At 67.7% G+C, this 55,501-nt stretch carries 55 protein-coding genes (2 of these 55 only partly in view); 30 read left to right on the top strand and 25 right to left on the bottom strand.

Features of this window, described 5'->3' with window-relative positions:
* On the bottom strand, positions 1-1,695 hold the 5' portion of the coding sequence (locus F572_RS0106675; RefSeq protein ID WP_017941009.1) for an ABC-F family ATP-binding cassette domain-containing protein. It extends 219 nt beyond the left edge of the window; 1,695 of the gene's 1,914 nt are visible here — the first part of the coding sequence; its start codon is at positions 1,693-1,695; its stop codon lies off the left edge, out of view.
* Between the two features lie 264 nt (positions 1,696-1,959).
* Between F572_RS0106675 and F572_RS0106670 the strand changes: the two genes are divergently transcribed.
* Positions 1,960-2,883, top strand: a complete 924-nt coding sequence (locus F572_RS0106670; protein ID WP_026142915.1) for a GGDEF domain-containing protein — start codon at positions 1,960-1,962, stop codon at positions 2,881-2,883.
* A gap of 19 nt (positions 2,884-2,902) precedes the next feature.
* Here the strand turns inward: F572_RS0106670 and F572_RS0106665 are convergent, their stop codons facing one another.
* Positions 2,903-3,841: a hydrogen peroxide-inducible genes activator gene (locus F572_RS0106665; protein ID WP_017941011.1), complete on the bottom strand. Its 939-nt coding sequence runs from the start codon at positions 3,839-3,841 to the stop codon at positions 2,903-2,905.
* Positions 3,838-4,194, bottom strand: coding sequence for a DUF3301 domain-containing protein (locus tag F572_RS0106660; protein ID WP_017941012.1), 357 nt, complete (start codon positions 4,192-4,194; stop codon positions 3,838-3,840). The genes F572_RS0106665 and F572_RS0106660 overlap by 4 nt, the downstream gene beginning before the upstream one ends.
* Before the next feature lie 95 nt (positions 4,195-4,289).
* On the opposite strand from F572_RS0106660, the gene F572_RS0106655 reads away from it, so the two are divergent.
* The 4 genes from F572_RS0106655 (at position 4,290) to F572_RS0106640 (ending at position 8,947) form a co-directional block, all read left to right on the top strand.
* Complete coding sequence (locus F572_RS0106655; RefSeq protein ID WP_017941013.1) at positions 4,290-5,120, top strand: inositol monophosphatase family protein; 831 nt, start codon at positions 4,290-4,292, stop codon at positions 5,118-5,120.
* Positions 5,117-6,520 carry an adenylate/guanylate cyclase domain-containing protein gene (locus F572_RS0106650; protein WP_017941014.1) on the top strand — a complete coding sequence of 468 codons (1,404 nt, stop codon included), beginning with the start codon at positions 5,117-5,119 and terminating at the stop codon, positions 6,518-6,520. The genes F572_RS0106655 and F572_RS0106650 overlap by 4 nt, the downstream gene beginning before the upstream one ends.
* The gene (locus F572_RS0106645) at positions 6,517-7,638 is read left to right on the top strand and encodes a hypothetical protein (protein ID WP_017941015.1); all 1,122 of its coding nucleotides are present in this window, start codon (positions 6,517-6,519) and stop codon (positions 7,636-7,638) included. The genes F572_RS0106650 and F572_RS0106645 overlap by 4 nt, the downstream gene beginning before the upstream one ends.
* Before the next feature lie 94 nt (positions 7,639-7,732).
* Positions 7,733-8,947 (top strand): TraB/GumN family protein, encoded by a 1,215-nt coding sequence (locus tag F572_RS0106640; RefSeq protein ID WP_017941016.1) that lies wholly within the window; start codon positions 7,733-7,735, stop codon positions 8,945-8,947.
* A 234-nt stretch (positions 8,948-9,181) separates the two neighbouring features.
* Here F572_RS0106640 and F572_RS0106635 read toward each other — a convergent pair whose 3' ends face one another.
* The 4 genes from F572_RS0106635 to F572_RS0106620 all read right to left on the bottom strand — a co-directional run bounded on the left by F572_RS0106635 (position 9,182) and on the right by F572_RS0106620 (position 12,261).
* The gene (locus F572_RS0106635) at positions 9,182-10,180 is read right to left on the bottom strand and encodes a zinc-binding dehydrogenase (RefSeq protein WP_017941017.1); all 999 of its coding nucleotides are present in this window, start codon (positions 10,178-10,180) and stop codon (positions 9,182-9,184) included.
* Positions 10,181-10,241: 61 nt separating this feature from the next.
* Entirely contained in the window at positions 10,242-10,733 is a 492-nt protein-coding gene (locus tag F572_RS0106630) for a Slp family lipoprotein (RefSeq protein ID WP_026142916.1), read from the bottom strand.
* A gap of 2 nt (positions 10,734-10,735) precedes the next feature.
* Positions 10,736-11,320 (bottom strand): Slp family lipoprotein, encoded by a 585-nt coding sequence (locus F572_RS0106625; protein ID WP_017941019.1) that lies wholly within the window; start codon positions 11,318-11,320, stop codon positions 10,736-10,738.
* Positions 11,321-11,364: 44 nt separating this feature from the next.
* Positions 11,365-12,261: an HDOD domain-containing protein gene (locus F572_RS0106620; RefSeq protein WP_017941020.1), complete on the bottom strand. Its 897-nt coding sequence runs from the start codon at positions 12,259-12,261 to the stop codon at positions 11,365-11,367.
* 195 nt (positions 12,262-12,456) lie between these two features.
* Between F572_RS0106620 and F572_RS0106615 the strand changes: the two genes are divergently transcribed.
* Entirely contained in the window at positions 12,457-13,254 is a 798-nt protein-coding gene (locus tag F572_RS0106615) for a dienelactone hydrolase family protein (protein ID WP_017941021.1), read from the top strand.
* Between the two features lie 87 nt (positions 13,255-13,341).
* Here the strand turns inward: F572_RS0106615 and F572_RS0106610 are convergent, their stop codons facing one another.
* From F572_RS0106610 to metH, 5 genes are all read right to left on the bottom strand, one after another.
* Positions 13,342-14,724, bottom strand: coding sequence for a response regulator (locus F572_RS0106610; protein WP_017941022.1), 1,383 nt, complete (start codon positions 14,722-14,724; stop codon positions 13,342-13,344).
* A gap of 179 nt (positions 14,725-14,903) precedes the next feature.
* On the bottom strand, positions 14,904-16,457 hold the full coding sequence (locus F572_RS0106605; protein ID WP_017941023.1) for a bifunctional GNAT family N-acetyltransferase/carbon-nitrogen hydrolase family protein: 1,554 nt from the start codon (positions 16,455-16,457) through the stop codon (positions 14,904-14,906).
* A 57-nt stretch (positions 16,458-16,514) separates the two neighbouring features.
* Complete coding sequence (locus F572_RS0106600; protein ID WP_017941024.1) at positions 16,515-16,838, bottom strand: hypothetical protein; 324 nt, start codon at positions 16,836-16,838, stop codon at positions 16,515-16,517.
* Positions 16,835-17,227, bottom strand: coding sequence for a PH domain-containing protein (locus F572_RS0106595; RefSeq protein ID WP_017941025.1), 393 nt, complete (start codon positions 17,225-17,227; stop codon positions 16,835-16,837). Before F572_RS0106595 ends, F572_RS0106600 begins: the two co-directional genes overlap by 4 nt.
* Positions 17,228-17,376: 149 nt before the next feature.
* Positions 17,377-21,168 (bottom strand): methionine synthase, encoded by a 3,792-nt coding sequence (metH, locus tag F572_RS0106590; protein WP_017941026.1) that lies wholly within the window; start codon positions 21,166-21,168, stop codon positions 17,377-17,379.
* Between the two features lie 155 nt (positions 21,169-21,323).
* Here metH and F572_RS0106585 point away from each other — a divergent pair, with 155 nt between their 5' ends.
* On the top strand, positions 21,324-22,058 hold the full coding sequence (locus F572_RS0106585) for an arginyltransferase (protein WP_018158422.1): 735 nt from the start codon (positions 21,324-21,326) through the stop codon (positions 22,056-22,058).
* A gap of 36 nt (positions 22,059-22,094) precedes the next feature.
* Here the strand turns inward: F572_RS0106585 and F572_RS0106580 are convergent, their stop codons facing one another.
* Both F572_RS0106580 and F572_RS0106575 read right to left on the bottom strand, forming a co-directional pair.
* Positions 22,095-22,943 carry a methyltransferase domain-containing protein gene (locus tag F572_RS0106580; RefSeq protein WP_017940942.1) on the bottom strand — a complete coding sequence of 283 codons (849 nt, stop codon included), beginning with the start codon at positions 22,941-22,943 and terminating at the stop codon, positions 22,095-22,097.
* Entirely contained in the window at positions 22,940-23,758 is an 819-nt protein-coding gene (locus F572_RS0106575; protein ID WP_017940941.1) for a class I SAM-dependent methyltransferase, read from the bottom strand. The genes F572_RS0106580 and F572_RS0106575 overlap by 4 nt, the downstream gene beginning before the upstream one ends.
* Before the next feature lie 493 nt (positions 23,759-24,251).
* Between F572_RS0106575 and purH the strand changes: the two genes are divergently transcribed.
* From purH to F572_RS0106560, 3 genes are read left to right on the top strand one after another with little or no spacing between them, the layout of a single operon-like run.
* Positions 24,252-25,817, top strand: coding sequence for a bifunctional phosphoribosylaminoimidazolecarboxamide formyltransferase/IMP cyclohydrolase (gene purH / locus F572_RS0106570; protein ID WP_017940940.1), 1,566 nt, complete (start codon positions 24,252-24,254; stop codon positions 25,815-25,817).
* Between the two features lie 7 nt (positions 25,818-25,824).
* Positions 25,825-27,114 carry a phosphoribosylamine--glycine ligase gene (gene purD / locus F572_RS0106565; protein ID WP_017940939.1) on the top strand — a complete coding sequence of 430 codons (1,290 nt, stop codon included), beginning with the start codon at positions 25,825-25,827 and terminating at the stop codon, positions 27,112-27,114.
* Between the two features lie 44 nt (positions 27,115-27,158).
* On the top strand, positions 27,159-29,645 hold the full coding sequence (locus F572_RS0106560) for a glycogen/starch/alpha-glucan phosphorylase (RefSeq protein WP_017940938.1): 2,487 nt from the start codon (positions 27,159-27,161) through the stop codon (positions 29,643-29,645).
* Between the two features lie 15 nt (positions 29,646-29,660).
* Here the strand turns inward: F572_RS0106560 and cysQ are convergent, their stop codons facing one another.
* The 3 genes from cysQ to F572_RS0106545 all read right to left on the bottom strand — a co-directional run bounded on the left by cysQ (position 29,661) and on the right by F572_RS0106545 (position 31,857).
* A complete protein-coding gene (gene cysQ / locus F572_RS0106555) occupies positions 29,661-30,494 on the bottom strand; it encodes a 3'(2'),5'-bisphosphate nucleotidase CysQ (RefSeq protein ID WP_017940937.1) in 834 nt (277 codons plus the stop codon).
* A gap of 85 nt (positions 30,495-30,579) precedes the next feature.
* Positions 30,580-31,125, bottom strand: coding sequence for an ADP compounds hydrolase NudE (nudE, locus tag F572_RS0106550; protein ID WP_017940936.1), 546 nt, complete (start codon positions 31,123-31,125; stop codon positions 30,580-30,582).
* Between the two features lie 18 nt (positions 31,126-31,143).
* A complete protein-coding gene (locus tag F572_RS0106545) occupies positions 31,144-31,857 on the bottom strand; it encodes an alpha/beta hydrolase (RefSeq protein ID WP_081601992.1) in 714 nt (237 codons plus the stop codon).
* A 32-nt stretch (positions 31,858-31,889) separates the two neighbouring features.
* On the opposite strand from F572_RS0106545, the gene F572_RS0106540 reads away from it, so the two are divergent.
* Positions 31,890-32,630 (top strand): HAD family hydrolase, encoded by a 741-nt coding sequence (locus F572_RS0106540; RefSeq protein WP_196793995.1) that lies wholly within the window; start codon positions 31,890-31,892, stop codon positions 32,628-32,630.
* Here F572_RS0106540 and F572_RS0106535 read toward each other — a convergent pair.
* Positions 32,623-32,862, bottom strand: coding sequence for a hypothetical protein (locus F572_RS0106535; protein WP_017940933.1), 240 nt, complete (start codon positions 32,860-32,862; stop codon positions 32,623-32,625). The two genes, F572_RS0106540 and F572_RS0106535, sit on opposite strands and share 8 nt — an antisense overlap.
* Positions 32,859-33,500, bottom strand: a complete 642-nt coding sequence (locus tag F572_RS0106530) for a 7-cyano-7-deazaguanine synthase (protein ID WP_017940932.1) — start codon at positions 33,498-33,500, stop codon at positions 32,859-32,861. The genes F572_RS0106535 and F572_RS0106530 overlap by 4 nt, the downstream gene beginning before the upstream one ends.
* A 43-nt stretch (positions 33,501-33,543) precedes the next feature.
* Here F572_RS0106530 and F572_RS0106525 point away from each other — a divergent pair, with 43 nt between their 5' ends.
* Together F572_RS0106525 and F572_RS0106520 are read left to right on the top strand one after the other, a co-directional pair.
* On the top strand, positions 33,544-34,005 hold the full coding sequence (locus F572_RS0106525; RefSeq protein ID WP_017940931.1) for a TerB family tellurite resistance protein: 462 nt from the start codon (positions 33,544-33,546) through the stop codon (positions 34,003-34,005).
* Between the two features lie 313 nt (positions 34,006-34,318).
* A complete protein-coding gene (locus F572_RS0106520; protein WP_017940930.1) occupies positions 34,319-34,981 on the top strand; it encodes a sulfite exporter TauE/SafE family protein in 663 nt (220 codons plus the stop codon).
* 45 nt (positions 34,982-35,026) lie between these two features.
* Here F572_RS0106520 and F572_RS0106515 read toward each other — a convergent pair whose 3' ends face one another.
* The 4 genes from F572_RS0106515 to ppsA form a co-directional block, all read right to left on the bottom strand.
* On the bottom strand, positions 35,027-35,479 hold the full coding sequence (locus tag F572_RS0106515) for a DUF4426 domain-containing protein (protein WP_017940929.1): 453 nt from the start codon (positions 35,477-35,479) through the stop codon (positions 35,027-35,029).
* 139 nt (positions 35,480-35,618) lie between these two features.
* On the bottom strand, positions 35,619-36,182 hold the full coding sequence (locus tag F572_RS0106510; protein ID WP_017940928.1) for a YggT family protein: 564 nt from the start codon (positions 36,180-36,182) through the stop codon (positions 35,619-35,621).
* 95 nt (positions 36,183-36,277) lie between these two features.
* Positions 36,278-37,108, bottom strand: a complete 831-nt coding sequence (locus F572_RS0106505; RefSeq protein WP_017940927.1) for a pyruvate, water dikinase regulatory protein — start codon at positions 37,106-37,108, stop codon at positions 36,278-36,280.
* Entirely contained in the window at positions 37,108-39,486 is a 2,379-nt protein-coding gene (ppsA, locus tag F572_RS0106500; RefSeq protein ID WP_017940926.1) for a phosphoenolpyruvate synthase, read from the bottom strand. Before ppsA ends, F572_RS0106505 begins: the two co-directional genes overlap by 1 nt.
* 173 nt (positions 39,487-39,659) lie before the next feature.
* Between ppsA and F572_RS14765 the strand changes: the two genes are divergently transcribed.
* The 10 genes from F572_RS14765 to F572_RS0106450 all read left to right on the top strand — a co-directional run bounded on the left by F572_RS14765 (position 39,660) and on the right by F572_RS0106450 (position 48,625).
* Positions 39,660-40,154, top strand: a complete 495-nt coding sequence (locus F572_RS14765; RefSeq protein ID WP_051045141.1) for an ATP-dependent zinc protease — start codon at positions 39,660-39,662, stop codon at positions 40,152-40,154.
* Positions 40,151-41,686 (top strand): inactive transglutaminase family protein, encoded by a 1,536-nt coding sequence (locus F572_RS0106490; protein ID WP_017940924.1) that lies wholly within the window; start codon positions 40,151-40,153, stop codon positions 41,684-41,686. Before F572_RS14765 ends, F572_RS0106490 begins: the two co-directional genes overlap by 4 nt.
* Positions 41,686-42,714: an alpha-L-glutamate ligase-like protein gene (locus F572_RS0106485; RefSeq protein ID WP_017940923.1), complete on the top strand. Its 1,029-nt coding sequence runs from the start codon at positions 41,686-41,688 to the stop codon at positions 42,712-42,714. Before F572_RS0106490 ends, F572_RS0106485 begins: the two co-directional genes overlap by 1 nt.
* Positions 42,715-42,763: 49 nt before the next feature.
* Positions 42,764-43,246 (top strand): Fur family transcriptional regulator, encoded by a 483-nt coding sequence (locus tag F572_RS0106480; RefSeq protein ID WP_017940922.1) that lies wholly within the window; start codon positions 42,764-42,766, stop codon positions 43,244-43,246.
* A gap of 37 nt (positions 43,247-43,283) precedes the next feature.
* Entirely contained in the window at positions 43,284-43,796 is a 513-nt protein-coding gene (locus tag F572_RS0106475) for a DNA-deoxyinosine glycosylase (protein ID WP_017940921.1), read from the top strand.
* Positions 43,797-43,953: 157 nt separating this feature from the next.
* Positions 43,954-45,249 (top strand): hypothetical protein, encoded by a 1,296-nt coding sequence (locus tag F572_RS0106470; RefSeq protein WP_017940920.1) that lies wholly within the window; start codon positions 43,954-43,956, stop codon positions 45,247-45,249.
* Positions 45,250-45,334: 85 nt separating this feature from the next.
* Positions 45,335-46,261 (top strand): metal ABC transporter substrate-binding protein, encoded by a 927-nt coding sequence (locus F572_RS0106465; RefSeq protein WP_017940919.1) that lies wholly within the window; start codon positions 45,335-45,337, stop codon positions 46,259-46,261.
* A gap of 91 nt (positions 46,262-46,352) precedes the next feature.
* A complete protein-coding gene (locus F572_RS0106460; protein WP_017940918.1) occupies positions 46,353-46,952 on the top strand; it encodes an ATP-binding cassette domain-containing protein in 600 nt (199 codons plus the stop codon).
* The gene (locus F572_RS0106455) at positions 46,942-47,715 is read left to right on the top strand and encodes a metal ABC transporter permease (protein ID WP_017940917.1); all 774 of its coding nucleotides are present in this window, start codon (positions 46,942-46,944) and stop codon (positions 47,713-47,715) included. The genes F572_RS0106460 and F572_RS0106455 overlap by 11 nt, the downstream gene beginning before the upstream one ends.
* A 31-nt stretch (positions 47,716-47,746) precedes the next feature.
* A complete protein-coding gene (locus tag F572_RS0106450) occupies positions 47,747-48,625 on the top strand; it encodes a class I SAM-dependent methyltransferase (protein WP_017940916.1) in 879 nt (292 codons plus the stop codon).
* Between the two features lie 287 nt (positions 48,626-48,912).
* Here the strand turns inward: F572_RS0106450 and folE2 are convergent, their stop codons facing one another.
* The gene (gene folE2 / locus F572_RS0106445) at positions 48,913-49,857 is read right to left on the bottom strand and encodes a GTP cyclohydrolase FolE2 (protein ID WP_081601991.1); all 945 of its coding nucleotides are present in this window, start codon (positions 49,855-49,857) and stop codon (positions 48,913-48,915) included.
* A gap of 115 nt (positions 49,858-49,972) precedes the next feature.
* On the opposite strand from folE2, the gene dksA reads away from it, so the two are divergent.
* The 7 genes from dksA (at position 49,973) to F572_RS0106410 (ending at position 54,969) form a co-directional block, all read left to right on the top strand.
* The gene (gene dksA, locus F572_RS0106440; RefSeq protein ID WP_017940914.1) at positions 49,973-50,374 is read left to right on the top strand and encodes an RNA polymerase-binding protein DksA; all 402 of its coding nucleotides are present in this window, start codon (positions 49,973-49,975) and stop codon (positions 50,372-50,374) included.
* A 65-nt stretch (positions 50,375-50,439) separates the two neighbouring features.
* Positions 50,440-51,702 (top strand): zinc metallochaperone GTPase ZigA, encoded by a 1,263-nt coding sequence (zigA, locus tag F572_RS0106435; RefSeq protein ID WP_017940913.1) that lies wholly within the window; start codon positions 50,440-50,442, stop codon positions 51,700-51,702.
* Complete coding sequence (locus F572_RS0106430; protein ID WP_026142909.1) at positions 51,699-52,346, top strand: DUF1826 domain-containing protein; 648 nt, start codon at positions 51,699-51,701, stop codon at positions 52,344-52,346. Before zigA ends, F572_RS0106430 begins: the two co-directional genes overlap by 4 nt.
* A gap of 153 nt (positions 52,347-52,499) precedes the next feature.
* Positions 52,500-52,976 carry a hypothetical protein gene (locus F572_RS0106425; RefSeq protein ID WP_017940911.1) on the top strand — a complete coding sequence of 159 codons (477 nt, stop codon included), beginning with the start codon at positions 52,500-52,502 and terminating at the stop codon, positions 52,974-52,976.
* A 4-nt stretch (positions 52,977-52,980) separates the two neighbouring features.
* Positions 52,981-53,949 (top strand): YafY family protein, encoded by a 969-nt coding sequence (locus F572_RS0106420; RefSeq protein WP_017940910.1) that lies wholly within the window; start codon positions 52,981-52,983, stop codon positions 53,947-53,949.
* A complete protein-coding gene (locus F572_RS0106415) occupies positions 53,949-54,479 on the top strand; it encodes an MOSC domain-containing protein (protein WP_017940909.1) in 531 nt (176 codons plus the stop codon). The genes F572_RS0106420 and F572_RS0106415 overlap by 1 nt, the downstream gene beginning before the upstream one ends.
* Before the next feature lie 70 nt (positions 54,480-54,549).
* Positions 54,550-54,969: an HIRAN domain-containing protein gene (locus F572_RS0106410; protein WP_017940908.1), complete on the top strand. Its 420-nt coding sequence runs from the start codon at positions 54,550-54,552 to the stop codon at positions 54,967-54,969.
* Positions 54,970-55,014: 45 nt separating this feature from the next.
* Here F572_RS0106410 and F572_RS0106405 read toward each other — a convergent pair whose 3' ends face one another.
* Positions 55,015-55,501, bottom strand: partial view of an NAD-dependent succinate-semialdehyde dehydrogenase gene (locus F572_RS0106405; protein ID WP_017940907.1) — the final stretch only. It continues 881 nt past the right edge of the window; only the last 487 of its 1,368 coding nucleotides appear in the window; its start codon lies beyond the right edge, outside the window; the stop codon is at positions 55,015-55,017.

The raw sequence follows: 55,501 nt of genomic DNA, 5'->3' as shown, positions 1-55,501 counted from the left end.
CGCACGCTGCTTCAGGGGCTTGAGTGCGGCCCGCGCCTGCGCGGCCTGCTGGCGGCGCTCCTTCTGGGACAGGACCGGGCCTCCGGAAGCCCCGGTGCTGGCGCTTTCCGGCTCGCTCGCGGCAAAGGCCTCGCGCTCGCGCGCCTGCAGCTCGCGGGCGTAGTCGTCCAGGTCCCCGTCGAAATCGCTCAGGCGACCGTCCTCGACACGCCAGAAACGGTCGCAGACACGGGCCAGCAGTTCACGATCGTGCGCCACCACCACCAGCCCACCGGCATAGTTCTCCAGCGCCTCGGCCAGTGCCTCGCGCATGTCCAGGTCCAGGTGGTTGGTGGGCTCGTCCAGCAGCAGCAGGGACGGCGCCTGCCAGATCAGCAGGGCCAGGACCAGGCGCACCCGCTCCCCGCCTGAACACTGGCCGACCGGGGCATCCGCCTTTTCGCCGGGAAAGCCCATGCCGCCCAGGAAGTTGCGCAGCCGCTGTTCCTCGGCGCGCGGGTCCTGGCGCTGCAGATGGACCAGGGGCGAGGCATGCAGGTCCAGCTGCTCGCTCTGGTGCTGGGCGAAATAGCCGACCTTCAGGTTCGGCTCCACCCGGCGCTCTCCGGCCGTCGGCGCCAGCTCGCCGGCCAGCAGGGTCAAAAGTGTCGACTTCCCGGCACCATTCGGACCCAGAACCCCAATCCGGTCTTCCGGTCGCAGACGTAAACTCGTCGCATGCAGGCGAACGCGGTCGCCGGAACGCACCTCGGCGTGGTCCAGTGCCAGCAACGGATCCGGAAGACGCTCCGGGGTCGGGATCTCCAGATGAATCGGCCGCGCCGCGCGGATCACCGCGACCTCGTCGAGCTTCTCCAGGCGCTTCAGGCGGCTCTGGGCCTGGCGCGCCTTGGTCGCCTTGGCGCGGAAGCGGCGGACGAAATCCTCGAGGTGGGCACGCTCGGCCGCGACCTTCGCGGCCGCCGCCTCGCTCTGGGCGATCGCCTCGGCGCGCTTGGCCTCGGCATGGGTGTAGCTACCGGCATACAGCGCGATGCTGCCGCGTTCGATGTGCGCGATGTGGGTGCAGACGGAATCCAGGAACCGCCGGTCATGCGCAATCACGATGACCGTGCCGGGGTAGCGCGCCAGCCAGTCTTCCAGCCACAGGATGGTCTCGACATCGAGGTGGTTGGTGGGCTCGTCCAGCAGCAGGAGGTCGGAGCGCGTCATCAGCGTACGCGCCAGCCCCAGGCGCATGCGCCAGCCGCCGGAGAAGGCACTCATCGGCCGGTCGGCATCCGTAGCGGCAAAGCCCAGCCCGGCCAGCAGGCGCCGCGCGCGGGCATCGGCCGTCCAGCCGTCGATCGCATCCAGGGCCGCATAGAGCCGCGCCTGCTCGGCACCGTCGGTGACCTGCTCCAGGCGCTGCTGCAGGTCACGCAGTTCGGCGTCGCCGTCCAGCACGTAATCCACGGCGGAGCGCTCGCTGCCCGGAACCTCCTGCGGCAGGTGCGCCACCACCCACTCCGCGGGCTGGTCGATCTCGCCGGCATCCAGGCCCAGTTCGCCCTGGAGAGCGGCCAGCAGGCTGGATTTTCCGGATCCGTTGGCGCCGGTCAGGCCAACCCGCCAGCCGGCATGCACGGTCAGGCTGGCGTGCTGCAACAGCACCTGACGGCCGCGGCGCAGCTCGATATCTTGAAGTCGGATCATGCCGCGCAGTGTAGGGGATGTACGCAGCGGACTCATGTACGCCCGCCGCCGCCCGGGGTTCGGGGCCCCGCGACCGACGTCAGGATCTTGCCACCCATTGCCACCCCCGCCGGCCACATCCTGCCGGACGCGGCAAGAATCCGACGGGTTTCCGTCTAATTCACACCTCCGCAACCCACAGGACACTGTTTTTACTCGTTTTTAGGTTGTTGGCATGGATATCGCTTGAGCTACGGCCCAACGATCGATGCGAGCGAGACGGCCATGAACCGTGACGGGAACGCCCACAACCTGCGACTGGTATCCGCCAAGGGCCGGACCACCGGCGATGCCGGCACCCCCTTTGATGCCCTGGCATTCGTCCAGTCCCTGTCCTCCAGCCTGGAACTGGGGACGGTCCTCGCCCGCCTGCAGGAGCACCTGCACGCCCAGGTTCACCACAGCGGCTGGTTCTTCATCCTGCAGGAGAGCGACGAGACCTGGTCGGGCGGCGACGAGGACCGCCATCGCATCGAATACGGCATGAGCGCGAACGGCGAGACCATGGGTTCGCTGATCCTGATGCGCGGGCGACGCTTTACCGATGACGAGCAGCAGTTGATCGAGGCCCTGCTGGGACTGGCCGCGCCCGCCCTGGCCAATGCCCTGCGCTTCAAGCGCCTGAACGAAAATCTGGAGACCGACGAACTGACCGGCCTCGGCAACCGCCGCGCCTTCGAGAAACAGGGCGCCCAGTGGCTGGCCGACTGCCGCCGCCAGGATCGCCCGATGTCGGTGCTGGCCATCGATCTCGATCACTTCAAGCAAATCAACGATGAATACGGCCACAGCGTGGGCGACGACATCCTGCGCCTGGTGGCGCAGACCCTGCGCAGCACCACCCGCGAGTCCGACCTGTGTGTGCGTATGGGCGGCGAGGAATTCCTGGCGGTCCTGCCCGGCGCGGATTTGAGCCGCGCGATGGAATGTGCCGAACGCATCCGCCTGGCTCTCGCCAGTCTGCGCGCCGGCGCCACCGCCGGCGACGAGTCAACGCTGCAGAGTAATGGATCGGTCAAGGTGACCGCGAGCATCGGGGTGGCCGGCATCGGACCCAACGCCACGCTGCAGTCCGCCTATCAGGCGGCCGACGAGGCCCTCTACGCCGCCAAGCGGGCCGGACGCAACCGCGTCCTCGCCGGGAACTGAATTCCCGGAAAACCGCTCCCTATCCGCTGCCAGGCTGAATGAAGTCGACGCAGGTCAGCGGGGTCGACAGCACGGCCTGACGCAGCGCCTCGATGGCCTCCGGGCGCGGGAAGCTGGTGCGCCAGGCCAGAGCGACGCGGCGGCTGGGCGCCGGGTCCTCGAAGCGGCGCACGGCCAGCAGCCGCTGCGCATAGCGATCCGCCCCCACCGCGGTGCACGGCAGGATGGTCACCCCCATGCCCGAGGCCACCATGTGGCGAATCGTCTCCAGCGAGGAGCCCTCCAGATTGCGCGGGGTGCTGCCGTCCGCGGTTACCGTGCGCTGGCAGTCCGGGCAGCGTTCCAGCACCTGGTCACGGAAGCAATGCCCCGCGCCCAGCATCAGCAGCGTCGCATCGGCCATGTCCTCGAGGCGCAGGGGATCCTTGTCCTTCAGGGGATGGGAGGCCGGCAGCACCGCCATGAACGGCTCGTCGTACAGCGGCAGCGTCACCACCCCCGGCTCCTCGAACGGCAACGAGATGATGATGGCGTCCAGCTCGCCCTGCTTGAGCCGCTCGCGCAATCGCCCGGTGTAATTCTCCTCGATCACCAGCGGCATGTTCGGCGCGCGCTCGCGCAGCGCCGGAATCAGCTCCGGCAGCAGATAGGGGCCGATGGTGTAGATCGCGCCCAGCCGCAGCGGGCCGGACAGCTGATCCTGGCTCTGCACCGCGACCGAACGCAACTGCTCCACCTCGGCCAGCACCCGCCGCGCCTGGGCGATAACCTGCTCGCCCGCCGGCGTCACCGCGACCTCGCCGCGCCCACGCTCGAACAGGGTCACACCCAGTTCGTCCTCGAACTTGCGCACCGCTACCGAAAGCGACGGCTGGCTGACGTGGGAGGCCTCGGCCGCGCGCCCGAAGTGACGGGCATCGGCCACGGCCACCACGTATCGCAACTCGCTCAGCGTCACCGGGATGCGCCTCCGTTCGGGTCGTCGCGGTCCGGCCCCTGAAACTCGCGCCCGCCATCCGGCCAGTCGAGGGTCACACGCTTGAGTTGCCGGCCTTCCAGCGAGATCTCGCCGGGGTGGCGACCCGCCCCGTCGGCGGAGAACTCGAAGCGATAGTGTCGCTGCAGGGCCAGGCCGCGCTCCCCCCAGGTCAGGCGCTGACCGGTGCGCACCACGGTGGCGTCCAGCAGCTGGACCCCCGCCCGTTCGCAGGCCTGGCGCCCCACCCGCCGGGCGCGCTCGTTGGCCCGCCAGGTGTCATTCACGTAGAACGCGACCAAGGCAAGGGCGAGGATTATGATCAAGCCGGTCATGGACCGGTATGATAAGCGCATTCGAAGTCGAGTTCGCCCGGGCCTCCCGGCGGTCTCCGGCTCACTCATTCCGCCACCACCGTTGTCAGGCCTGCATGACTGCCACCTTCATCCCCTTTTCCGAGCTCGCCCGGGGCCTGCGCATGATCGGGCAGCAGGAACTGCTGCCGCGCTTCGAGGCGAATATCGCCGTGGACTACAAGGCGGACGGCAGCGTAATTACCGAGGCCGATCACGCGGTGGACGCGCGCGTGCGCACCCTGCTGCGCGAACACGGGCAGCCCGAACCGGTGCTGAGCGAGGAGCAGGCGCGCGCGGAACAGGCACAGGTACTGGAGTCGGCCCCCGCCTTCTGGCTGGTGGATCCGCTGGACGGCACCTCCAATTTCGCCGGCGGCATGCCGTTCTTCGCAATCTCCATCGCGCGGATCGAGGGCGACCGGGTCACCCATGGGGCCACTTACGACCCGGTGCGCGACGAACTCTTCGCCGCGACCGAGGACACGGCATTTGAACTCAATGGAGCCGCCCCGCCGGCGGCCGCCCGCCCACCGGTCCCGGAGCTTGGCCGCGCCATCGCCCTGGTCGACTACAAGCGGCTGGACGCCCCGCTGGCACGGGAACTGGCCAGCCACGCCCCGTTCCGGTCGCAGCGCAACCTCGGGGCCTGCGCCCTGGAGTGGGCCTGGCTGGCGGCCGGGCGCGCCGACCTCTACCTGCATGGCGGGCAGGCCCCCTGGGACAGCGCGGCGGGGGGCCTGATGCTCGCCCGCGCGGGCGGGGCCATGTGCAGCCTGACGGGTGGGCCCGTCTTCGGGCGCTCCCTGGCCAAGCGCTCCGCGGTGGCGGCCCGCTCGGGGGCCCTGCTCGGCGACTGGCGAGCCTGGCTGGCCCCGTGGCTCGCGCCGCGAGAGGATGCCTCGTGATCGGCCGGAAGAAGCGCAGCGTAGGGGCCCGCCTGAGTGTCAGCGGGACCGACTTCACGCCCCGCTATTTGCCAATCGCGTGGAAAATCGTCGCGGCCATCGCGGGGCTGACCCTGGCCGGCATCGTGACCCTGTCGGCCGTGGTCCTGAACCAGGTCAGCAACGTGCTGGACAACCAGATCCGGGCCCAGGCGGAGATCACCGTAGCGCCCGTGGCGCGCACCTCCGCGGAGTTGATGCTGGCCGAGGACTACCTGACCCTGGAGACCCTGCTGAACTCGCTGGTCGAGGAAGGGCGGGTCGAATCCATCGCCGCCTACGCGATCGATCGCGGCCAGGTCGCCCGTGCCGGAACACCGCCCGAGCAGTCCCTGACCGACGGCGTCTGGCCGCTGGCACCGACGGTGGAACCCTACCGGCGCGAGGTGCTGTTCCAGGACGTACAGGTGGGCTACATCGAGGCCTACATCGACACCTCGCCCATGCAGGAACTGATCCGCAACACCCTGAACGCCGGGATCGCCACGGCCATCGGGGTCTTCCTGCTGAGCCTGCTGCTCGCCATCGACATCAGCAAGCGCCTGGTGCGGCCGCTGGAACGCCTGGCCGAGAGCATGCGCTCGCGCATCCGTCCCATGGATGATCAGGGCAACCCGCTGCCCATGGTGCGACAGGACGAGATCGCCCAGCTGACCGACGCCTTCAACGACATGGCGCGCGACCTTCTGCGCAAGGACCAGGTCGAGGCCGCCCTGCGCCGCTACGTCTCGGACGCCATCGCCCAGGACATCCTGGAAAACCTGGATCGGGTCGAACTGGGCGGCCGAGCAGTGGAGGGGTCGGTCCTGTTCGCCGATATCCAGGGCTACACCGCACTGTCCGAACGCTGCAGCCCGGAGGCGTTGGGGCGCATGCTCAATGAATTCTTCGGTCCGATGTCGGAATGCATTGCCCGTCACGGTGGCACGGTGGACAAGTACATGGGCGACTGTACCATGGCGGTCTTCGGCCTCGGGACGGACGCCGGCAACCATCGCCTGACCGCCGTCCAGACCGGCCTGGCGCTGCTGGAAACCGTCGCTTCGATCAACGCCGAACGCGAGCGCCGCGGCGAGACCCGAGTGGAATTCCGTATCGGCCTGAACGCCGGCGAGATGCTGGCCGGCAACATGGGCGCCGAGGACCGCATGCAGTTCACCGTGGTGGGCGACACCGTCAATCTGGCCGCCCGCCTGGTCACGGTCGCGCCCCCCGGCGGGCTGGTCACGACCGCCGCATTCATGGAGCACGAGCAGGTGAAGGGACACTTCCATACCGAAGACTGGGGCACCCACGAACTGCACGGGGTCAGCGAGTCCGTGGCGGTTACCCGCGTCCTGAACAGCGCGAACCACGCATGATCACAGGGCGCGTCCGGTTCTCGCTCGCGGTCCTGCTGCTGGCCGTCCTGCTTGTCCAGGGTTGCGCCGCACTGGACCCGTTCGCCCCGCCCGAGCAGCGGATCGAACGCGCACTGGAGGCCGGTGACTACCAGCGCGCGCTCGAACTGATCGACGAGTACGAACCCGAACCGCGCGCGGAATGGGCCGAACGCCGAACGGCCATCGAAGGTGAAGCCGAAGACAAAGCCAGGGAGGCGATGGCCGAGGCCCGCGCCGCGTCGGCCGAAGGGGCCGTGGCGCGCGCCCTGGAGATCCTGGAGGACGCCGAACAGAGGCTGCCGGCCAGCAGCGAACGGCGCCAGTACATCGAACAACTGGAGCGCCAGCGTCAGGTCGGCCTGCAGACCCTGGAACAGCGCCACGACATCCTCGAGGCACGGGCCCTGGTCCAGCAGCTGCGCCTGCTGGAGGTCATGCGCCCGCTGGTCCGCCGCAGCGAGCAACTACCGGACGACCCCGACCGCCTGGCCCAACGCCGGGATCCCCTGGCCCGATCGCTGGACGCCTACGCCGCGGATGCGGACGGCGAGGAACGCCTGGAACTGCTGCGCCTGGCCCAGAACCTCGCACCCACCCCGGAACGCGCCACCCGCGTCTCGGTCCTGGAGCGGGAACTGCGCGAGGCCGAGGCCCCGGCGGTCGAGGACGAGGTCCCGCGGTCCACCATCAACGCACGCCTGCGCCAGGCCCTGGAGGCCGGCGACCTGGCCACGGCGGCGCGCTGGTGCCGCAACGAGATCACCCCCGACGCCGATGCCTCCGGACCGGATCAGGCCGCGCAGCGGGCCCATCGCGCGCTCTGCAAGGAATGGCGCGAGCGCCGCGACGCGCGGGCGGAAGAGCTGCTGGAGGAAGGCCGCGGGCACTACTCCGCCGGGCGCATCGAGGAGGCCCTCGAGCACTGGAAGCAGGGGCTGGACCTGGCCCCCGACCACGCCGGGTTGATCGCGGCCCACGAGCGGGCCCTGCGCGTCGTCGAACGCCTGGAGAGCCTGCGCGTTCCGGAGCCCCTGCCCGAGGCCGACGGGGACGCCCCACCCGCCGACGTGCCACAAGCCGAACCCGAGACGCCCTGACCGCCTCCCCGCAACGCCCCTCCTTCCGGCGCTGCGGGCCGCACGCATTCACCGTAGAATACGCCCCGCCCACCGGAGCAAGAGCCCGCCACGCATGAATCCCGCCGTCCAGGAACTGATCGCTGACGAACCCCACCGCATCCTGCAGCTGGGCGACACCGAGGTCGTGGTGCTGGGGACCGCGCATGTGTCGCGTGCCAGCGCCGACAAGGTGCGCGCCCTGGTGGATACCGGGGCCTTCGACAGCGTCGCGATCGAGCTGTGCGAGAGCCGCCAGCGCGCGATGCTGGACCCCGACGCCGTCGGCCGCATGGATCTCTTCAGCGTGATGCGCAAGGGTCAGGCCCCGATGATCGCCGCCAGCCTGGCGCTGAGCGCCTACCAGCAGCGCCTGGCCGATCAGTACGGTATCGAGCCCGGGGCCGAGATGCGTGCGGCCATCGACGGCGCCCTGGACCGCGGCCTGCCGCTGGCCCTGATCGACCGCGACATCGGCCTGACCCTGCGCCGCACCTACCGCGCGGTTCGCAGGTGGGAGCGGATGGGGCTGATCGGCGGCCTGTTCAGCTCGGTCCTGTCGCGCGAGAAGATCGACGAATCCGAGATCGAGCGCCTGAAGGAAGGCGACATGCTGGAGTCCACCTTCAGCGAGTTCGCCGAGCAGTCCGAGGACCTCTACCGAACGCTGATCGAGGAACGCGACCACTACATGGCCGCCCACCTGCGCCGGCTCGCCGCCAACCCGGAAACCCGCTGCATCCTGGCAGTAGTCGGGGCCGGCCACCTGCCGGGCATCGCCGAGCAGGCCCAGGACACCCTGACCCCGCCGGATGCCATCCTCGATGCGCTGGACCAGGCCCCGCCCAAGGCGCGCTGGCCCAAGGTGGTCCCATGGGTGGTAATCGGCGTCATCCTCGCCGGCTTCGCCATCGGCTTCTCGCGCAATCCGGACATCGGCCTGCAGATGGTGACCGACTGGGTCCTGATCAACGGCGGTCTGGCGGCCCTTGGCGCGATCATCGCCCTGGCCCATCCCCTGACCGTGGTCACCGCCGCCCTGGCCGCGCCGCTAACCTCGCTGAACCCGACGATCGGGGTCGGCTTTGTCGCGGCGGCGGCCGAGCTGTTCCTGCGCAAGCCGCGGGTCTCCGACTTCGCGAGCCTGCGTCAGGACACCACCACGCCGCGCGGCTGGTGGCGCAACCGGGTCTCGCGCGTACTGCTCGTCTTCCTGCTGACCACCCTGGGCTCGGCTGCCGGCACCTACATCGGCGGCGCCCGCGTCTTCAGCCACCTCTTCGGCAGCTAACCCCCGGCCCCATGCGCTTCAGGAGTCCGCTACGAAGACACGAAGCAGGGCAAGGGCAAGAGCGATTTACAGGAAGAAGGGAAGACGGGAAGGGTTTTTGGGGTGGGGGATTGGCTGGAGACCGCGATTCCCAAACCGCCCGCCATGCTTCCTGCGTTTCAACCCAATCCCTCTTCCAATCTTCGCGTCTTCCTGTAGACCGCCCTTGCCCTTCTTGATGGTTGCAAGACCCGCTTATTCGGGGATGCGCAGGACGAGCTTGCCGCGGCGACCGCCGGCCTCGAGGCGGCGGTGGGCCTCGGCCGCCTCGGCCAGCGGCAGGGTGTCCTCGACGCTGACCTGCAAGCGGCCGCTGGCGAGCCGGGCCAGGCCCTCCGCCACCAGGGTTCCCTGGTGCTTCAGGCGCCGGCGATCGTTCTCCAGCATCGGGGTCAGCATCAGCTCCAGGCTGATGCTCAGGTTGCGCAGGCGCGCCGGGTTCCAGTCGATGTCCGCCGGTGGGGCCAGCAGCGTCACCAGGTCCCCACCGTAGGCCACCTGACCCAGGCCCTCGCGGAAGACCTCGCCCCCGACCGTATCGAGCACGATGTCGAAGCCGCGGCCGTCGGTGTACTGGCGGATGGCCTCCTCGGCGTCGGGCTTGCCCAGGTTGGCGACATCTCCGCCCAGGGCCGTGACGATAGCGGCGGCCTCGTCGCGCCGCACCAGCCCCAGCACCCGGCCGCCGGCAGCCCGCGCGATCTGCACGGCCATCTGGCCGACGCCGCCAGCCGCCGCATGCACCAGCACGCTCTGGCCCCGCTGCAGGTCGGCCCGCTCGAACAGGGCCTCCCACGCGGTCAGCCAGGTCAGCGGCAGGGCGGCGGCCTGCTCGTCGGATACCGCCGCCGGCACCGGCACCACCGCGGCCTCGGGCACCACCACCCGCTCGGCGTAGGTCCCCGGGTCGGCACCGACCCCGCCGAAACAGAACGCAACCCGCTGCCCGGGCCGCGCGTGGTGTACGGCACTGCCGCACTCCTCGATGATGCCGACCCCGTCACAACCGGGTGTATTGCGGGACGCCCCGGGGACGATCATGCCACCGGCGCGCACCTTGGTATCGACCGGATTGACGCCAGCGGCCAGCATCCGGATCCGCACCTGGTCGGGCGCGGTCAGGGCCGGTTCCGCAACCTCGTCCAGACGCAGGACCTCGGCGGCGCCGGGTTCGTCAAACACCACTGCTCGCATGGAACCTCCCGGAAAAACACGAATGGATATGCCAGCGCGGCCGGTGCCCCCGGCCGCGATGCTACAGCCCGATGCCAATCCCGATGCCGAAGCGCACACCGCCGGACGAGCGCGGGGGCTCGGGCTCAGGCCACAGGTGCACCGAATGGGCCTCCAGCACCGGGAAGACATACTCCAGCTCCCCGATCCGGCCGTCCTCGACGCCGGTGACCGTGCCGACGCCGGTGATCCGGCGCCCGGTGCGGTAGTCCACCGGGTCGGCGAAGCCCTCCACACGCAGGCGGAAGCGGCCGGTGGTGGACTGCCGGGTCTGCGGCTCCTGGCGACTCAGGGGATAGCCGACCACCTCGATGAAGGTCGCCTCCGCGCGATTGTCGACGCGCGCGATCACCCCGCCCCAGACCTGTTCGTCGGGCGGCAGGCTGTCCGCCGTCACCGTGCGCGGCTCGACCTGCACGGCCGGATCATCGGGGGCCGCCAGCGGGCCAGCGGCGCAGGCGACCAGGAACAGGGGCAGCAGAAGGGCTGCCAGGGGACGCAGGAGTCGGGTCATGTTCACCAGTACCAGGGATGCGGGTGGTAACGCCCGTAGAGCCCGGAGCGCGGACCCCATGGACTGTAAAACGGGTCGTAAAAGGGATCGTAGAACGGATCGCGGTAGTACCGCTCGGACGGTGGCGGCCGGCGCGGCCAGAGGTACACGGCATCCGCCTGCAGGGTGACGAAGGTGTAGGCGTAGTCGCCGATGGTACCTTCCTCGACCCCCTGAACCACGCCGCGCACGGTGACCTCGCGCCCCTCGGCGTAGATCTGCGGATCGAGGAAGCCGCTGCCGAGCGCCCGGAAGCGCCCCGGCGAGCGGTCCGCCTCCTGCGGGCGGCCCTGGCGATCCAGGTCCCGGGCGACGACCTCCAGCCGGGTACCGCCCGCGGTGTTTTCGACGCCCGCGATGACCCCGCCCCAGACGACCACCTCGCCCCTGGCGGCCTCGGGATCGGCCAATATCTGCCCGCGATCGGGTGCGGCCGCGGGCAGCGGGGCCAGGGAGGCCGGCACCCCGGCACAGCCGGTCAGCAGGAAGAGCAACCCGGCCGTCACCAGCAGGCGCGAGCCGAGGGGCGATATCGCGAGAATCTGCATAATCATTGCGACCCGAAGGCCGGCGGCGGGTTCACACTCGGATCTCATGGCCGCGGCTCCGCATCGTGCGCCGGATCGCAAAGATCCTGTACCGCCAGCACCTCGTGCTGCGCCTCCTCCACAGCGGAGAGCAGGACCTCGGGGGCGAGATGCAGGGCCTCCCACACCGCCGGGTCCACGGGCGGGGCGTCCGCCCAGTCGCGCGAGTCGATCTCGGCCAGATGGGCGCCCGTATTGGCCAGGTGCACCAGCATCACGGCGGTACGATGCCGCTCCGGCGCCTGCATCGGCTGATGGTGTCCGGCCAGGCAGTCGACCAGGAGCTCCGGCAGGCCCCAGTGGGCGGCCAGGGCACCCCCCAGCTCCGCGTGGTCGAAGCCCAGTTGCTCGCGTTCCGCGCCCTGCGGGCTCAGACCGTCGCCCACATCCAGACTGGACAGGAAGGCCCGGTGGGCCGATTCCGGCGACTGCGAGAACAGCAGCAGCTTGCCGAGGTCATGCAGGAGGCCGGCGAGGAAGATCCCGCTGGCCTGGCGCGGCAGCACCCGCATCGCCAGCTGTCGCGCGATCACCGCGCAGTAGGCGGAATGGCGCCAGAACACCTCCAGCGGCAGGCGTTCCTGGTCGGGGATGCTCGCCGTGGCGCGGGTGATCGCGCTCGCGACCACCAGGCGCTGCAGGGCATCGCGGCCGAGCATGGCGATCGCCCGGTCGACCGAGTCGATGGTGCGCGCCGGGGCATAGGCCGGGCTGTTGGCGATGCGCAGGACCAGCGCCACCAAGCCGGGATCGCGACTCAGGCTGGTGGCAATCTGCGCCGCGGTGGCGTCGTCATCCTCCAGCAGGCGCGCGACCTCGAATACCACCTGCGGCATGGCCAGAAGCTTGTCGGCCGACTGGACACGGGCCTCCAGGGAATCGTTGGCGGAACGGTCGGACATGGATGCATCCTCTTGCCGGAGTGAGCCGGGGATCGCTACGCCCGACTCCTCCTGTTTCGGGGCCGGGACGCATGCGCCCAGCCCGGACGTCTCTACTGTAGCCCCTGTCCCTTTCGTTGTAACCCGACCAGGCGCGAACCATACTCGGCTCACCGGGTCCATACTGGGTCGATTCGACGATCAAGGAGGTGTTCGATGTTCGCCAAACCCGCTTTTGCCCCGCTGGCCGTCCTGCTCGCCGGACTGCTGCCCGGCCTGGCCTTCGCCGGCATCCAGACCGAGGAGGTCTCCTACGACCACGACGGCGACGAGATGACCGGCTATCTCGCCCACCCCGAGGGCGATGGGCCGCACCCGGCGGTCCTGGTGATTCACGAATGGTGGGGCCACAACGACTACGCCCGCGACCGCGCCGAGCAGCTCGCCCGAGAGGGCTACACGGCCTTCGCCCTGGACATGTACGGCAGCGGGAAGCTGGCCGACCATCCCTCCACCGCCGGCGAGTTCGCCGGGGAGATCCGCGAGAACCGCGACCTGATGCTGGGCCGCTTCCAGGCCGCCTACGACTGGCTGCGCGCGCATGACGCCAGCGTGGATGCGGCACCCTCCGCGGTCGGTTACTGCTTCGGCGGCACCGTGGCCCTGGAGGCCGCCCGCGCCGGCATGGACCTGAACGTGGCCGCCAGCTTCCACGGGGGCTTGGGGACCGAGAACCCGGCCGAAGCAGGCAACGTCACGGCCGAACTGCTGTCGTTCACCGGCACTGCGGACCCGATGATCCCGCCGGAACAGATCGCCGGCTTCCAGAACGAGATGCAAAACGCCGAAGTGCGTTACACCGTGGTGGAATTCTCCGGCGTGAAGCACAGCTTCACCAATCCGGGGGCCGATGCCATCGCCGAGGAGTTCGGCATGCCGGTCGGGTATGACGCCCGCGCCGACCACGACTCCTGGAACCACCTGCTGGGCGTGCTTCGCGATCGCCACGAGTAGGGCGTAACCTCGGCGGGCGCCCGTCAAAGGGGCCCGCCGACCATCGATACCACCCGAATCCGATGCTCGGCGCCACGCCCCTCGCCGTCAGTAGCCCCGCATATAGATCGCGACCCCCAGGGCCACGATCACCGCCAGTACCCCGACGAACGTCACCCGGAACCAGCGCCGGCGCCCCAGGCGCGCGCGACGCCTGTGCGGCGTATCCTGCGGCGGCGCGCGCAGGCTGTCCTGCGGCTCCGCCTGGATCGATTCCGCCGGGCCGGCCTCGCTCGCGGGCTCCGCGGCTGCGGTGGTGCTGTGGCCGGTCAGGGCGTGCTCCAGATCGCGAATCCGGCCGCGCAGATCCTGGTTGCGCTGCTGGGCCTCGGCCAGTTCCTTCTCGCGGGCCACCAGACGCTCGCCCAGATCCGCGGCCGACTCACCACTCTCGGCACAACGCTGCTCCGCCTCCGCCTGGGCCTTCTCCGCCGCCGCCGCTCGCTCGCACTGCTGATTGCGCTCGCGGCGCAGGCGGTCGGCCTCGGCGCGCGCCTCGTTCAGTTCCTTCTGCACCGCCTCGCGCTGGCGCTCCAGCTCCACCAGTTCATGGTCCAGACGAACGTTCTCGCCCTCCAGCTCGCGCACCCGGCTGCGCAGCTGATCCGTCTCCTGACTGGCGGCCGCGGGCGCCCCGGCCTGTTCGGCCTCCAGCTCCTCGACCCGCGCCCGCAGGGTCGCAAGCTCGGCCTCGCGGGCCTCGGTCTGCTCGCCGGCGGCTGCGGTCTCTTCGTCCCGGGCCCGCGCTTCGGCCAGGGCCGTCTCGGTCTCTTCCAGACGGGTCTGGAGGGTCTCGATTTCGCGCTCGCGCTCCTCCGCCTGCTGAAAGGCCGCGGTGGACTCGTCCCGGGCCTCGCCCAGGGCATTGCGCAGACGCTCCAGCTCCTTCTGCGCCTCGCGCTCGTTGGAGGACTGCTGGCGCAGCATCAGTTCGCGGCGCAGGCGTTCGACCTCGTCACGCAGCGCCTGGGTCTCGGCGGGGTCGGCGCTCGCCTCTTCCGGCCCGGCCTCGACGGCCGCGGGCTCCGGGGGCGGCGGAAGGAGTTCGGCCACCACCTCGCGCACTCGGGTGGGCACGAAGGGTTTCATCAGGACGGCGCTGGCACCCAGTGAGCGCCACTCGTCACTGGCGGCCTCGTCGCTCTCCTGGCCGGTCACGATCGCCACCGGGAGATCGGCGGGGACGTCGTCCAGACCATCCCGGATACGCAGCAGCAGGTCCTGGCCGTCGATCCCCGGCATGGAGAGGTCGGTGAGGACCAGTCCGATATCCGGATACTGCTGCAGCAGTTCGAGCGCCTGCTCGCCATCGGCAGCCTCGTAGACCGTGTGCTGCCCCTGCAGGATGCGCTGCAAGGCGACGCGGATGACCTTGGAGTCATCCACCACGAGGATCGCGGTGCGTTTCGGATCCGGTATCTGGTCGCTCATGCTACCCCCTGACGTTCAGCCACCCGCCCGGTGGCGGCGCGGTCTCGGTCGCGGCGGATTGGCCGCGCCCATTCATCCCTGCACTGGCAAGACTAAGGGGCACGGGCACCGGACGCCAGTACCGCCCACGGGGCAACCGGAACGCGTTCACGTTTTCGGCGCAGCAAGCCGCACCCGGATTACACCGGCTTGGACTTCCACTTGACCGAATAGAGGTCGCGCCGGCGATCGCGCAGGTTGCGCACCGAGCCGTGGTTGCGCAGCTCCTTCAGGTTGTCGAGGTCAAGATCCACGATCAGGGTCATCTCGGTGTTCGGGGTGGCCTCCGCCGCCACCGCATCATGCGGGAAGGCGAAGTCGGACGGGGTAAAGACCGCAGCCTGGGAGTACTGCATGTCCATGTTCTCGACCTTGGGCAGGTTGCCGACCGAGCCGGACATGACCACGTAGCACTCGTTTTCGATCGCCCGGGCCTGGGCGCAGCGCCGCACGCGGAGATAGGCGTTCTTGGTGTCGGTCCAGTAGGGGACAAACAGGATCTGCAGGCCGTGATCGGCCATCACGCGGGGGAGCTCGGGGAACTCCACGTCATAGCAGATCAGGATGCCGATCTTGCCGAAGTCGGTATCGAAGACATGCACCTCGTCGCCGCCCTGCAGGCCCCAGTAGGAGACCTCGTCGGGGGTCACGTGGACCTTGTACTGGCGGTCCCAGGTGCCGTCACGACGACACAGGTAGGAGACATTGCGCAGCACGTCGTCGGTGTACTCGGGCATCGAGCCGGCCACGATATTGATGTTGTAGGCCAGTGCCAGGCGCACCATCTCTTCGCGCACCGCCTCGGTGTATTCGGCCAGGCGGCGCACGGCCTCGGCCGGGTAGTCCTGGTTGAACGCGCCCATCAGCGGGCCGTTGAAGAATTCCGGGAACAGTACGCAGTCCGAGCGGTAGCCGGAGACCGCATCGACGAAGTACTCCACCTGCTGGAAGAGGGCGTCCAGGTCCACCGTCGGGCGCATCTGCCACTGGACCACGCCGATGCGCACATCCGAGCGGCTGCCGCCGATCAGCTTCTCCTTTTCCTCGTAGTAGATGTTGAGCCACTCGATCAGGGTGGCGTAGGCCCCGGACTTCTCGTCGTCCGGCAGGTAGTTGGTGATGATCTTGCGGACGTGGAAGTCGTTCGCCAGCTGGAAGGTCAGGATCGGATCGGTGATCTCGTGGTTCTTCACCCGACGCACGTACTGCTGCGGGGTCAGCTCGTCGCGATACTGCTCGTAGCCGGGGATGCGCCCGCCGGCGACGATCGCCCGCAGGTTCAGCTTCTCGCACAGCTCCTTGCGCGCGTCGTACAGCCGCCGTCCCAGACGCAGCCCGCGATAGTCCGGATGCACGAAGATGTCCACGCCGTAGAGGGTGTCGCCGTCCGGGTCATGGGTGGTCAGGAAGCCGTTGCCGGTGATCTGCCAGTAGTTGTGGTGATCGCCAAAGCGCTTGTATTCGACGATCAGGCTGATCGCCGCGGCCACCACCTTGCCGTTGTCCTCGATGCAGATCTGGCCCTCGGGAAAACGCTTCACCTGGGAACGGAACTGCGCCTCGCTCCAGGCGCCGTCCAGATCGTGATAGACCCGCTCCATGATCTCGCGGATGTCCTCGTAGTCCTCGATCCGGGTCGGCCGCAGGGTGAGGTGGTGCTGGGGATTGGATTCGTTGTCCGCGTCGGTCGTCACGCTCGGGGCTCCGGGGATTGAGAAGGAAACGCAGGATGCACGGTGCACCGGCCGGGATCAAAAGATCCAGGCCAGCATCAGCCAGAAGAAGACGAAGAACAGGAAAAAGCCGGGGATCATGAACTGCAGTTCCCCGATGAGGCCCTCGCCGGCGGCCAGGGCAAACACGATCGAGATAAGGACCGACACGATGGCCGCGACCAGCGCGGCGTTCTTCAGGCCCATGCCGTCGTCGAAGGTCATCGCCACCCAGTCCGACAGCCCCGGCAGCGAGACCGCCGCTGCCAGCACCAGCAGGGCCACCAGCAGCGCGACCAGCGCCGAGGTGCCCAGCAGGAAGCGCAGCGCCAGACGGCTGTCGGAGCGATCGCTCCGGCTCATGCCAGGGCCTCGCGGCGACCGCGCACGTACTCGCGCACGCGGTTGGGGTCGGGGATGCCGGTGACCCGGAACTCCGGGTTGTCGCCAGTGGTGTACACCGCGATGCGGCCCACCCGGAAGATGCGGTCGAGAAAGCTCTGGTCCACCTTCACCGTGCGGATCTGGCCGATATCCAGATCCACATGCGACTTCGACAACAGACCGCGCTCGAGATGCACCTGGTCGGCATCGATGCGCAGGCGCACCGAGCGGGTCTGCAGATACCACCACAGCAGGATCAGCAGGCCGAGCCCGAAAGCCGGGATCAGGACCAGGCTGAGGATGAAACCGAACGGGTGATTGCGGAACATCGCCGGTCGGGCGTCGATCGCGGGTTCACGGGCGGACATGCACGAACTCCGGTTGCGGGCGGGCCCGAACAGTTTGGCGCGGCCACCCAGACAAAGCGAGCCCCGCACCAGGGACTCCCTGATGCGGGGCTCGCAGTTTGCCGGACCCGCCCGCTCGCACGGGTCGGCCCGGAGACGGGACCGGGGTGTTACGCGGTCCGGGCCTCGCGCTCGGCCTTGGCTTCCGCCTTGGCCTCGTCGCTGTCGTCATAGCCAATGTTCGGCGCGAGCCAGCGCTCGGCCTCCTCGAACGACATGCCCTTGCGCTTCGCGTAATCCTCGACCTGGTCGCGGTTGACCTTGCCGAGACCGAAGTAACGCGACTCCGGATGGGCGAAGTACCAGCCGGACACGGCCGAGACCGGCAGCATGGCGTAGCTCTCGGTGAGCGTCATGCCAGCGTTCTCTTCCGGCTGCAGGAGCTCCCACAGGGTGGACTTCTCGGTGTGCTCCGGGCACGCCGGGTAACCCGGGGCCGGGCGGATACCCTGGTACTTCTCCTCGATCAGGTCCTCGTTTTCGAGCGACTCGTCCGGGACATAGCCCCAGAATTCGCGGCGCACATGCTGATGCATGCACTCGGCGAAGGCTTCGGCCAGGCGGTCCGCCAGGCTCTTCACGAGGATCGAGTGGTAGTCGTCGTTGGCCTTCTCGAATTCCGCGGCCTTGGCGTCGACATCGCCACCGGCACTGACCGCGAAGGCCCCGATGTAGTCGGGACCGCCGGCCTCCTTCGGCATCACGAAATCGGCCAGCGAGTGGCTCGGCTGACCCCGGCGCTTCTCGGTCTGCTGACGCAGGTGATGCAGCTTCTTCAGCACCTTGGAGCGATTCTCGTCGGTATAGACCTCGATATCGTCATCATTGACGGTGTTCGCCGGGAAGAAGCCCACCACGCCCCGCAGGGTGACCCACTTCTCGTCGATCATGCGCTGCAGCATCTCCTGGGCGTCCTTGAACAGCTTGCGCGCCTCTTCACCCACCTTCTCGTCATCCAGGATGCGCGGGTAGGCGGCGTGCAGCTGCCAGGAGTGGAAGAACGGCGTCCAGTCGATGTACTCGGCGACCTCGTTCAGATCGTAGTCGTCGAAGCGCAGCAGCACGGAGCCGTCGCCATGCGGGCGCAGCACAGTCGGCTCGCCCGGCAGCTTGTCGGTCTCCAGCGCCTTCGGCTTGGTCGGGGTATAGCTTGACCAGTCGATCTGCGGCTTGTTGGCGCGCGCCTTCTCCAGCGTGACCCACTGGGTCTTTTTCTTGCGCCCGGCGTTCTGCACGCGCAGCTTTTCGTACTCCTCGCGGATCTCGGCGGCGTACTTCTCGCGCAGTTCGGGGCTGATCAGGCTCTGGGCCACACCCACCGCACGCGAGGCGTCCTTCACCCAGACCACGGGACCGGAGTAGTTCGGCTCGATCTTGACCGCGGTGTGGGCGCGCGAGGTGGTCGCGCCCCCGATCATCAGCGGCGTGGTCATGCCTTCGCGCTCGAGATCGGCGGCGAAATTGGCCATCTCCTCCAGCGACGGGGTGATCAGGCCGGACAGGCCGATGACGTCCACATCGTGTTCCTTGGCGGCCTTCAGGATCTCGGCGCCCGGCTGCATCACGCCGATGTCGATGACCTCGAAGTTGTTGCACTGCAGCACGACACCGACGATGTTCTTGCCGATGTCGTGGACGTCGCCCTTCACCGTGGCCATCAGGATCTTGCCGTTGTTCTCGGTGCCGGTCTTCTCCGCCTCGATGTACGGGATCAGATGGGCCACGGCCTTCTTCATCACGCGGGCGGACTTGACCACCTGCGGCAGGAACATCTTGCCCTCGCCGAACAGGTCGCCGACGACGTTCATGCCGTCCATCAGCGGACCCTCGATCACTTGGATCGGGCGGTCATAGGCCTGACGCGCCTCTTCGGTATCCTCGACCACGTAGGTGTCGATGCCCTTGACCAGGGAGTGCTCGAGGCGCTTGGAGACTTCCCATTCGCGCCACTCGAGGTTCTCCTCCTTCTTGCCGCCGCCCTGGCCCTTGTACTCCTCGGACAGGTCGAGCAGCCGCTCGGTCGCATCATCGCGGCGGTTCAGGACCACGTCCTCGACCGCTTCCTTCAGCTTCTCGTCGATGTCGTCGTAGACCGCGAGCTGGCCGGCGTTCACGATGCCCATGTCCATGCCCGCCTTGATGGCGTGGTACAGGAATACGGCGTGGATCGCCTCGCGCACCGGCTCGTTGCCGCGGAAGGAGAACGACACGTTGGACACGCCGCCGGAGACCAGCGCGTGCGGCAGGTCCTGCTTGATGCGACGGGTGGCCTCGATGAAGTCCACGCCGTAGTTGTTGTGCTCCTCGATACCGGTCGCGACCGCGAAGATGTTCGGGTCGAAGATGATATCCTCGGCCGGGAAGCCGACCTTCTCGGTCAGCAGCTTGTAGGCACGGGTGCAGATCTCGACGCGGCGGTCCTCGTTATCGGCCTGGCCGTCCTCGTCGAAGGCCATGACCACGATCGCGGCGCCGTAGCGACGGCACAGCTGGGCCTGCTTGATGAAGTTCTCCTCGCCCTCCTTCATGGAGATCGAGTTGACCACCGCCTTGCCCTGCACACACTTCAGGCCAGCCTCGATGATCTCGAACTTGGAGGAGTCGATCATCACCGGCACGCGGGCGATGTCCGGCTCGCCGGCCAGCAGGTTGAGGAAGCGGACCATCGCGTCCTGCGACTCCAGCATCCCCTCGTCCATGTTGATGTCGATGATCTGGGCGCCGCCCTCGACCTGGTTCAGCGCGACTTCCAGCGCGACGTCGTATTCCTCGTTCTGGATCAGACGCAGGAACTTGCGCGAGCCGGTCACGTTGGTGCGCTCGCCGACGTTCACGAACAGCGAGTCGTCGGTGATGTTGCACGGCTCGAGACCCGACAGGCGACAGGCCGCGGCAACCTCCGGCACCTTGCGCGGCGGATGCTTCTCCACCGCCTCGCGCATCGCGCGGATGTGCTCCGGCAGCGTGCCGCAACAACCGCCGATGATGTTCAGCATGCCCTGCTCGGCCCACGGGCCGACGTCCTCGGCCATCTGCTCCGGGGATTCGTCGTAGTCCCCGAACTCGTTCGGCAGACCGGCATTCGGGTGCGCAGAGACGTGGGTGTCGGCGATGCGCGACAGCTCTTCCACGTACTGGCGCATCTCTTTCGCGCCCAGCGCGCAGTTCAGGCCGATGGAGACCGGGTTCGCATGACGCACCGAGTTCCAGAAGGCCTCGGTGGTCTGGCCGGACAGGGTCCGGCCGGAGGCGTCGGTGATGGTCCCGGAGATCATGATCGGGAGGTCCTTCCCGAGCTCGTCTTCCAGGGTCTTCACCGCGAAGATCGCGGCCTTGGCGTTCAGGGTGTCGAACACCGTCTCGATCAGCAGCAGGTCCACGCCGCCCTCGACCAGGGCCTCGGCGGCCTCCTTGTAGGCCTCGACCAGGGTGTCGAAATCGACGTTACGCGCGCCCGGGTCGTTCACGTCCGGGGAGATCGACGCGGTACGGTTGGTCGGGCCGAGGATGCCAGCCACGTAACGCGGCTTGTCCGGGGTCTTCTCGGTCCAGGCATCGGCGGCCTTGCGCGCGAGCTTCGCGGATTCGCGGTTCAGCTCGGGGACCAGATCCTCCATGTGGTAGTCCGCCATCGCGATGCGGGTACCGTTGAAGGTGTTGGCCTCGATGATGTCGGCGCCGGCCTCGAGATAGTCATTGTGGATCTGCTCGATGATGTCCGGACGGGTCAGCGACAGCAGGTCGTTGTTGCCCTTCAGGTCGGACTCCCAGTCCTTGAAACGCTCGCCGCGGTAGTCGGCCTCCTCCAGCTTGTACAGCTGGATGGTCGTGCCCATACCGCCGTCCAGGATCAGGATGCGCTCTTTAAGCGCGTTCTCGATATCTTTGCGTGTTGCCGTCATGTGCCGTACACCATTGGTTTCGAATGGGATAAGTGTACACGCCGGGGTTCCATCCCGCGCGTGGAGCCCACCCTGGTGGCAGGCTCTTTCGTGTCTCGTGGCGGCCCCGGATGCGGCCTGTTTGCGCCCGTGAGCGGAGATGTCACGATAGCGCCATGCAGGAACATCCGATCCGCTGGTTCATCACTGCCCCGCAGGCCTGCCCCTATCTGGACGACCGCGAGATGCAGAGTCTGCTGGTCGACCCCGCGGTCAGCCTGGGCGGCGCGCGTTTCGGCCAGCTACTGGCCGAGGGCTTTCGCCGCAGCGGTCAGTTTGTTTATCGGCATCACTGCCCCGAGTGCGCCGCCTGCGTACCGGTGCGCATCCCGGTGGCGAATTTCCGCCCGAACCGGAGCCAGCGTCGCTGCCTGAACCGCAACCACGATCTCGAGGTTGCGATCCGGCGCCCGCCGGAGCAGCCCGGGGCAGGGCCCGCCGCCGATCTCGACGAGCACATGCCACTGTTTTCGCGCTACCAGGCCAGCCGCCACGCGGGCGGCGGCATGGAGCAGATGGGGCACGAGGAATACGCGGGGATGCTCGCCCACCACAACGGCCCGGTGGATCTGATCGAATTCCGCCAGGCCGGTACGCTGGTCGCGGTGGCCGTCACCGACCGCACCCCGCAGGGGCTGTCAGCAATGTACAGCTTCTTCGATCCGGATCAGCCGCGCCGCGGCCTGGGCACCCTCGCGATCCTGACCCAGGTGGCGCATGCGCACCGCCTCGGTCTACCCCATGTCTACCTCGGCTACTGGATCGACCAGGCGCCGAAGATGGAATACAAGACCCGCTTCCAGCCGCTCGAAGGCCGCGTGGACGGGGTCTGGAGGCGGCTGCCCGCCTGACGGCGGGCAGCCGCTCGGTCTTCCTCCGCGCGCGGCCTAGCGGGCCGGCTTGCGGAAGCGGAAGATGCCCCAGGTCAGGTAACCCGAGTTGCCGCCATCGACCCAATGCTGCAGGCCCTGCTTCATGCGGTCGATGTAGTCCTGCGAGATGTAGTTCTTCAGCTCGTCCTCGCGGGACTCGAGCTCCTGCTTCACGCGACCGTAATGGGTCGAGATCTGACCCGAGTGCTCCTCGAAGCTGACCTCTTCCAGGCCGGCCGCCTTGGCCGCCTCGCGGTACAGCGAAGGGCTGGCCAGCGAATCCAGGTGGATGCGGGCCAGGATCGGGTCCAGTACGCCGTCCGGGCAGTCGTCGGTCTGCATCGGATCGGTGAAGATCAGCCAGCCACCCGGCTTCAGGACGCGCGCGGCCTCCTGGATCACCTTCTTCTTGTCTTCGTTCTGGCTGTGCAGGAAGGAGTCCTCGGACCACACGACGTCATAGGATTCGTCCGGCTCGTCGACCTTCTCGAAGGAGCCATCGACCACGGTGATCTTGTCGTCGAGGTGGCGCGCCTTGTTGATCTCGCGATCGCGCTCGTTTTCCTTCTCGGACAGGTTCAGCGCGGTGACATCGCAACCGTAGTTCTCCACCAGGTAGCGCGCGACACCGCCGTAACCGGCGCCCATGTCGAGCACGCGCCATTCCGGCTGCGGCTCGCCGAGCAGGTCGGACATGTGGGCGACCGTGCGCCGGCTGGCGTCCCCGATCGGCTCGTCCTTGTACTCGTACAGCCCGATATGGAGGTCTTCACCGCCCCACACCATCTTGTAGAAGGTGTCGGCGTCCTCGCTGTTGTAGTAGTCGCGAGCAGTCTCGACGACGTCGGAGTAGTTCTCGCTCATCGTTCCTCGCCCTCGATATAACGCTTATCGGCCACGTGGATGAAGAAGTCGGGATCGGTCTCGCGGTAGGTCTCCTGGAAGTCCCCGTAGGTCTCGATCTTCTGGAAACCGACCTCGCGCATCAGGCGGCGCACATAGGCCTTGCGCAGCGGGAACATGTTCAGGAAGTACTCGGAGCCATCCGGGAACTTGTACTGGAAGCGCGCCAGGCCTTCGTCGACATGGGCCGGCTGCACCTGGACGTCATCGCCGCAGTAGTAGTAGGTGTGCTTGGACGAATAGCCGTGGTCCATGATGGTGTCGTAGTTGCGCTGGTCGAGGATCAGCACGCCATCGTGGTTCAGGGCGGAGTAGAATTCGGCCAGGGCCTTGCGGCGATCGTGTTCGTTGAACAGGTGGGTAAACGAGTTGCCGAGGCAGACCACGGCGTCGTAGCGGCCATAGATGTCACGGTTCAGCATGCGCCAGTCGGCCTGCACGGTGCGCAGGATGTGACCACGCTTGCGGCCATTCTCGAAGGCCTTGACAAGCATTTCCGGGGCGCCGTCGGCGGTCACCACGTCAAAGCCGGCCTCGAGCAGCTGCACCGAATGGAAACCGGTACCGGCGGCCACATCCAGCACGCGCTTGGCGCCACGCTTCTTCAGTTCCTCGATGAAGAAGGTGCCTTCGCTCTTGGCGCGGTTGTCCCAGTCGATCAGGTCATCCCACTTGTCGACGAAGCCGGTGGTGTACTCGTTGAGGTAGTTCTCGGTATCGCGGCGTTCGGTCGGCTTGTCACCGAAGTCCTGATCATTCTTGATGTTCGCTGCCATGCTGGTTCCTCTTGGCTTTTGCTGCTGTTGTAAGCGTGAACGGACGGGCTCGGGGCCGATCCGTCGGCACAACACCCCGCAAACGCAGTGAACCGCGACCCCCGCATTCCTCGGCGGTCTCGCCAGCAGCCCGATCGCGCCAGGCGATGGTCACCTGGTGTTCGGGTATCAATGCGCCAGGTGCGTTGTTCGCAGCACCCGGCACCGGCCTGGCCGGTTCATCCTGCACATCCGGAGGGCTCTTCATTACCCGGATGCCGAGCCGTGGTCTGGCGGACCCATCCCGCCTGGCTCGGGGATCGTTTACGGCGCCTCGCGCTGCGTCTGAACGCGGGCGTTGTGTCCGAAATCGTTTTTATACCCTGAAGGTTTTGCGCAAAAATTACAAGTTGAGCCCCGCCCCGCCGGCTCTGGTCGGGCGCCCATCGAGGCCGGTCCATCCGCGCCGCGCGTTCGATATAATGGCGGTTTTGACGCGATTCCGAGGCCCCGCATGACCCCCAGCCGCCCCATCCAGCGTGCCCTTTTGTCGGTCTCCGAGAAGACCGGCGTCGTGGAGCTCGCGCGCGCCCTGCACGAGCGCGGCGTCGAGCTTCTGTCCACCGGCGGGACCGCCCGCCTGCTGGCCGAGAACAACCTTCCGGTCACCGAGGTTTCCGCGCACACGGGCTTCCCCGAGATCATGGATGGCCGGGTCAAGACCCTCCACCCGCGCATCCACGGCGGACTGCTCGGCCGGCGTGATATCGACTCCGCGGTGATGGCCGAGCAGGACATCCCGCCCATCGACCTGCTGGTCGTCAATCTCTACCCGTTCGAGGCGGCAGTGGCCCGCCCCGGCTGCAGCCTCGAGGACGCCATCGAGAATATCGACATTGGCGGCCCCGCCATGCTGCGCGCGGCGGCCAAGAACTACCGCGACGTGGCCGTGGCCACCAGCCCCGACCAGTACAGCGAGATCGCCGCGGCCATTGGGGACCATGGCGAGGTGCCGCAGTCACTGCGCTTCCGCCTGGCGGTCGCGGCCTTCGATCACGTGGCGCGCTACGACGCTGCGATCAGCAACTATCTGTCGGCCCTGGACGAGGACGGCGAAACGGCGCCCTTCCCCGGACAGCTGAACGCGACCTTCGAACGGGTGGAGACCCTGCGCTACGGCGAGAACCCGCACCAGCGCGCCGCGTTCTATCGTGACCCACAGCCTACCCCCGGGACCCTGGCCAGCTACCACCAGCATCAGGGCAAATCGCTGTCCTACAACAACCTGGCGGACGCCGACGCCGCCTGGGAGTGCGTACGCCAGTTCGAGGCCGGGGCCTGCGTGATCGTCAAGCACGCCAACCCGTGCGGCGTGGCGGTCGCGCCGACCCAGCTGATGGCCTACGAGCGCGCCTTCCAGACCGACCCGACCTCGGCCTTCGGCGGCATCATTGCCTTCAACCGCCCGCTGGACGGCGACACCGCGCATGCGATCGTCAGCCGCCAGTTCGTCGAGGTGGTGATTGCCCCCGAGATCACGCCGGGCGCCCTGCGTGCGCTGGCGACCAAGAAGAACGTCCGGGTACTCGAGATCCCCCCGGCAGGCGTCGGCCCGAGCCTCGACTACAAGCGCATCGGCGGCGGGCTCCTGGTACAGGATGCCGACCGTGGCAGTCTGACGGATGTGGATCTGAAGACCGTGACCGCCCGCGCGCCCTCGGAGCAGGAGATGAAGGACCTGTGCTTTGCCTGGCAGGTGGGCAAGTACGTGAAATCCAACGCCATCGTCTATGCCCGCGACGAACAAACCATCGGCGTCGGCGCCGGCCAGATGAGCCGGGTATATTCCGCGCGCATCGCCGGCATCAAGGCCGCCGACGAGGGCCTGCAGGTGGCCGGATCGGTCATGGCCTCGGACGCCTTCTTCCCGTTCCGCGACGGTATCGACGCCGCCGCCGAGGCCGGCATCACCGCGGTGATCCAGCCCGGCGGTTCGATGCGCGATCAGGAGGTCATCGACGCCGCCAACGAGCACGACATCGCCATGCTGTTCACCGGCATGCGCCACTTCCGCCACTGAGGTCCTGATGAACGTACTGGTAATCGGCAACGGCGGGCGCGAGCACGCCCTGGCCTGGAAACTGGCGCAGTCACCGCGTATCGAACGCGTGCTGGTGGCGCCGGGCAACGCGGGCACCGCGCGCGAGGCCAAGTGCGAGAACGTCGACGTCGGCGTGACCGACATCGACGCGCTGCTGGCCCTGGCCGAACGCGAGGCCATCGCGTTTACCGTGGTCGGCCCCGAGGCACCCTTGGTCGCCGGCGTGGTGGATGCCTTCCGCGCCGCCGGCCGGCGCTGCTTCGGCCCCACCGCCCGGGCCGCCCAGCTGGAGGGCTCGAAGTCCTTTGCCAAGGACTTCATGCACCGCCACCAGATTCCGACGGCCGCCTACGGCAGCTTCGAGGACGAACAGGCGGCGCTGGAGTTCATCACCACACACGGCGCGCCCATCGTGGTCAAGGCCGACGGTCTCGCCGCCGGCAAGGGCGTGATCCTGGCGCAGACCGAAGACGAGGCACGCGCCGCGGTGGACGACATGCTGGCCGGCAACGCCTTCGGCGATGCCGGGAACCGGGTCGTGATCGAGGAGTTCCTGACCGGGGAAGAGGCCAGCTTCATCTGCATGGTGGACGGCGAGCACATCCTGCCGCTGGCGTCCTCGCAGGACCACAAGGCACGTGACAATGGCGACCTTGGCCCCAACACCGGCGGTATGGGCGCTTATTCGCCCGCGCCGGTCGTGACAGAGGCCATGCACGAGCGCATCCTGCGCGAGGTCATCGAGCCGACGGTGCGGGGCATGACCGCCGACGGCGAACGCTACACCGGGTTTCTCTACGCCGGTGTGATGATCGACGCCGCGGGCAACCCGAAGGTGCTGGAATTCAACTGTCGCTTCGGCGACCCGGAGACCCAGCCGATCCTGAGCCGCCTGGACTCCGACCTTGCCGACCTGGTGGAGGCCGCGCTGGACGGCCGCCTGGACACGGTAGAGGCACGCTGGGATTCGCGCGTGGCGCTGGGCGTGGTCCTGGCCGCCGGGGGCTACCCCGGCGACTACCGCAAGGGCGACGTCATCAGCGGACTGGAGGCCGTCGAGGCCGATTCCGACGCCCGCGTGTTCCATGCGGGGACCGCCACCGATGCCGATGGACACATCGTGACCGCCGGCGGCCGTGTGCTCTGCGTCGTCGGTCTCGGCGAGGACGTGAAGAGCGCGCAGAAAAAGGCCTACGCCGCGGTGCAACGGATTCACTTCAACGATATATACTGCCGTACCGATATCGGCTATCGCGCCGTCGCTCGCGAGGGGTAACCCGAAGCGGCGGCCCCTCACTTCTTTTTTGGAGAACCTCCTGGATGGCCGCCCCCGAAGTGACGCACCTGCCCAACCTCCCCAACGACGTGGAGGGCCTGCGGCAATCGATCCGCGATGCCGTGGTCCGCGTGGTGGGGGAGGACCCGCGCCAGGCCACCGAGCGTGACTGGATGGAGGCCCTGGCCTTCGCCATCCGCGAACGCATGGTGGAGCGCCGCCTGCTGACCCGCCGGCAGTTCGCCGACGAGGACGTCAAGCGCGTCTACTACCTGTCGATGGAGTACCTGATCGGGCGCATGCTCGAGGCGAACCTGCGCAACATGGGCATCCTCGAGCCAGCCCGCCAGGCGATGGCCGATCTCGGCGTGAACCTGGACACCATCCTCGATCTCGAGGACGACGCGGCGCTGGGCAACGGCGGCCTCGGACGCCTGGCCGCCTGCATCCTGGAATCCCTGGCGACCCAGGGCTATCCCGGCTACGGCTACGGCATCCGCTACGAGTTCGGCATGTTCCGCCAGCAGTTCGAGCCCTACCATCAGGTAGAGCACCCGGACAACTGGCTGCGCTACGGCAACCCGTGGGAGTTCCCGCGCTCGGACCGCAAGTACCCGATCCACTTCTACGGCTACGTGGTCGAGCACCATCACCCCAATGGCGAGACTCACTACACCTGGGAGGATGGCGAAGAAGTCCTGGCCATGGCCTACGACTACCCCACCGCGGGCTACGGCCGGCGCAACGTGAACAACCTGCGCCTGTGGGCCGCCAAGGCCACCCGTGACTTCGACCTGCGCTACTTCAACGAGGGCGACTACATCCGCGCCGTCGCGGACAAGGCGGAGTCGGAGACCATCTCGATGGTCCTGTACCCGAACGATGCCACCGCGATCGGCAAGGAACTGCGGCTGAAGCAGGAGTACTTTTTCGTCTCCGCCTCGCTGCAGGACATCCTGGATCGCCACCTGGCGCTGGGCTACGGCCTGGATGCCCTGCCCGACAAGGTCGCGATCCAGCTGAACGACACCCACCCGGCGATCGCGGTGGCGGAACTGATGCGCCTGCTGACGGACGCCCACGACCTGCCCTGGGGCCGCGCGTGGGACCTGACCCGGCGCACCTTCGCCTATACCAACCACACCCTGATGCCCGAGGCCCTGGAGACCTGGCCGGTGGAGCTGATGCAGCGCGTGCTGCCGCGCCACATGGGGATCATCTACCAGATCAATCACGAGTTCCTGGACGAGGTCCGCCACCGCTACCCGGGGGACAACGACCGCCTGGCACGGCTGTCCATCATCGACGAGCAGAACGGGCGGCGCGTGCGCATGGCCCATCTGGCCGTGGTCGGCTCGCACCGCGTCAACGGTGTGGCGGCACTGCACACCCAGCTGTTGCAGGAGACCCTGTTCGAGGACTTCTACAACCTGTGGCCGGAGCGTTTCGTCAACGTCACCAACGGCGTGACGCCGCGCCTGTGGATGATCCAGTCCAATCCCGCACTGACCGAGCTGCTGGGCCAGCGCATCGGCGACGACTGGCAATACGACCTGGACCGCCTGCGCGCGCTGGAACCCTTCGCCCATGATGCCGAGCTGCAGAAGGCCTTCATGGACGTAAAGCGGGCCAACAAGCAGCGCCTGGCGGACCTGGTGCGCGAGCGGACCGGCGTGGAACTGAACCCGGACGTGATGTTTGACGTGCAGATCAAGCGCATCCACGAGTACAAGCGCCAGCTGCTGAAGCTCCTGCACGTGGTGGATCTCTACCGCCGCATCCGCGCCGGCGAGGACGTCCCGCCGCGCGTGGTCCTGTTCGGCGGCAAGGCCGCGCCCGGGTACGCCCGGGCCAAGGGCATCATTCAGGTCATCAACGAGGTCGCCGACATCGTCAACAATGACCCGGCCGTCGGCGACCGCCTGAAGTGCGTGTTCTTCCCCAACTACGAGGTGAGCTCCGCCAGCATCATCATCCCGGCGGCGGATGTCTCCGAGCAGATCTCCACCGCCGGCTTCGAGGCCTCCGGCACCGGCAACATGAAGCTCGCGCTGAACGGGGCCCTGACCATCGGCACCCTGGACGGCGCCAACATCGAGATCCGCGACGCGGTCGGCGAGGAGAACATCTTCATTTTCGGCATGACCGCCGAGGAGGTCGTCGAACACCGGCGCAGCGGCCCGCGCCCCGAGGCAGTCCTGGCCGCAGAGCCCCGGCTGGCCGCGGCGGTGGAAATGATCGAATCCGGGTTCTTTACCTGCGACGACCCGGAGACCCACCGCGACCTCGGCCGCTATCTGCGCCACGAGGACCCGTTCTTCGTGATCGCCGACTACGCGGCCTACGCCGAGGCCTGCGACCGGGCGGACACCCTGTACGCCGACCGCGCCGCATGGGCCGAGGCCGCCATCCTGAACGTCGCGCGCATGGGGTACTTCTCCATCGACCGCACGGTGCGCGACTACGCCAACCAGATCTGGGACATCACGCCGGAGCCGGTGGCCCCCTCGCGCACCAACGGCGCCGCCTGACGGGCGGGCCGGCGGTCAGTCGTCCGGCAACCCCAGACGGCGCAGCCAGCCACCGGGGTTGCCCGCGCACACCAGGAACTCGGGGTTCAGCAGGCTCTCGCGCGTGTTGTAGCGCAGCTCCTCGCCATACAGGTCCGTCACGCGGCCGCCCGCGGCGCGCACCACGGCGTGGGCCGCCGCGGTATCCCATTCGCTGGTGGGCCCCAGTCGCGGATAGATGTCGGCCGCGCCCTCGGCGACCAGGCACAGCTTCAGGGAGCTGCCCATGCTGACCAGTTCGTGCGGACCCAGCCGGTCCAGCGCGCCCTTCAGGCGTTCCGCCCCGTGTGAACGGCTGCCCGCCACCATCGGGTGATCGGTGCCGATGCGATCGTGCGCCACCGCGATATCGCGCGGGGCCTGGCCTTCGTCGCGCCGGATCGCCTGGCCATCGCGGTGGCCCGCGTACAGGCGCTTGAGCACCGGGCACCAGACCACCCCCAGGACCGGATCGTGGTTGTGGATCAGCGCCACGTTCACGGTGAACTCGCCGTTGCGCTTCACGAACTCGCGGGTCCCGTCGAGGGGGTCGATCAACCAGTAGGTCGGCCACTGCCGACGCCGCGCGAAGGGCACGTCCTGCCCCTCCTCGGACAACACCGGCCAGTCCGGGTCGATATCCGACAGCCCGCCGACCAGGATACGGTGGGCGGCCAGATCCGCCTCGGTCAGCGGCGAGTGGTCGGCCTTCTCGGTGACCGCGAAACGGGTCTCGTAGAGCTCGAGAATGGCGTGGCCGGCCGCGTCGGCCAGGCTCGAAACCTCGTGCATCAGGGCAGTCAGGGCCGCATCCTTCGGCGGAGCATGCATGGGGAACTCCCGTTTTCCCGGAACATTCCCCCTAGCTTGGCAGGGTTGCGGCCCCGGGGGAACACCGGCGCGCGCCAGGAGGCCTCTATCCGTCGAGGTAGTCGCGCACCATGTACAGGGCGGCAATGGAACGCGCCTCGGTCAGGTCCTCGCGTGCAACCAGCTCCGTCAGGCGGTCCAGCGACCAGGGCACCACCTCGATCGCCTCCGGCTCGTCGCCCTCTGCGGTCTCGGGATAGAGATCCTCGGCCAGCACCAGATGCGTCTGGTGGGCCATGTAGCCGGGCGCCACGGTCAACGCGCCCAGGTGGGTCAGGCGGTGTCCGGCGTGCCCCACCTCCTCCATGATCTCCCGGTTGGCGGCGGCCAGGATGTCCTCGCCCGCCTCCATGCGCCCCTTGGGCAGGCCCAGCTCGTAGCGGTGGGTGCCGGCCGCGTATTCACGGATCAGCAGGACGGTGCGATCACGCTGCACAGGGGCGATGATCACTGCCCCGTGGCCACGACTGACCAGGCGCTCGAAACAAGTGCGCGCGCCATTGCTGAACTCGAGGTCCAGTTCCTCCACCTCGAACAGGCGGCTGCTGGCGACCGTACGCCGCCCCTGGACATCCGGCTTGTCTCGGCTCATGCCCCCTCCGGACGAGATTCAGTGGCTGTTGCGAAGCCGCACCAGGGTCCGCAGTTCGCCCTCGAACAGGGTGTCGAACATGAACCCGTGATCGGAGGTCACCACCTCGAACCCGTCCTGTTCGGCCGGCTCGGTTTCCGCGAGGCGCAGGTCGAGATCGCCCCAGCTGACGGCCATGGTGACGCGCATCGGGAAATAGCCATCGAGGAAGCGACGCACGAACGGACCGTTCTCCAGGCGATAGACGCCATCGCCCTCGTGCTCGACGATCTTCATGCGCGCGGTGACGCAGACCTCGGCGTCCTTTTCCACCCCGCGCAGGTCCACTCGATCGCCCTCGGCGCGCGCGGATTCGATGTTGCGGGTGGACTCGACCTGGAGCTCGTCGATGGTCGCCTCATTGTACACAATGACCATGCGCCGAATGGCCGCCACATCGTTGTGGCACTGGCGCAGATCGGCCCATCCGTCCTCCAGGGAGGAGGCCGTGATGCGGATCTGATTCTGGTGGTGATGCGGCGTCCGGTCCGGCTCCTCCAGCAGGAACGTCAGCTCCGGACTGGTCGTCTGGGTCTGGTCCGGGGAGACCGTCTCGCCCCACAGGGCATCATCCTCCAGCGGATCGTAGTCCGGATCATCCGGATCCATCGCCAGGGTGGGGCCCGGCAGGGCCAGAAGCGCGGCAAGAAGCGGCGCGGGCAGAAACCGCACCTGGGGTACCATGAGAGCCATAACCAATCCCCTCGATTATGTGGCCGTCTGCTGTGGACCCGCAAAACCCCGAAAAAAATCCGCACGCCCCCGCGCTCGCCGTGGACTGGAGTCGCATCGACACCGTGCTGTTCGACATGGACGGCACGCTGCTCGACCTGCACTTCGACAACCGCTTCTGGCGCGAGCTGATCCCGCGGGAGTACATCCGCTGCCAGCCGGACGACCCGGAATGCGCACGCCGCCGCCTGGAGGACGAGATGCAGCGGGTGCGCGGCAAGCTGGAATGGTACTGCGTGGATCACTGGACGCGCTTCACCGGGCTGGACATCCTGGGCCTGAAACGCGAACTGGCCCATCATATCGCCATGAAACCGCATGCCGATGCGTTGCTGGCCGCCCTGGAACGTGCCGGCCGGCGGCGGGTGCTGGTGACCAATGCCCATCCGCAGGTCTACGCCTTCAAGCACCGGCTCACCCGCATCGGCGACCATCTGGACACCATCGTCTCCGCCCACGATCTCGACTGCGCCAAGGAAGACGGCGACTTCTGGAACCGGCTGCAGCGCGTGGCCCCGTACGACCCCGGGCACACCCTGCTGGTGGACGACAACCTGCTGGCGCTGGCGAGCGCCGCCGGGGCGGGCATCGCGGAGCTGCGCGGCATGCGATACCCGGACGAGCGCGGCGAGCCCATGCACTCGGAGGACTTCGTGCTGCTGGAGTCGCTCGCGGATCTGATGTCCGGCCTGCCCGCCACGAGAGACAGGGCCGGCGATTCGGCGGCTACTTGACCGGGGTCGGCAGGTTGCGGATCAGGTCCAGGCGGATCTGCACCGGCCGGCCTTCGCACTCGCCATCCAGCCAATGATAACCATCCGCCTCGCGCACTTCGTGGGGCGTTACCTTGCCCCACCAGGCCTGGCTGGAGTCCGGCTCGGCCCAGTTCAGTTGCAGGGTCTCGCCGGTGAGGATGGCGATCTCCAGACGCTCGGAGACATGGCGGGGAATGGCGGCATCGGTCATCGTAGGGCTTCGCGGTAGTCAGTCGGGTCGGGGATGCCGGCCGCGGCGAACGCGGCGCGCCGGGCCTGGCACTGCGGGCAGCGCCCGCAGTGGCGCGATTGTGCCAGAAGGCAGCTCCAGGTGCGGCGCCAGTCGATCCCCAGCGGATCCGTCGTGGCGATGATTTCCGCCTTCGACTGCTCGATCAGCGGCGCCTCGACCTGCAGGCGCGGGACCAGGGTCCCGGCCAGCGCCGAGACCTGCTCCACGAACCCGGGCTGCGAACCCGGCCCATGCCCCTGATCCTCGCGGTTCAGGGCCAAAAGGATACGCCCGGCACCGTGGTGTTCGGCCAGGTTGACCGCCAGCGCCAGCACCAGCAGATTGCGCTGGGGCAACGGCACATGGCCGACCCAGTCGTTGCGCCGGGTGAAGGCCGCGCGCAGGGACTGCAGGTCCAGCGCGACGGGCGTCGCGCCGTAGACCCCGGCCAGATGCTCCACCGCCGCCCATTCGCGGGCCGCATTGCGCTGGCCATAGTCGACCCAGACGGCGCGCAGCACCTTGCCGGCTGCATGGCACTGCGCCAGCAGGGCGCTGCTCTCGATGCCGCCGGAGAGCAGGAGGAGATCGGGGGATTCAGGCCGAACGGATTCCATTCGGGCACCATACCGCACAGCGCGAGTAGACGGAGACCACGCGGTGATTGAACAACTACGCAGCCACTGGCAGCGCCTGCTGGGCGCCGAACGCAGCGATCGCGCCGAGGGCGATCCCGAACAGCGCCTGCAGCGCGCCGCCGCGGCCCTGATCATGGAGGTCTGCCGCGCCGACTTCGAGCTGCACGCGGAGGAGCTCGAATCGGTACGCGCCAGCCTGATCGAACTGTTCCGGCTCGACGGCGACACCGCCGACGCGCTGCTGGAGATCGCACAGGAGGAGAGCGACGCGCTGATCTCCATCCACCCGATGGTGCGCGAGGTCAATGCGGCCTTCAATGCCGAGCAGAAGGCCGACATCCTGCGCGCCCTGTGGCGCGCCGCCTGGGCCAACCGCGACCTGCACAAGCGTCAGGAGGCGGTCATCCGGCACCTCGCGGACCTGCTCTACGTGCCGCACGCCACCTTCATCCGGACCAAGCACGAGGTCCTAGGGAAACACTGATTCATGTACACGCTCGCGTTGGCACCCCAGGTTCTTCGAGACAAGGCGCGTCGTGCGGCGGGTAGTGGTTCTACCCGCAAGCGGCGCAACGCCGTATCGGGGAACCTGGGGTGCCAACCCCACAAACCATTCAATGCAGGGGCTCGGCCGCTTTTGCGCGCGCACAGCGTTGCGGTTCCCTTGTGCAGAATGACTGCACGGCAGTCACCGCGCCTTGTTCGCACGCAAAAGCGACTCGAGCGCGAGCGTATACATGAAGCAGTGTTTCCCTGGGCGATGCGGCCGACCCGAACTGAGCCAAGGGGGAACGCGGATGGGTGATCCGGGCACCCTGCTGGCCGCGCTGGCGGTGGGCATCCTCGGCGGCGTGCACTGCCTGGGGATGTGCGGCGGCATCGTCGGCGCAATCTCCATGGGCCACGGTCGCCGCGGGCCGGGGCTGGACCTGCTGCTGGCCTACAACCTCGGGCGCATGGCGAGTTACGTCATCGCCGGGGCCCTGGCCGGATGGCTGGGGGCCAGCCTGCTGGGCGGGCTGCCCGCCGGCCAGGCGATCCTGCAGGGCTTTGCCGCGATTTTCCTGATCCTGCTCGGGTTCTATCTCGCCGGGTGGTGGCCGATCCTGGCACGCCTGGAACAGGCCGGCGGGGTGCTGTGGCGCCGGATCGAACCGCTGGGGCGACGCTTCCTTCCGGTGCGCCATGCGGGGCAGGCCCTGGTGGTCGGCGGCCTGTGGGGCTGGCTGCCCTGTGGGCTGGTGTACAGCGTGCTGGCCTGGTCCCTCGGAGCCGGCGGGGCGCTGGAGGGTGCTGCGCTGATGGGCGCCTTCGCCCTGGGCACGCTGCCCAATCTTTTGCTGATGGGAGTATTCGCCGCGCGACTGGCGGCCTTCGTGCGCCGCCCCTGGGTCCGCCGGGTGGCCGGCGGCGGGGTCGCACTTTATGGCGTCTGGATGCTGCTGAGTGTGGCGATGTGATGCCTCGCCCGCCCGGGCGAGGCATCGTTCGGAAAGCCCCGGGGCTCAGTCCACGTAGAAATCGCGCGCGAAGCGCACCGGCAGCACGCGTTCGCTGCCTTCCGGAGCGATGTCGATCGCAAAGTCGAGGGTCTCCCCACTGCGCACAGTGACTTCGGACAGGAAGTAGATGGCATCGCCATCCTGGATTTCGCGGAAGCGCAGGCTGCGCATCTGGTCGTTCATGTTGGTGGCCGAACCGGTCACCTCGGCGGAAACCGCCTGCAGGCCGTTGTCGCCCCGCTCCATCACGCTGATATTGACCATCGCCCTGTTGGAACTGCGCCGCACGTCATAGGCCCGCGCGACCTCCGGGGACAGGAAGGTGGTGTTGATCACATTGTAGTGGACGACGTAATTATCGAACTCCGCCTCGTTGGCGGATGCGATCGAGCTGCCGAGAGCGACCGCCGCCAGAGCGACGAGAAAGCCGGTAAAGACCCGATGCACTCTTGCCATGGCTGACTCCTTTGCCTGGTTGGGAAAGCGGGGCCCTGTGGCGAAAGGCTTTCAGGAACCCCTGACTTCGAGTCTAGCCGCTTTTGCGCCCGTTGAAACGGGGGTGACCACCACCAGAATCCGAGGAGCCAATCGCGCCTCAGAAAGAGCGCACGATAATCAGCAGGATATAAAGCCCGACCAGGGCGATCATTGGCGAAAAATCGATCGCGCCGGTGTTCGGCAGGGCCCGGCGGAGCGGCCCGAGTATGGGGCGGTTCACCGCCCCCGCCAGGCGCATGATCGGGTTGTTCGCGGCACCGCCACCCCCGGCCTGGATCCAGCTCATCACCACCTCGGCGATCAGCGCGATGATGAATACCCAGATCACGGTGGTCAGCAGCTCGCGGATCGCCACGGCCAGGATGATCCCGACCCCGACATCCACACCGACGATGAGCACCCGCAGCCAGATCTCGATGAACTTGAGCACGACCATCAGCACGACCGCCGCCAGGTCGAGCCGCCCCACCGACGGGATCACCGGCCGCAGCACCCGCAGCGGCGGATCGGTCAGCATCACGATGGTCTGCGAGATCGGGTTGTAGTAGTCGGCCCGAACCAGGCCGAAAATCGTTCGCAGAATCAACAGGATGATGTATATCCCGAAGACAACGCTGACGAGGAAGATGGCAATCTCTTGTCCGGTTCCAGCGGCGGGCATGCGGGCTCCTTCGATCCGACAGGTTAATCGCTCATTCTCCGGCAAGGTCGGCGGGATGCCAAGCTGCGGCGCGCAGCCTGTCCCGGCCGCGCGGCTCAGCCGCCGCTGCGGGCGTCCATGCAGTCACGCACCCGGGTGGCGATCTCCTCGATGGACAGCTCGGTGACATCCAGGTGGGGGATCCGCCAGATATCGAAGAATTCCTGGATCGCCACGCATTCCGCCCGGCACTGCGCCAGACTGGCGTAGCGGCTGTCGGGCCGACGGCCCTCGCGGATCTGCGCCAGACGCTGCGGGGTGATCGTCAGTCCGACCAGGCGCCCGCCCAGCCCCCGCAGCCCCTCGGGCATATGCGGGATATCACCCTGACGCAAGTCCTCCGGCACCAGGGGGTAGTTGGCGGCGAACAGCCCGTAGTTCATGGCCAGGTAGAGGCTGGTCGGCGTCTTGCCCGAGCGCGAGGCCCCCAGCAGCACTACATCGGCGACCGACAGGTCCTGGGTGGCGAGACCATCGTCATGGGCCAGGGTATAGTTCAGCGCCTCGATGCGCCGGTCGTAGCGGCTGACATCGCCCATACCGTGGGCGCGGCCGGAGACCGACTGCGATGCCACCCCCAGCAGCTGTTCCAGCCGCTCCACCTGTTCGCCAAAGACGTCGATCACCGGGACCGGGCTGTGGCGCAGGTCGGCCCGCAGGTCGGCGTTGGCCAGGGTGGCCACCACCAGCGCGGGCTGGGGGCCGTCCGCGGCCCGGGCGAACACGCTGGCCAGGCGGCCGGGCGTCTGTACGAAGGGCAGCCGGTGCCACGCGGGGTCGACATCCGGGAACTGAGTGAACAGGGAGCGCGCTAGCGTCTCCGCGGTGATCCCGGTCCCGTCCGAGACCAGATAGACCTGCGGGCACTGGGCGACGGGACCCGTCATCACCGCGACCCTTCGCCCGCGCCCCGTACGCTGGCCAGCTGCTCCCAGGTGGACAACAGCGAATCCGGATTCAGCGACAGGGAATCGATGCCCTCGTTCATCAGCCAGACGGCCAGCTCGGGGTAGTCGGAAGGGGCCTGGCCGCAGATCCCGACATACTTGTCGGCTCGCCGCGCGGCACGGATCGCCATGCTCAAAAGCGCCTTCACCGCATCGTTGCGTTCGTCGAAGGAATCGGCGACCAGGCCCGAATCGCGATCCACCCCAAGGGTCAGCTGGGTCAGGTCGTTGGAACCGATGGAAAAACCGTCGAAGTGCTCGAGGAAGCGCGCCGCCAGCAGCGCGTTGGACGGGATCTCGCACATCATCACGATCTTCAGGCCGTTCTCTCCGCGGCGCAGGCCCTCTTCGCCGAGCACCCGGATCACGTCCTCGGCCTCGGCGAGGGTGCGCACGAACGGGACCATGACCTGCACGTTGTCCAGGCCCATGTCGTCGCGCACCCGCCGCAATGCTTCGCACTCCATCGCGAAGGCCGGACGGAAGGTCTCCGATCGGTAGCGCGAGGCCCCGCGAAAGCCCAGCATCGGGTTTTCTTCCTGCGGCTCGTAGCCGCGCCCCCCGATCAGGTGGGCGTACTCGTTGGACTTGAAGTCGGACAAGCGCACGATCACCGGCTCCGGTGCGAAGGCCGCCGCCAGTGTCGCGATGCCCTCGGACAGCTTGCGCACGAAGAACTCGCGCGGGCCGTCGTCGAATCCATGCAGCCGCTCGGCGATGCGTTCCTGTACGTCGGATTCCAGCCGGTTCGGATCCTCGGCGTAGTCCAGCAGCGCCAGCGGGTGCACGCCGATGGTGCCGTTGATGATGAACTCCAGCCGCGCCAGCCCGATCCCGGCATGTGGCAGCTGCGAGAAGGCATAGGCGCGTCCCGGGTTGGCCACGTTCAGCATCAGCTTGACCGGCAGCTCGGGCAGCTCGCCGATATCGGTCTTCTTGACCTGGTATTCCAGCTTTCCCGGATACACGTGACCGTCGTCGCCCTCGGCACAGGAGACGGTCGCCTGCATGCCGTCGGAGAGCACCTCGGTCGCATTGCCGCAGCCCACCACCGCCGGGATTCCCATCTCGCGGGCGATGATCGCCGCATGACAGGTGCGCCCGCCGCGATTGGTAACGATCGCGGCGGAGCGCTTCATGATCGGCTCCCAGTCCGGGTCGGTCATGTCCGCGACCAGGATGTCGCCTTCCTCCATGGTGTGCATGGCATCCGGCGAGTCCAGCACGCGCACGACACCGGCCCCGATCTTCGCGCCGATCGCGCGGCCGGTCACCAGTGGCCCCGCCTCGTGCGATGCAAGTTCGTAGCGCTCGCCCGCGCCCAGCTCGACGCGGCTCTCCACCGTCTCCGGACGCGCCTGCACGATGAACAACTCGCCGGTCTCGCCGTCTTGCGCCCACTCGATGTCCATCGGCCGGCCGTAGTGCTGCTCGATCGCCACCGCATAGCGCCCGAGCTGCTCGGCGTCGGCATCCGACAGGCAAAAGCGCTGGCGCAGGTCCTCCGGGGTATCTTCGGTACGGGTACCGTCCTCGGTCAGCACCATGCGCACCGCCTTGGTGCCGAGTGTGCGGCCGATAATGGCGCGCTTGCCGGACGCCAGGGCCGGCTTGTAGACCTGGTATTCGTCGGGGTTCACCGCGCCCTGCACGACCGTCTCGCCCAGGCCCCAGGCCCCGGTAATGAACACCGCATCGCGGAAGCCGCTCTCGGTATCCAGGGTAAAGATCACGCCGCTGGCGCCGACGTCCGAGCGCACCATGCGCTGGATGCCGGCCGACAACGCGACCTCGTCGTGGGCGAAGCCGTTGTGCACGCGATAGGCGATCGCGCGGTCGTTGTACAGGCTCGCGAAACACTCGCGCAGACGCTGCAGCAGAGCATCGATGCCGCGCACGTTGAGGAAGGTCTCCTGCTGCCCGGCGAACGAGGCCTCGGGCAGGTCCTCGGCGGTAGCCGACGAACGCACGGCGACCGGGACATCATCGCCCAGTTGCGCGTAATGCTCGCGCACCGCCTGCTCCAGCTCGCCGGGCAGCTCCGCCTGCTCGATCCAGCCGCGCACCTCGCGCCCGGCGGCGCGCAGGGCCTCGATGTCGTTGATATCCAGATCCGCCAGGCGCGCCTTGATCTGTTCGTCCAGCCCGTCCTTTCCGAGCAGGGCGCGATAGGCGTCCGCAGTGGTGGCGAACCCGCCGGGCACCCGAACCCCGGCCGCACCAAGCTGTCCCAGCAACTCCCCTAGCGAGGCATTCTTGCCGCCCACCTTCGCGACATCGTTCATGGTCAGGTCGGCGAGATCGACTACCCAGTGCATGGCGACTCCTGGACTAGTGACAAGGGTGGCAATAGTTCCGTGACTTTGTGAAGCCATTAACATGGACGAACCACTATGATCAGCTAGGCTTTGCCGTTTTGTAACCTTCAGGAGACTGCGTGACTGTTCCAGCCGCCCGTCGTTCCAGCTTAACCCACTCCATCGTGCCGACCATGTTGCTCGGCCTCGCACTCCTCGCGCAATCCGCCGCAGCCCACGAGTCGGGCCCCTCCATGGCGATCCTGGGCGCGGTGGAGGACGTGCACATCGTCGAGGAGGACGTTGTGCTGGAGGCGCGTATGGACACGGGCGCGACCTCGTCCTCGCTGAACGCCCTGAACAAGGAGCGTTTCGAGAAGGACGGCGAGGACTGGATCCGCTTCGACATCATCGACCCGGACGACGAGGACGCACGCATTACCCTGGAACGCCCGATCGAGCGAATCGTCCGCATCCGTCGCCACAGCGGCGAGTCGCAGGAGCGGCCAGTGGTGCGCATGGAGTTCTGCATTAGCGACCGGCTCCTGCGCGCCGACACCAGCCTGATCGACCGCACGGCACTGACCTATCAAGCCCTGATCGGTCGCAGCCACATGGCCGGCCATATCCTGGTCGACTCGGGCGAGGAGCACCTGCGTGCGCCCGACTGCGCGGCGGATGACCAGTGAAGCGCTTTCACCTCCCGATCCTGATCGTGCTGCTGAGCGCGGTCGGACTCGGTGTCTTCGCCTACAAGGTCAGCGCGCTGGGGATGCCCCTGCAGCCGGATGCCACCGCCGAGACCTGGCAGGTGGAGGCGCGCGTGCGCTACCAGCCCACTGGTGGCGCAGGCACGGTCGAGCTGCGCATCCCGCACCGCCTGCCCAACTTCTCCATCTTGGACGAAGGGTTCGTCTCGCGCGGCTACGGCCTGAACACCGTCACGCAGGCGGAGGACCGGCTGGCCCAGTGGACCACGCGCCAGCCGCGCGGCGAGCAGGTGCTGTACTACCGCGCCACGCTCTACCGCGACGGCAATGACCGCTCTGAGTCCGAATATCCGGGACCGGTCGCGGTCCCCGACTGGACCGAGCCTTTCCGCTCGGCCGCCGAGGCCCTGATCGACGATGTCCGCGGGCGATCCTCGGACATCCAGAGCTTCGCCTCGGTGCTCGTCAACGACCTCGCCAACGCCGCACCATCATCAAACGCGGCGGTGTTCATCGAGAGCGACGACAATCGCGCACGCCGCACCGAGACCCTGATCGAACTGCTCGCCACGGCCCGCATCCCCGCCCGGCAGGTAACCGCCCTGCAACTGGTGGACGGGCGCCGGGATATCGAACCGCAGACCTGGCTGGAGGTCCACAACACCCGGCGCTGGGTACCCATCGACCCGGAAACGGGCGAGATCGAATATCCGTCGGACGTGGCCGTCTGGAGCCACGGGGATGCCCCGCTACTGGAAGTGACGAATGGCGAGAATGCCGAGGTCCGGTTCGCGGTGTCGCGCGGGGTGCAGGACGCCCTCGCGACCATCCAGCGCTTCGGCGACACCCTGGACACCCGTATCCTGGACTTCTCCACCCTGAACCTGCCACTGGGCACACAGAACACCTACCGGGTGCTGCTGATGGTGCCCCTGGGCGCGATGATCATCGTGTTCCTGCGCAACGTAGTCGGTGTGCAGACCTTCGGGACCTTCATGCCGGTATTGATCGCGCTGTCCTTCCGCGAGACCCAGCTGCTGGCGGGGATCATCCTGTTCACCCTAATCGTGTCGCTGGGCCTCGCGGTGCGCTTCTATCTCGAGCACCTCCGACTGTTGCTGGTACCGCGTCTGGCGGCGGTGGTCAGTGTGGTCATCATGCTGATGCTGGGGATCAGCGTGCTGTCGCACCAGCTCGGCCTGGAACGGGCCCTGGCGCTGTCACTGTTCCCCATGGTCATCCTCGCGATGACCATCGAACGCATGTCGGTCGTATGGGAGGAACACGGCCCGGCCGACGCCATCACCCAGGGCATCGGCAGCCTGGTGGTCGCGGCCGCCGCCTACGGCCTGATGGCCAACCGCCAGCTGGAGCACCTGCTGTTCGTGTTCCCGGAACTGCTGCTGGTACTGCTGGCCGTGACCCTGCTGATCGGGCGCTACACCGGCTACCGCCTGACGGAGCTGTTCCGTTTCGGCCGCATCCAGGACGCGATGCGGAGGCCCGACTGATGCCCGCCTGGCTCCCGCGCTTCGTCCGTCCACGCGTCCTGAAGGAACAGGGCATCGTCGGCATGAACGCCCGCAACTCCCGCTACATCGCGGCCTGGAATGCCCGGCGCTTCTACCCGCGGGTCGATGACAAGCTGCAGACCAAGCAACTGGCGCTGGATGCCGGCTTGTCGGTACCCGATCTCTACGGGGTCGTGCGCACCCACCGCCAGATCCGTGACGTGCGCCGCCAGCTGCGGGACTACGAAGACGGCTTCGTGATCAAGCCGGCGCATGGCGCCGCCGGCGATGGCATCCTGGTGATCGAGGGCTGGCGCGGCGATCGTCCGCGCCGGGCGGGCGGCCGCGCCATGGAGCTGAGCGAGCTGGACGATCACATCTCCAACGTCCTGTCCGGCATGTACAGCCTCGGCGGGCGCCCGGATGTCGCCATGATCGAGCAGCGGGTGCGCTTCTCCTCGGTCTTCGACGCGGTCTCGCATCGCGGCGTGCCCGACATTCGCACGGTGGTCTATCGCGGCTACCCGGTGATGGCGATGATGCGCCTGCCAACCCAGGATTCCGACGGCAAGGCCAACCTGCACCAGGGCGCGGTCGGCACGGGCATCGACCTCGGTTCCGGCCGCACCATCGGCGGGGTGCGCTACAACAAGCCCTGCCGCGAACACCCCGACAGCGAGCAGAGCATCGTCGGGTTGCAGATCCCCGGCTGGGAACAGCTGATGGAGCTCGCCGCCGGCTGCTTTGAACTGAGCCAGCTCGGCTACCTGGGAGTGGACGTGGTCATCGACGCCGACCGCGGTCCACTGATCCTGGAACTCAACGCCCGTCCAGGCCTTGCCATCCAGATCGCCAACGGCGAGGGCCTCGACCACCGGATCACCGCCGTGGACGCGCACATGGTGGCGCGCGAGACCGAACCGTCGGCCGAACGCGCCCGCTGGGCGGCGGAGATCTTCGCCCGTCCGGACGCCACGCGCCCCGCAAAGCTCGACTCCGAACCCGCGGCCGACGCCGAACCCGCCTGATCCCCGGGGCGGTTACGGACACGGTAAGCGTTTGGGCTATGCTAGGCGCATGACTGCCGCCGCCGAGACCCAGACGCCGGACATCGAACAGGCCCTCGCCGACGCCGAGCGTGTCTGTGCCCGCCATGGCGCACGCCTGACCGAGCAACGTCGGCGCATCCTCGAACAGATCCTGCGCACCGACGGCGTGATCAAGGCCTACGACCTAATTCACGCCCTGTCCTCCGACGATCACAGCATCAAGCCACCAACGGTCTACCGCACCCTGGCCTTCCTGCTGGAGCAGGGGCTGATCCACCGCATCGAGAGCCTCAATGGATTCGTCGCCTGCTCGCATCCCGGGGAGCGCCACGAATCCGCACTGATGATCTGCGACGGCTGCGGCCAGATCACCGAATTCCACACCCCGGAGCCGGCCAGCCGCGCGCTGGAGGACGAAGCCGAGGCCCAGGACTTCGCCATCGAGTCACGCATGGTGGAACTGCACGGCCAGTGCGGCGACTGCCGCCGGGGTCGGCAGGACCGCGCCTGACGCCTTTATCGGCTCGTCCCGCTCGACCCCGCTCCTCGTGACATCCGCCGCACCCACGCTTGAGGCATTCCCGCCCATCCTGCGAGCGGATACCCGCCTGATCGTGCTGGGCAGCTTTCCCGGCGTGGCGTCGCTGGAGGCCCGGGCCTACTACGCCCACCCGCGCAACCAGTTCTGGCCCATTGTCGGGCGGATCCTCGGCGAACCCTTCCCGGAGCTGGACTACCCGGAGCGCATCCAGCGCCTGCTCGACCACGGCGTGGGCCTCTGGGACGTATACGGGGCCTGCTCGCGCGAGGGGAGCCTGGACAGCGCCATCCGTGAGCCAGTGCCCAACGATCTCGCCCGGCTGACCCGCGAGGCCCCGGGCCTGCGCGTCATTATCCACAACGGCGCCGAGAGCGCGCGGCGCATCCGCGAGACCCGCGCCCTGGGCGTCGAGGCCCTGCGCCTGCCCTCCACCAGCCCCGCCAACGCCCGCCTGAGCCTGGCCGAAAAACTGGAGCCCTGGCGCGCGGCCTTCGCGAGCGCCGGCCTTCCGCGCGCCTGACCGACAAGCACCGCTGCGAAGAATTGGGGTTGAATACAAGACTGTTATTGTATAACGTTTATCACCGTATCGTTACGCTATAACAATTCACTTCCGTTGATCGGCACTCACTGCCCTGACCCTGAGCAGAGAACTGCCCCGCAACAAGGAGCCCGACATGCCCCGCACCCCCTACACTCGCCCCGTCCTGGCCGGCCTGACCGCCCTCACCCTCGCCGCCCCCGGAGCCGCTGCTGCACAGTGGAGCGCCGGTAGCGAAGACTCGTCCTGGGGCGTCGACGTATCCCTGATCCTCGAGGGCATCTATTTCAATGAGCTCTCGCATGGAAACGATTCGCCCGCCGGCTTCGGCGATGGCCACGACCACGGTCATGACCATGGCCATGACCACGATCATGGGTTCGACGACGGCTTCAACATGGGACATTCCGAGCTCGCACTGAACGCCCAACTGGGCGACCTGTTCGATGGCGTCCTGATTCTGGGCTTTGACGACAGCGATATCGAGGTCGAAGAGGCCTACCTGACCACCCGCGCCCTGCCCGGCGGTTTCCAGGTCAAGGCCGGTAAATTCCTGTCCGACATCGGCTACATCAACAGCCGGCACCCCCATGACTGGGACTTCGTCAAGCGCCCACTGGTCAACGAATACCTGTTCGGTGACCACGGGCTGCACGACACCGGCGTGCAGGCCACCTGGATCGCACCAACGGAAATGTATACCCAGTTGGGTGTCGAGCTGCTCCAGGGCGACCAGGACGAAGGGATTGCCGCTTTTGATAGCGACCTCCCGGTCTCGTCAAAGAGCGGGCCGCGCGTCGCCACCGCCTTCGCCAAGTTCGGACCGGATCTAGGCGCCGATCACGCAGTGCAATTCGGTGTTTCCGGTGGGTATGTTGCCCAGACCGGCCTCGCCGAAGAACACGGCGATCATGCCCATGGTCTTGAGGGCGACGCCTGGTTCGCCGGCCTGGATGCGGTCTACAAGTACAGTTCGGGCCGCGCCTATGGCCACGGCGACTGGAACCTGAAGGGCGAATACTTCTACATGCGCCAGAGCCTGGATCAGTACGAAGGTCATGAGCACCACGACCATATGGACTGGGAACGTGCCGGAAGTCTGGCGACGAAACAGGATGGCCTCTACCTGGAGGGCGTTTACGGATTTGCGCCGCGCTGGGAAGCCGGCCTGCGGACCGAAGCGCTGGGTCTGACCAATGACGCCGTAGAAGGTAGCCACCATCACGGGCACGACTATTTCGAGGTCGAGTCCATGGGCACCTCCTATCGCCACTCCGCCCAGGTGACCTTCCGGCCCGTGGAGCCCGTCTTTCTGCGCGCCCAGCTGTCGCAGAACGACTTCGTTGACGACCACGGCCATCGCGACCGCGGCCTGGAGTTCATGTTGCAGCTGAACGTGGCCCTCGGCGCCCACGGCGCCCACCGCTTCTAAGCAACAGTCGACCTCGCGAGGCCGGTAGAGACTGCTCCCGTCCCGGCCGGCCTCCACCCATATCCCCATCTGAAAGGAGTCACGCATGTCCTGGCGCAAGACTCGCATCCGCATAACCCGAACACTCGCCACCCTCGCCTCGGTGGTATTCCTGGCCCTGCTCCTTCTGCCGTCGCAGGCCGCCGCCGGACTGAACATCGTCGCCACCACCTCGACCCTCGGCGCCCTGGCCCGCGAGATCGGCGGCGACGAGGCCGAAGTCCGCGTCCTCGCGCCGCCGGACCGTGACGCGCACTATCTCGATGCTCGCCCCAGCTTCATGGCGGCCCTGCGCCGAGCCGACATGCTGCTCGAGATCGGCGCCGGCCTCGAGGAGGGCTGGCTGCCGGCCGCCCAGCGCGGCGCCAACAACCGCGCCATCAACTCCGGCCAACCGGGGCACTTCCGGTCGGCGGACATGATCGAACTGCGCCGTTCCATCACCCTGGACGGGCCGAACATGGGGCACGTCCACGAGGAAGGGAACCCCCATTTCAATGCCGATCCGCTGCGCATGGCCCAGATCGCCACCGCCCTGGGTGAACGCATGGGCCAGCTGAGCCCGGATCATGCCGCCGCCTTCATGGAACGCGCCGAACGCGCTGCCGATCGCCTGCGCAATCACGCCGAGACCCTGGCCGAAAAGGTAGCGCCGGACCAGCGCATCGTGGTCTACCACGAGGACCTCGACTATCTGGAAGAGTGGCTGCCGGTCGAGATCGTCGGCTACCTGGAGCCGGCCCCGGGCATCCCGCCCACCGCGCGCCACCTGCGCAGCCTGGTCAGTGATCTCGAAGGTACCGAGGGCACCATCCTGTACGCCGAATTCCAGCCGCCGCGCGGCGCCGAGTTCCTCGAACGCAACCTGGGCTGGTCGAGCCATGCGGTCCCTCTGGATCCGCCGGCCGACTCCAGCCTGGATGGCTACCTGGACCTGATGACCACCTGGGCGCAAACGCTGCCCCAGCGCTAACCCAGGGTGAAACATCTTCCTCACGATCGGGCCCGGAAAATGCTTTCCGGGCCCGATATCATTCAGGCTCCTCCAACGATTTCGAGTCCGCATGCCCCCTCAAACCGCCCTGCACGCACAGGCCGCACACCTCGGCTGTGATCATCCGGTGCTGGGCCCGCTGTCCCTCGAGGTACCCACCGGGGCCCGATGGGGCTTGACCGGCCCGAACGGCATCGGCAAGTCGCTGCTGCTGAAGGCCGTGACCGGCCAGGCTCGGGTCCACGCAGGCACCCTGCAGCTTGGCCCCGCGACGCGTGTCAGCCTGCTGGCGCAGGACCACCCCCGGCGGGACCCCTGGCCCTTGTGCGGTCACGACTGGTTCCGGGCGATGGGCGCCACCCCGCCCGATCAACCCCGGGTGCAGGCCTTGCTGGATCGCCGGCTCGATCGCCTGAGTGGCGGCCAGTGGCAGTTGCTGCGTCTGGCTGCGGCCCTGCACAGCAGCACCGACCGGCCACCGGGGGAACGCCTGATCCTTCTGGACGAGCCCGCCAACCACCTCGACGCCGAGGTACGCGGCGATGCGGTCGACCTGATTGCCTCCCTCCCGGCCGAAACGACACTGGTGATGACCAGCCACGACGACGAGTTCCTGCAGGCCGTCGGGGTAGAGAACCATCCACTGACGGACTACCTCGATGCTCGGTGACCTGCTGTTCGTACCGTTTGTCTCCGGGCTGCTGGTCACGGCTGTGCTGGCCCTGGCCGGAGCCGGGCTGTTCCTGCGCGGTTCGGTCTGGCAGGCCCTGGCACTCGGGCAGTGGGCCGCGGCCGGGGGCGTACTGGCGTCGGTCGTGCACTGGCCGGTGCTGCCTGTGGCCCTGGCACTCGGGGCCGGAGTCATGGCCCTGCTGCAACGCAGCTCTGACCGCGAGCGCCTGCCGCTGGCCGTTTTTCTGGCCGGACTGGCGGCGGTGACATTGCTGGCCGCCAATTTCGCGCAGGCCAGCCTCGCCGCGGCCGCCTGGGCCGAGGGCCAGCTGTATTTCGCCGGCCCCCGCGAACTATGGGCAGTGGTCGCGCTCGGGTTGGCCAGCCTCGTGCTCGCGCCCGGGCTGTACCACGTCTGGCGGCACGCGCAGCTCGCCCCCGACGTCCCCGGCACGCGCAGCCCGCGCGCGTGGTTGCGCCTCACGGAGGTCGCCTGGCTGGTGGCCGCGGTGGTGCTGGGCAGCATGGTACTGGGGCTGCCCGCCGCCCTCGCCACGCTGCTCCTGCCCGCCTGGGGTGCCGCCTATCTCGCGCGCAATCTGCGCGGATTGTTCCTGTGGGCCCAGGCCCTGGCCCTCGCGGGCTTCCTGATCGCCTGGAGCGTCAGCCTGCCGCTGGATCAGCCGTTTGCGCCGGTACTCGTCCTGGTCAATGTCGGCCTCGCCCTGGCGGCCCGACTGCTCGCAATGTCACGTCCCTGAAACGATCAAAAGGTCACCCCGGAGCAGAACCATGACCTCGAAGCTACCCTCCCATGGCGTACCCCCATCCGGCGGGCCGAAGCGCCAGGGCACCCACTCGCCGATCTTCCAGGCGATCGAGAAGCTGCAGGGCGACCGACCTTGGGGAAGTGTGCTCGATGCCGGCACCGGACGCGCATCCATCGAGTGGATCTGTGCGCTGGAGACCGCGCGCTGGACGGCCGTCACGGCCTCGCAGGAGATGGCGAACACGGTGAAGAAGGCGGCAGGAAAAGGCCGGCGACGCGAAGATCGCATCCTCGTCGGCAACTGGATGTCCGACCAGCTCCTGTTTGGCGAGCGTTTCGACACCGTCCTGCTCGACTACTTCATCGGAGCAATCGAGGGCTTCTCGCCCTACTGGCAGGACCGCGCGCTGCATCGGCTGCGGCCCCACGTGGGCGAGCGGCTGTATCTCGTCGGCGTGGAACCCTATGTACTGACCGAACCCAAGACCGAGTCCGACCGCATCGTGCGCGAAATCGGCCGCCTGCGGGATGCCTGCCTGCTGCTCGCGGGGAACCGCCCCTATCGCGAATACCCTTCGTCCTGGGTCATGCGCCATCTCGGAATCGCCGGCTTCCGGGTTCTGGATGTCCGCTATTTCCCGATTCACTACCGCGAGCGCTTCGTCAACGGCCAGCTCGACCTGTGCCTGCGCCAGCTGTCGCACTTCAATGACGATGGCCTGGCAAAGGCCATGCACCAGAAGATCGAGGCGCTGCGGGAAACCGCCCTGCCGCTGGCCCGAAGCAAGGAGGGCCTGCGGCACGGGGCGGATTACCTGATCGCAGCCGAGCCGATGGCCGACCGGCATCGCAGCCTGCCCGACGCGGCAGGCACCCCGCAGTCAGTGCCGTCCGGGCCGTAGCACGGGCTACGCCATCGCCCCCCCCTGGGCCCGAACAGGCCTCAGTCCGCTTGACAATGCACCGCAAGTGCGTATGATTCTCATTTAGATGCGCAGCCCGGACAGCTGTGTGTCGCCAGGACGAAAGGTGGCTTCCTGCCTTTGGTCTCTCCAACCTCCGTAAGCATTGCCGCCGGATTGCGTATCCGGCGGCTTTTTTACGTGTCCACACGCTTGCCGAAGAGCGACCTGGCAGATGCCTGACCAACCCCACCGCCTTGTGGCGGTCCACGCTCCAACTGGCTGCTTCAGCGTTCCGCTGACGGCAGACGCACGACCCGCGCGACGGCATCGTGTGCATGCAGACTCTCGCGGTGGCGGACCTGGACGCGATAGCCGCGGGCGGAGTACTCCGGGCGCAGGGCGCTGTCCAGGCGCCGTACGGCGTCTTCGCAGAACATCAGGTTGCGGCCGTTGGCGAGCGCGAAGGCCTTCTCGTCGACGCGCTTTACCGCCGTTTGCAGGGCGGTGCCCAGCGCCTGTTCCACGCGATCAATCAGATCGGGCAGGGGCAGCGTTGATACCAGCGGTTCCAGACCGACCGTGACGGTTGCCTCGCTGCGCTGGCTGTGGGGGGTCGCGACAATCCCCTCGGCCCGGCCCAGCCATTCGCGCACGGTTGCCGCATCCACAGCCGCTCGCGTGAAGTCACGGTCGAACTGTTCCTGGATCGCCTGCCGCGCCAGGGCGGCGGAGCAGGGACAGGTGGAGGAATAGCCCACCTGAACCTCCAGTTCCAGGGACACCGCCCCGGACTCGCTGCGTGCAGCGATCCTGAACGGGTAGCGCTTCCAGCCCGCGGCGGCACTGACCAGGGCCGGCCGTTCCAGCGGCAGCTCCCCGGCCAGACGAACCTCGGCCACGCTGGACAGGCCATCGTGCGAAGCCAGAAACGCCTCGAGCACGCCACACAGCCGCGCAAGGTCCAGCTCACGAGACTCCAGCTGTCGCAGGGCCCCGTAGAGCCGTGACATATGGATGCCGCGCGCGCCCGCGTCGTCGAGGCTCACCCCCGCGCTGGCTCGAGCGATCACTGGCTGGCCGGTCAGATACAGCGGAAGGGTGATGTCTTCCATACCCACCCAGTCGAGCGCAGAGGCGTGCGTAGCAGCCGACGCGGCAATATCCGGTAGCGGATCGGTCGCGGAGGTTTCCGTATCCGGCGAGGCCGTAGACACACAGGTAGAGGACATAAGACACCTTTTTGCAGGCGGGTCGACCCCATCACAGGACGGTGGCCGATCCGTGTTGTCGGGGCGCAATCGAAACGTTATGGTATAACATCCTGATCGCAACCGACGGAACCCCATGACCCGCGACGAACTGCTGGCCATGCCTGCCGCGGCCTACATGAACGAGGCCCAGCTCGCGTACTTCCGCGAGCGCCTGCTCGAAATGCGCGACGAGATCCTGGCCGACATGGAGGGCGCCCGGGACGGATTGCGCGACAACGAACGCACCCCGGACGAGCTTGACCGTGCGGCAATGGAGGAGTCGCGCCTCCTGTCGATGCGGGTGCAGGAGCGCGAAGGCCGCCTGCTGCGAAAGATCGATGCGGCCCTGCATCGCATCGAAACCGGCGATTACGGCTACTGCGAGGTGAGCGGCGAACCGATCGGTCTGCCCCGCCTGCTGGCACGCCCGACGGCGACCCTGTGCATCGAGGTCAAGGAACGCCAGGAAAAGGCCGAACACGTGTTCGTTCGCTGAGCCTGCCCAACCCTTCCATCCGGGCACATTCCGACGCCCGGGCATCCCGATTCCCTGGAGGTACCATGAAACGTCTTCCCGTCACCGTCCTCTCCGGCTTTCTCGGCGCCGGCAAGACCACACTGCTGAACAACATCCTGCACAACCAGTCGGGGCTGCGCGTCGCGGTCATCGTCAACGACATGAGCGAGGTCAACATCGACAGCGCCCTGGTGCGCGGCGGCCAGGATGCCGTAACACGTACCGATGCCCGCATGGTCGAGATGACCAACGGCTGCATCTGCTGCACGCTGCGGGACGACCTGCTGGTGGAGGTGCGCCGCCTCGCCGAATCCGGGCAGTACGACTACCTGGTCATCGAATCCACCGGCATTTCCGAACCCATGCCGGTCGCGGCCACCTTCGCCTTCCGCGACGAAGACGGCCAGTCCCTGGACGATGTCGCCCGCCTCGACACGATGGTCACGGTGGTGGATGCAGGTGCCCTGCTGCAGGACTACGCGTCCAGCGATTTCCTGGGCGACCGCGGCGAATCCCTGGGGGAGGAAGACGACCGTACCGTCGTTGACCTGCTGGTGGATCAGATCGAGTTCGCGGACGTCATTGTCCTGAACAAGGTGGATCGCCCGTCGCCGGAACAACTGGATACCGTCCGCAGCGTCGTGCGCGCCCTGAACCGGGACGCCAGAATCATCGAAACCACACACGGCCAGGTCGCGCCGGAGTCCCTGCTGGGAACCGGACGCTTCGACTTCGACCGCGCGTCCCAGGCCGCCGGCTGGGCCCAGGAGATGATGGGTGGCCACACCCCGGAGACCGAGGAATACGGCATCTCCAGCATCGTATACCGCGTCAATCGGCCATTTCATCCGGAACGCTTTTTTGCCCTGCTGCACGAGGAATGGCCTGGCATCATCCGCAGCAAGGGCTGGTTCTGGCTGGCTTCGCGCCCCGACTGGGCCGGCACCCTGTCTCAGGCCGGAGGCGCGCTGACCCACCATGCCGCCGGATTCTGGTGGGCCGCCGTACCCCCCGAAAAGCGCCCGACCGACGAAGACTGGTGGGCAACCGCAATCGCTCCCGTCTGGGATGAGCATTTCGGCGATCGGCGCCAGGAAATCGTGCTGATCGGCATCCACATGGACGCGGATGCGATGCGCAAACGTCTCGACGCCTGCCTGCTCACCGACGACGAGATGCTGGAAGGCCCGGAACGCTGGCTGAGCTACGCGGACCCCTTCCCGGTCTGGCGCCTGGAGGCCGAGACCGCAGAGCGCGAGGCGGAAGACCCGGCAACCAGCGAAACCCGGTCGGACGTCCCCGCATGACGGCTACTCAAACCTCGCCACCGGCCGCGAACGCGCGTTCGCGGCACCGCTTTGTCGACCGGGCTGTCGAGCTCAAGGGCATTCACCGCCGCGATGTGAATGCCCTTATATGGCGGCGGTGCATGGATGCCCCGTTGCAGGAGCAGGCCGGTGCAATGGCCGCGAGTGAAAGCGGCATGATCCTGGACACCTCCTGCCGGCCGGACCAGGTGCGTGAACGGCTTCTGGAGCACAGTGACCTGTCCCCGTTCAGGATCCACCGTCTGGCATACGACCTCGAGCGGCTGGCACACAATTTCGCGGTGGTCGCCCACGCGCTCAGCGTCCGCATCCAGCTCGAGGTCCTGCACGATCAGCCGTGTCCGATGTTCCATGTGGACAACAACGTCCTGCGAATGGTCTGCAGCTACACCGGCCCCGGGACCGAATATGCAGACGATCGCTACGTAAACCGGGACCGGCTGCGTTGTGGTGATAACGAAGGCGTTCTCGGGGGGCATGCACCGGTGACGCTGGGGACCGGGTCCGTCATCCTCATGAAAGGCGAGCGCTCACCCACTTGCGGCGGCCTGGGGGCGGTCCATCGTTCGCCGCCACTGGCGGACAATGCCCGACGCCTGCTCGTGCGGCTCGACTACCCCTGATCGAACCATCCCGCAGCTCCCACAAGAAGCCAGGGAGACGCGGAGCGATCGCAGGATCCGCGTCTTGCCGCAAAAACTGCGCTTCCTTGCTTGACTCCCTCCTCCCCTTCGAGGAACATGGATGCGAATGGTTCTCGTTTGCAAGGAGTCAATATGTTCACTCTCGACGCATGGCTTGAAAATCCCGCCCCCTCGCTGCGGATCATCGACGATCACTCCCGCCGGGTCGTGGCCGAGTGGCGCGGGCAGGAACTCCGGGATCTGCTGGACTCCGGCATCATTGCCCCGACCGATTGCTGCGGCCCGCAGAGCCGCGACACCGTCCACGAAACCACCCGGGATCTGATCCTGGAGGCCTGCCTCGAAGGCATTACCGTCCAGCGCAGGGCGCCGGCAACGCGACCGGACGCCCCCGTACCCCTCGCCAGCCAGACCGCAGACAACGCCGGACGCCCCGGCCATCGCGTCCATCAGCCGCTCGCTCGCCAGCCGGCCGCGCCCGGAAACCGCTCGAGGCAGCTCACCTGTGCCCGTGCAGCGGGCGCCGCGCACCCCACGAAAAAGCCGCGCGAGATTGCCAAGGGGCGTGTCCTCCACGTAGCGTTCCGGAAATGGCCTCCCTTGCACTGATTCCGTGAACCGCGCCGAGCGCATCTTCCACCTGCACCGGCTGCTGCAGGCCCGCTGTCCGCCGTCTCTGGCGCAGCTGATGGAGGATCTCGAGGTCTCGCGCGCCACCATCAAGCGCGACCTCGAATACATGCGCGACTTCATGCAGGCACCGATCGAATACGACCCGCAGGCTAACGGCTATCGCTACGACCGGGACGCCCCGACCTTCGAACTGCCGGGGCTGTGGTTCAACGAATCCGAGCTGCTGGCGCTGCTGACCATGGAGCAGCTGCTGGAGGATGTGCAGCCCGGCCTGCTGGCACCCACACTGGGGCCGCTGAAAGCGCGCATCCGCGAGCTGCTCGCCAGCGGCGGCCATCAACCGGACGCGGTGCGCCGGCGCATCCGCATCCAGCCGCTGGCCCAGCGAGGCGGTCGCGGCGAGAATTTCCAGGCCATTGCCTCCGCGACCCTGGAGGAACACCCCCTCGAGATCGAATACCACGGCCGCGCCCGGGACGCCGCGACCCGGCGCGTCGTGCACCCCCAGCGCCTGCTCTACTACCGCGACAACTGGTACCTGATCGCCTGGTGCGAGCAGGCCCGCGCCCTGCGCACCTTCGCGCTGGAGCGCATCCGGTCCACGCAATCGGTCGAGGCTCGCTATCACGATGTCGACGAAGCCACGCTGGACGCCCACACTGGCGACGCCTTCGGTATCTTCACCGGCCCCGCACAGCAATGGGCCAAATTGCGCTTCACCCCGGAACACGCCCGCTGGGTCGCCGACGAGACCTGGCATCCGGACCAGACCGGCCACTTCGAAGGCGATCACTACCACCTTCGGGTGCCCTACGGCGATCCCACCGAGCTGATCCAGGAGATCCTGCGCCACGGTCCCGGGGTCGAGGTCCTGGCCCCCGAAAGCCTGCGCACCCGTGTCGCCACCACGCTGCGCGAGGCCGCTGCGCAATACGCGGCTTCGTCCTGATGCTGCGCCGCTGGCTGGCCCGCCGCAAAGCCGCCACCGTCTCCGGCCGGCTGGAAACGATCTGGATCGCCGATCGGGCCGGCACCCCCATGCACGAGTGCGCCGCCGTGGAGGTCACCAAAGCGGGCCTGACCGGTGACCGCTACGCCACCGGGCAGGGCCACTGGCACACGGTGGAATCCTGCCCCGTCACCCTGATCTGCAGCGCCGAGCTGGACCGCGCCACGCGGCGGGCGCGGCGCCTGCGCCAGCCCGCGACCCCGACGCCCGGCGACCACCGCCGCAACCTCGTGGTCAGCGGCCTCCGACGCAGCCCGCGCGCGGGAACCTTGCGCATCGGTGTTGTGCGTTTTGCCATCACCCGGCCGCGCCCGCCCTGCGGCTGGCTCAACCAGGTGGTCGGCTACAACCTCGCCGGCGCCCTGCGCCAGGACAGCGGTATCTGCCTGCGGCCACTGGAGCCGGGCACCATCCGGCAGGGCGACCCCGTGCACTGGGAGGCCGCCGCGGGGCCCGCAACACACGATTAGCCGGGGTGGCTCATTCTGTGAGCCACCCCCGGTGCTAAAAAGGTCGCAAACCCCACCCAGGAGCGCGACCATGCAATCGAACACCCCCAACCGCCAGGCCCGCCGCACCCCCGTCCTGCGCGGCTACTACGCGCGCCGCGGGGCCTACAACGCCACCGCCACCACCGAGGAACTGCTCGAGACCATTCCACTGGCCGGCTTCCGTCACCACGAGGCGCCGAAGCTGTGGGACATCCTCAAACGCGGCCAGGCCCTGACCGTGGAACGCGAGCGCACCAACACCCACGACGAGCAGGCCGTCGCCGTGCGCTGGATGGATCATCACCTGGGCTACCTGCCGCGCGACCGCAACGGCCTGGCCGCGCGACTGCTCGACCAGGACCAGCCCCTGATCGCCCGCATCCTGGAAAAACGCGACCAGGCCGACCGCCACAACCGCCTCGAACTCGGCCTGTACCGCGCCCGGCCGCGAACCTCACCGGCCCACTAGAGCGATACGTTCAGGTCAATACGGGGGGTTCTCGACAGGCGTGAATCAACCCACCCAGATGGTCTTGGCATTGACGAATTCGCGGATGCCGAGTTCGGAGAGTTCGCGGCCGTAGCCGGAGTCCTTCACGCCACCGAAAGGCAGGCGCGGGTCACTCTTGACGATGCCGTTGACAAAGGCGCAGCCGCACTCCAGCCGACGGGCCAGGGCCTCGCCGCGCACTGGATCGCCGGTCCAGACGCTGCCGCCCAGACCAAAGCGCGAGCGATTGGCGAGCTCGATGGCATGGTCCGCGTCGCGCGCCCGGGTGACGGCCGCGACCGGGCCAAAGGTCTCTTCGTCGAAGGCCGGCATCCCGGGTTCCACGCCATCCAGCAGCGTGGGCGGGTAGAAATACCCTGTGCCCTCGCGCGGTTCTCCCCCCGTCACCACGCGGGCCCCGGCCGCAACACTGCGCGTGACCTGGTCGTGCAGTTCACTGCGCAGGTCGTCGCGCGCCAGCGGACCGATGTTCGTGCCCTCGTCCATCGGG

The sequence above is a fragment of the Thioalkalivibrio sp. ALE14 genome, from assembly GCF_000376845.1.
GTDB lineage: Bacteria > Pseudomonadota > Gammaproteobacteria > Ectothiorhodospirales > Ectothiorhodospiraceae > Thioalkalivibrio.
This window is presented reverse-complemented; position numbering and strand designations above follow the sequence as displayed.

Bases quoted from the DNA above. Each gene is read 5' to 3' on its own strand.
- F572_RS0106670 (WP_026142915.1), top strand. From the start codon at position 1,960: ATGAACCGTGACGGGAACGCCCACAACCTGCGACTGGTATCCGCCAAG.
- F572_RS0106660 (WP_017941012.1), bottom strand. From the start codon at position 4,194: ATGACCGGCTTGATCATAATCCTCGCCCTTGCCTTGGTCGCGTTCTAC.
- F572_RS0106655 (WP_017941013.1), top strand. From the start codon at position 4,290: ATGACTGCCACCTTCATCCCCTTTTCCGAGCTCGCCCGGGGCCTGCGC.
- F572_RS0106645 (WP_017941015.1), top strand. From the start codon at position 6,517: ATGATCACAGGGCGCGTCCGGTTCTCGCTCGCGGTCCTGCTGCTGGCC.
- F572_RS0106640 (WP_017941016.1), top strand. From the start codon at position 7,733: ATGAATCCCGCCGTCCAGGAACTGATCGCTGACGAACCCCACCGCATC.
- F572_RS0106635 (WP_017941017.1), bottom strand. From the start codon at position 10,180: ATGCGAGCAGTGGTGTTTGACGAACCCGGCGCCGCCGAGGTCCTGCGT.
- F572_RS0106630 (WP_026142916.1), bottom strand. From the start codon at position 10,733: ATGACCCGACTCCTGCGTCCCCTGGCAGCCCTTCTGCTGCCCCTGTTC.
- F572_RS0106625 (WP_017941019.1), bottom strand. From the start codon at position 11,320: ATGCAGATTCTCGCGATATCGCCCCTCGGCTCGCGCCTGCTGGTGACG.
- F572_RS0106620 (WP_017941020.1), bottom strand. From the start codon at position 12,261: ATGTCCGACCGTTCCGCCAACGATTCCCTGGAGGCCCGTGTCCAGTCG.
- F572_RS0106615 (WP_017941021.1), top strand. From the start codon at position 12,457: ATGTTCGCCAAACCCGCTTTTGCCCCGCTGGCCGTCCTGCTCGCCGGA.
- F572_RS0106610 (WP_017941022.1), bottom strand. From the start codon at position 14,724: ATGAGCGACCAGATACCGGATCCGAAACGCACCGCGATCCTCGTGGTG.
- F572_RS0106600 (WP_017941024.1), bottom strand. From the start codon at position 16,838: ATGAGCCGGAGCGATCGCTCCGACAGCCGTCTGGCGCTGCGCTTCCTG.
- F572_RS0106595 (WP_017941025.1), bottom strand. From the start codon at position 17,227: ATGTCCGCCCGTGAACCCGCGATCGACGCCCGACCGGCGATGTTCCGC.
- metH (WP_017941026.1), bottom strand. From the start codon at position 21,168: ATGACGGCAACACGCAAAGATATCGAGAACGCGCTTAAAGAGCGCATC.
- F572_RS0106585 (WP_018158422.1), top strand. From the start codon at position 21,324: ATGCAGGAACATCCGATCCGCTGGTTCATCACTGCCCCGCAGGCCTGC.
- F572_RS0106580 (WP_017940942.1), bottom strand. From the start codon at position 22,943: ATGAGCGAGAACTACTCCGACGTCGTCGAGACTGCTCGCGACTACTAC.
- F572_RS0106575 (WP_017940941.1), bottom strand. From the start codon at position 23,758: ATGGCAGCGAACATCAAGAATGATCAGGACTTCGGTGACAAGCCGACC.
- purH (WP_017940940.1), top strand. From the start codon at position 24,252: ATGACCCCCAGCCGCCCCATCCAGCGTGCCCTTTTGTCGGTCTCCGAG.
- purD (WP_017940939.1), top strand. From the start codon at position 25,825: ATGAACGTACTGGTAATCGGCAACGGCGGGCGCGAGCACGCCCTGGCC.
- F572_RS0106560 (WP_017940938.1), top strand. From the start codon at position 27,159: ATGGCCGCCCCCGAAGTGACGCACCTGCCCAACCTCCCCAACGACGTG.
- cysQ (WP_017940937.1), bottom strand. From the start codon at position 30,494: ATGCATGCTCCGCCGAAGGATGCGGCCCTGACTGCCCTGATGCACGAG.
- nudE (WP_017940936.1), bottom strand. From the start codon at position 31,125: ATGAGCCGAGACAAGCCGGATGTCCAGGGGCGGCGTACGGTCGCCAGC.
- F572_RS0106545 (WP_081601992.1), bottom strand. From the start codon at position 31,857: ATGGCTCTCATGGTACCCCAGGTGCGGTTTCTGCCCGCGCCGCTTCTT.
- F572_RS0106535 (WP_017940933.1), bottom strand. From the start codon at position 32,862: ATGACCGATGCCGCCATTCCCCGCCATGTCTCCGAGCGTCTGGAGATC.
- F572_RS0106530 (WP_017940932.1), bottom strand. From the start codon at position 33,500: ATGGAATCCGTTCGGCCTGAATCCCCCGATCTCCTCCTGCTCTCCGGC.
- F572_RS0106520 (WP_017940930.1), top strand. From the start codon at position 34,319: ATGGGTGATCCGGGCACCCTGCTGGCCGCGCTGGCGGTGGGCATCCTC.
- F572_RS0106515 (WP_017940929.1), bottom strand. From the start codon at position 35,479: ATGGCAAGAGTGCATCGGGTCTTTACCGGCTTTCTCGTCGCTCTGGCG.
- F572_RS0106510 (WP_017940928.1), bottom strand. From the start codon at position 36,182: ATGCCCGCCGCTGGAACCGGACAAGAGATTGCCATCTTCCTCGTCAGC.
- F572_RS0106505 (WP_017940927.1), bottom strand. From the start codon at position 37,108: ATGACGGGTCCCGTCGCCCAGTGCCCGCAGGTCTATCTGGTCTCGGAC.
- ppsA (WP_017940926.1), bottom strand. From the start codon at position 39,486: ATGCACTGGGTAGTCGATCTCGCCGACCTGACCATGAACGATGTCGCG.
- F572_RS14765 (WP_051045141.1), top strand. From the start codon at position 39,660: ATGTTGCTCGGCCTCGCACTCCTCGCGCAATCCGCCGCAGCCCACGAG.
- F572_RS0106485 (WP_017940923.1), top strand. From the start codon at position 41,686: ATGCCCGCCTGGCTCCCGCGCTTCGTCCGTCCACGCGTCCTGAAGGAA.
- F572_RS0106480 (WP_017940922.1), top strand. From the start codon at position 42,764: ATGACTGCCGCCGCCGAGACCCAGACGCCGGACATCGAACAGGCCCTC.
- F572_RS0106470 (WP_017940920.1), top strand. From the start codon at position 43,954: ATGCCCCGCACCCCCTACACTCGCCCCGTCCTGGCCGGCCTGACCGCC.
- F572_RS0106465 (WP_017940919.1), top strand. From the start codon at position 45,335: ATGTCCTGGCGCAAGACTCGCATCCGCATAACCCGAACACTCGCCACC.
- F572_RS0106460 (WP_017940918.1), top strand. From the start codon at position 46,353: ATGCCCCCTCAAACCGCCCTGCACGCACAGGCCGCACACCTCGGCTGT.
- F572_RS0106455 (WP_017940917.1), top strand. From the start codon at position 46,942: ATGCTCGGTGACCTGCTGTTCGTACCGTTTGTCTCCGGGCTGCTGGTC.
- F572_RS0106450 (WP_017940916.1), top strand. From the start codon at position 47,747: ATGACCTCGAAGCTACCCTCCCATGGCGTACCCCCATCCGGCGGGCCG.
- folE2 (WP_081601991.1), bottom strand. From the start codon at position 49,857: ATGTCCTCTACCTGTGTGTCTACGGCCTCGCCGGATACGGAAACCTCC.
- dksA (WP_017940914.1), top strand. From the start codon at position 49,973: ATGACCCGCGACGAACTGCTGGCCATGCCTGCCGCGGCCTACATGAAC.
- zigA (WP_017940913.1), top strand. From the start codon at position 50,440: ATGAAACGTCTTCCCGTCACCGTCCTCTCCGGCTTTCTCGGCGCCGGC.
- F572_RS0106430 (WP_026142909.1), top strand. From the start codon at position 51,699: ATGACGGCTACTCAAACCTCGCCACCGGCCGCGAACGCGCGTTCGCGG.
- F572_RS0106425 (WP_017940911.1), top strand. From the start codon at position 52,500: ATGTTCACTCTCGACGCATGGCTTGAAAATCCCGCCCCCTCGCTGCGG.
- F572_RS0106415 (WP_017940909.1), top strand. From the start codon at position 53,949: ATGCTGCGCCGCTGGCTGGCCCGCCGCAAAGCCGCCACCGTCTCCGGC.
- F572_RS0106410 (WP_017940908.1), top strand. From the start codon at position 54,550: ATGCAATCGAACACCCCCAACCGCCAGGCCCGCCGCACCCCCGTCCTG.